Here is a 46,227-nt window from a genome sequence, read left to right on the forward strand (position 1 = left end):
AGCGGTTGACCGGCCGGGATGATCTGGCGGCGCGCCGGAACGGCAGGCTTTGCCTCGGCGGCCGGAGCAGGGGCCGGGCGCGCGGGTTCCGTTTTGGGCGCGGGCTTTGGCTTGGCCTCGGCCTTGGGCGCGGGTGCCGGCTTTTCCTTGGGCTCGGCCTTGGCGGGCGAGCCGCCGGTTGCACGGTTCGACAGACCCAGGCGGTGCACCTTGCCGATGACCGCGTTACGGGTTACGCCGCCCAGTTCTTTGGCGATCTGGCTGGCCGACTGGCCCTCGCCCCACATCTTCTTGAGCAGTTCTACGCGCTCATCAGTCCAGGACATGCGCTTCCTTTCAAAAAAGGGGAAAGCGGCCCCGGATTCGGGCCGCCTTCGAAATTCGTCTCAGCACCCTATTCTAATCACTGCGTCCCGAGTTACAAGCGGTTCTCGAATCAGGATGAGGGCAGAAGATGCAGATTCCCGCAGATCACAATGAACGCCGTTTCGGAGCGGTCAATTGGATGGGGCTGTACACGCTGGCCCAGCGCGAAACGCTGCGGTTTCTGGCGGTCTGGACCCAGACGCTTTTGGCGCCGCTTGTGACGGCGGGGCTGTTCCTGCTGATCTTCAACATCGCCATCGGTCCCGGCCGGCCTGATGTGATGGGCGTGCCATTTCTGACCTTTTTGGCACCCGGCATCATGATGATGACGGTGATCCAGAACGCTTTCGCCAATACTTCGTCGTCGATGGTAATCGCGAAGGTGCAGGGCAACATCGTCGATACGCTGATGCCACCTTTATCGCCGCTTGAGATCTTGCTGGGCTATCTGGCCGGTGGCATCGTTCGGGGCGTCCTGATTGCCTGTGTTGTTGCGGCGGCGCTTGCGCTGGTCCTTGGGATTTACCCGCAAAACCCGCTGATCGCCTTGGTTTTTGTTGTTTTGGGTGGAGCGTTCATGGGCGCGCTTGGTCTGTTCGCCGGGATTTTTGCCAACAAGTTCGACCAGATGGCGGCGATCACGAACTTTATCGTGACACCCTTGGCGTTTCTGTCCGGTACGTTCTATTCCGTGCAGGCGCTGCCACCGATTCTGAACCGGCTGAGCCATGTGAACCCGGTTTTTTATCTGATTGACGGGTTGCGCTATGGAATGATCGGGGTGTCTGACAGCTCTCCTTGGTTGGGGATCGCGGTGTGTGCCGGCGCGACCGTTTTGGTTGGCGCGCTGACCTGGCAGATGTTGCGGACCGGCTACCGCCTGAAAGCCTGAGCAGGGAGGGTCGTTAGGCCTGACGCGCCCGCGCCTCGCGCCAGACAAGGATCAGCCCGCCCGTCAGAATAATGGCCGATCCGATCATGCTGATGCCGTCCGGGACAACCCCGAAAATCGCGAAATCGTAGAACGCTGCGAAGATCAGCGTCGCGTAGCTGATCGGTGCCACGAACGAGGCATCGGCCCGGGCCATGCCGTTCACAAAACACGCCTGCGCGCAGGCCATCAGAACCCCAATCGCGACCAGCGCTGCCCATTGTAGCGGCGTTGGCATTTGGAAAACAAAGCTGACGGCGACTGAGGCGATCGTCAGGCCCATCGCATTGTTGATTAACAGAATCTGTATCGGAATCTCACGTCCCGAGAGCTTTTTGATAAATATCAGCTCCATTCCGATGATTGCCGCCGCGGACAGAGCCAGCAACGCAGCGGGTTGAAAACTGGCGGGTGTGGGTCTGAGAAGGATGAGCGCGCCAAGCAAGGCGACCGCAGCGGCGAGCCAGCGCCATGGACCGACGCCCTCTTTCAGCAAGGGAATCGCCAAAACCATCGCGAAGACCGGGTTCAGGAAAGAAATCGCCGTCGCATCCGAAACCGGAATGAATGCGACCGAGGCGAACATCAGTGTGATTCCCGCCCAGCCAAAGCTGGTTCGCCCGATATGCAGCCCCCAATGCGGGCGTTGCAGACGCGGACGCAGGATGCCTACCGCAGTGACGATCAGCATAAATGCAAACAGGAACCGCCCGTGGCTGATCTGCATCGGATGCAACGCCGGACCTAGTGTGTCTGTCCCCAACGCCTTGGCAAGCAGCGTGGTTCCGGCCAGCAGGGCACTGGCTGCGGCAATCAACACGACCGCAAGCGGTGGGTTATGTGTCTTGGCCACAAACATGCCCCAGCGGTGCGCCAGCGCCGGTAAAATGGCAAGGATCAAATGCCCAACGCGCCAAGTATTTTTGCGGCTTTCCAATTTCAGGGTTTTCAGGGGCGCGGCATCTGGCTATACGGCCCGCATGATCAAAACCGCACATATCCTGCGACTCCGACGCCGACGCTTTGCCGCGTAACCGGCCTCTTTGATCTGTTTGCGCTGTCCAAATCGGCGCATTTCCCACCAAATCAGTTGACGAACATGGGCCACGTGTATCACTCACAAGGCTCAAACTATCTGAAAAGGATGATCCGATGATCCCGTCCGTTCTGCCGACCTATAACCGTGCGCCCCTGACTTTCGTAAAGGGCGAAGGCGCCTGGCTGACCGAGGCGGATGGCCGATGTTTCCTGGACCTTGGGGCCGGGATCGCGGTGAACGCGCTGGGCCATGCCCATCCCGCACTTGTCAATGCGCTGACCGAGCAGGCGCATGCGCTTTGGCATGTCTCGAACCTGTATCACATTCCGCAGCAACAGGCGCTGGCGGATAAACTGGTCGAGCACACCTTTGCCGACACGGTGTTCTTCACGAACTCAGGCACAGAATCCTGTGAGTTGGCGGTCAAGATGGCCCGCAAGTATTTCTATGACAAAGGTCAGCCTGACCGGGTCGAGATCATCACTTTTGACGGCTCGTTCCACGGCCGGTCCTCTGCCGGTATTGCGGCTGCAGGTTCTGAAAAGATGACCAAGGGCTTTGGGCCCCTGTTACCGGGTTTCGTGCATGTCACGTTCGGAGATCTCGACGGTGTCACCAACGCGATCACAGAAAAGACCGCCGGGATCATGATCGAGCCTGTTCAGGGTGAGGGCGGCATCCGTCCCGTACCCGACGCAGAACTTAAGGCGCTGCGCCAGATTTGCGATGAAAACGGGCTTCTTCTGATCCTGGACGAGGTTCAGTGCGGCGTAGGCCGGACCGGCAAGCTGTTCGCTCATGAATGGGCAGGGATCACGCCCGACATCATGATGGTCGCCAAAGGCATCGGCGGAGGTTTTCCGCTGGGCGCTGTTCTGGCCACCGCAGAGGCTGCCAGTGGCATGACCGCAGGCACACATGGCTCGACCTATGGCGGTAACCCGCTGGGCTGTGCTGTGGGCTGCGCGGTGATCGATCAGGTGGCTACGCCCGCATTCCTTGAAGGCGTAAACCGCAAGGCAGGGATGCTGCGTCAAAAGCTGGAAGGCCTGATCGCAGACCACCCCGATGTTTTTTGCGAGGTGCGTGGTACCGGCCTGATGCTGGGCTTGAAGTGCAAAGCCCCTAACATGGACATGGTCAATGCCGGTTATGACAATGAGGTCATCACCGTTCCTGCAGCCGACAACGTGATCCGCCTGCTGCCACCGCTGACCCTGACCGAGGACGACATCGCCCAAGCTGTAATCCGGCTTGAGAAAGCGGCCGCGCAGGTCGAACAGTCGATGGCCTCTGCCTAAGATACACTCGAATAAAAAGTGAACTGAAATGAACCATTTCCTGGATATCCACAAAACCGACGCGGCCGATCTGCGGGCTATGATTGATCAGGCGGGCGCAATGAAACAGGCGCGTCTTGGTCGCCCCAAGGCGGCGCTGGACGATGAACAACCGCTCAAAGACCGGATGGTTGCCCTGATTTTTGAGAAGCCTTCCACCCGGACCCGCGTATCCTTTGATGTGGGTGTGCGGCAGATGGGCGGCCAGACAATGGTGCTGTCCGGCAAGGACATGCAGTTGGGCCACGGCGAAACCATTGCCGATACCGCCCGCGTCTTGTCGCGCTATGTCGATATGATCATGATCCGGACCTTTGATGAGACCATTCTGACCGAGATGTCGGAATATTCCGACGTTCCGGTTATCAACGGCCTGACCGATCGTACCCATCCCTGCCAGATCATGGCGGATGTGTTGACGTTCGAGGAACATCGCGGCCCCATCGCGGGCAAAAAGGTGGTCTGGACTGGTGATGGCAACAACGTCTGCGCCTCGTTCCTGCACGCTGCAGGCCAATTCGGGTTTGACCTGACCTTTGCCGGCCCGGCTCAGTTCGATCCGGAAGAAGAGTTTATGGGCTTTGCGCGCCAGAAAGGGTCTAAGATCGTGGTGGAACGCGACCCGTTCAAAGCGGTCGAGGGGGCCGATCTGGTAGTCGCGGACACATGGGTCTCGATGCACGATTCCCAGTCCGCGAAGGAGCGTCGCCACAATCTGTTGCGCCCTTATCAGGTGAATGCCGAGCTGATGTCGTACGCCAAACCGGACGCGCTGTTCATGCATTGCCTTCCTGCGCACCGTGAGGAAGAGGCCACGTCCGAGGTTATGGACGGCCCCAACTCGGTCATCTTTGACGAGGCAGAAAACCGTCTGCATGCGCAAAAGGCTGTAATGCGTTGGTGCCTTGGCGTCTAAGCCCTCCGCCGTACATCCCAAACGCGCAGTTTGGCGAGCGCCCGAACGCTCGCCAATACGACCAGTGCGCAGAGCGCCCATTTGGTCATGATCTCCATTGTGCCTTCGATCAGCAGGGCGTGCACGACGCTGCCGACAATGGTCACCGCCGCAAGGCTTGTATGTCCCAACCTCCAGACCCGGAACCGTAGGCCCAATCTCTGACGGGCTAGGCCCAGCAGCGCGACGCCGAAAGCAGCCCACATGGCAGTAACGCCCCACGTTGAAAACGGTGTCGGGGACACAAACAAAAGCGCGTCGATCACGTCGGGCGGGCTGGTGATCCACAAACCGCCGACATGGATCAGGATCGCCGCGACCAAAGCCAGACCACACCAGCGGTGCCAGTGGCGACTGGTCACCGGGGACAAACCCGGCAACAAACGCCCAGCAAGCAAGGGCTGCATCAATAGCAGACACATCGAGATCACCCCCGCAAAACCGGCTACGATGTAGACCGGTTCACGCCAAGCGAGCAGCGGGCTGTTCGCCGCCGCGACGATCGGCACGGCCACCGCTAGGGTCACACCGGTCCAGATTGCCAGATTTCGCCGCACTCGGGTCAGGCGGGCTGCAGCACGAAATGCGCGGCCAGGGTTTTGTCCTTGGAACTGGCCATGATCGGACGCAAAAACACCGTTTCGAACTCGCCACTGTCATAGGCCAGATGACCGTGAGGTTGCCCAAATGCGGGCACGATCTGTGGCATTTCTAGCCGGAACTCTCCGTTCGCATCGGTGAGAGTTGCTCCGTGGCTTTGGGGGTCGCGCTCATGGCCTTCGGTGGTATGCGCCCAAATCTGGATGCGCTGACCGGGCAGGGGGGCTCCGTCACCGGCCCGCCGAACTGTGCCTGTCATCCAGAACCCACCGCCACCGATCCGATCCACGATTGGCGCGCCGGGGCGATAATTGTTGGACCCGCCGCGCATCGACGGGGTCGGGGCCACACCTTTGGCGCGTGCAGGCACCATCAGACCTGTTGCACCGGTTGCCAGCGCAGACGCACCGGTCACAATCAGAGAACGACGAGAGAACGTAACACCGGTCATGCAAACCTCTCAGTTTCACGCGTTAGAAGATGCCGCGACATGGTCGCGCATCAGTTCACGTTAAAGATAGCACGATTGGATTGCATTCCGAGGGGATGTGGGGTCGCTCGGCAAAATTGTGAATTCCTTTGACGATGACCCGGCCCCGATGCAATCCTGAACCCAGTCATTTCCTGTCAGGAAGGTCTGCGCCATGACTGCCGAAGACGCTGTATCAGACGACGACATCCGGGCCTTCCAACGTGACGGCGCCGTTGTCTTGCGGTCGAAATTTTCGGAAGACTGGCTAGCGTCGTTGCGCGAAGGTATCGATGCTGATCTGGCTCAGCCGACCGACAATTTTACCCGTCATACCGAAGACCCGAGCGCACCGGCGTATTTCGAGGATTTCTGGGCGTGGAACAAGATTCCGCAATTTCGGGATTTCGTTCATTCCTCGCCCTGCGCCGCGTTGGCGGCCCAATTGCTGGGCGCGCCTTCGATCAATCTGGTCATGGACAATTGGTTCCTGCGCGAGGCTGGGTCTACCTCTCGCCCGCCATTCCATCAGGACCTGTCGTATTTCGATTTCGAAGGCACCATGTGCGTGTTGTGGCTGCCGCTCGAGCCGGTCAGCAAGGACTATGGCATCGCCTTCGTCAAAGGCTCGCACCTGTGGGACAAACTGTTCATGCGGGTGCGGTTTGCAGATGGGCATCCCAGCTATGAACCTACCGAAGTCGCCGGGCAGACCTATCACCCGCCGCCGGACGTCAATGCCGATCCGGATGCGTACGAATTGCTGCAATGGGATATGGATCTGGGTGACTGCATCTTTTTTGACATGCGAACCCTGCATGGGGGGCTGTCCTCGGTCACTCCGACCGAAACTGTGCGCCGCTTTACGCTTAGGATGACAGCTCCGGATGGGGTCATCCGGTATCGTGGCGATTGGGCCAAGGATGAACGGGCGCAGTTCGAGGCCGCCGGTTACAGTGAAGGGGATCGGCTGGACGGGGATTTCTTCCCCAGACTTTGGCCGCGCGCCTGATTTCGTCTGCGTCCCGCCCGCACCAAGTCTGTGCGTCTGTGCGAATTGAAAGCGTAAAATACGGATTATATCCTGCATGTATGAACGAAACGCGCATGTCATGGGAGAGAAGGCATGAGTTGGAATCCGACCCACAACCCCGAATGCAAGTCCGAAAACGCATCGCTGGAAACGCTGATTATCCCACGCGCTCGCGATCTGGGCGGGTTCGAAGTGCGGCGCGCGTTGCCCTCGGTGAAACGTCAACTGGTCGGGCCGTTCATCTTTTTCGATCAGATGGGACCAGCCGAGTTCATTACTGACGGCGGCATTGATGTCCGCCCGCACCCACATATCGGCCTCGGCACTGTCACCTATCTGTATCAAGGCGAATTCGAACACCGGGACAGTCTGGGCACTCATCAAATGATCTATCCCGGCGAGGTCAACTGGATGGTTGCCGGCCGGGGCGTGACCCACTCGGAACGCACCAGCGAGGATACGCGGGGCAAACGGCACAGCCTTTTCGGTATCCAAACCTGGATCGCGCTGCCCGAAGCGCATGAGGATATGGCCCCTGATTTTGAGCACCACAAGCAGGGGGCGCTGCCCCATATTCAGGACACGGGCGTAAGCGCGCGGCTGATCCTGGGGTCTGCCTATGGTGAGACCAGCCCGGTGACGATGCTGTCCGAGACTTTCTATCTGGATGTCCAGCTTGAACCCGGAGCAGCATTTCCTTTGCCGGACAACCACGAAGATCGTGGGGTCTATGTCACCCAAGGTTCGGTCGAGATTGCTGGCGATACGTTTGATGAGGGTCGCATGATGGTGTTCCGGCCGGGCGATCATCTGTCGGTCAAAGCAGGACCGACGGGCGCGCGCCTGATGTTGTTGGGCGGAGCCACGTTGAACGAGGATCGGTACATCTGGTGGAACTTTGTGTCCTCATCGAAAGAAAAGATCGAAAACGCCACCCGCGAATGGAAAACGGCTGATTGGGCCAACGGGGCGTTCCACCTGCCACCGGGTGACGATCAGGAGTTCATTCCGATCTCGGAAGAACTCGAGCGCACAAGCCCGAGACTAGCACGCTGACCAAACGTCAGGGGGCCTTGTTCGGAGCCGCCATACCGGCAATCCTCGCCATCAGGGGAGGATTGAAATGAAGATCGTTATCGCAGGTGCTGGTAGCATCGGATGTTATTGTGGGGCTTTGTTGGCAGATGCGGGCCATTCGGTCACCCTGTTGGGTCGGGCCCGCATTCTGGATCCGATCCGTGACAACGGCTTGACCATCACCGATTTCTCGGGCTTGCGGCGGCATGTGAAGGCCGAAAGCTTGACGTTATCCGAAAGCCCGGAGTGCTTGTCCGAGGCGGAGGTTGTGATCGTTACCGTCAAGGCTGCTGCAACGGCAGATATGGCTGGCGAAATCGCGCGATTTGCCCCTCCGTCGGCCCCTGTGTTGTCCTGGCAGAACGGCATGGAGAACACCCGAGTTTTGCGCGCGGCCTTGCCCGACCATGACGTACGCGCCGGGATGGTGCCGTTCAATGTCGTCCCCCCAGAACCCGCTTGCTTTCATCGTGCAACGTCAGGAGAGATCGTGATCCAGTCCGGCCCCGGCGGTTTGGGGCAGGCTCTCAGTTCCACCGAGCTGCCGGTGATCGAAAGCGAACAGATCGAAGCGGTGCAATGGGGTAAGCTGGTCATCAACCTGAACAACGCGTTGAATGCCTTGTCGGGAATGACGTTGAAAGAGCAACTGATGGACCGCAAGTGGCGTGGCCTCATGGCAGATCAGATGGTCGAGGCTCTGACGGTGCTGCGTGCTGCGGGTCTTCCGGTGGCCTCGACCACTCCGTTGCCCGCCTGGATAACGCCACATATCCTGCGCCTTCCGACGCCACTGTTTAGCAGGATCGCTGCGCGTATGCTGACCATTGATCCCAGCGCCCGGACGTCGATGGCCTATGATTTGATGGCCGGTCGCGTGACGGAAATCGACAGCCTACAAGGCGAAATCATTTGGCTAGGGGCCCAGCAAGGCTGCCCTACGCCGATTTGCGAGAAGGTGCGCACGCTGATCGAGGGGACGCCAGGCAAGAGCCTGACGCCGGACCAAATCCGACCCTAATCAGGTAAACGCAGTCAGCATCCAAAAGATAACCGCCGACATGGTCGCCGCAGCTGGAACCGTGATGACCCAGGCCGCAACAATGGTCATGAAATGCGACCGGCGCACCAGTTTGCGGCGGCGATATTCTTCCACAGCCAAGCGTTGATCGGACGGGCGTTGGCGATTGGAGTTCGTCCGGCGTCGGTTCTGGTGCCATTCTCGATAGAACCCAACGCCGAACACAGCGCCCACTGCGATATGGGTCGAGCTGACCGGCAGCCCCAACCAGCTGGCCACAATAACCGTAATTGCCGCCGACAGTGCCACGCAGAAGGCGCGCATCGGGTTCAGCTTGGTGATTTGACTGCCGACCATACGGATCAGCTTGGGGCCAAACAGGAACAGGCCGAACGAGATGCCAAAGGCCCCGATTACCATCACCCAGGTTGGGATGGTCACTTTGGCGGCGAAATCTCCGAACTCGGCCGCATGCACGATCGCGGCCAGCGGCCCAACCGCGTTGGCCACGTCATTGGCGCCGTGAGCAAAACTCAGGAACCCGGCCGAGATAACCAGCGGTAAGCCAAACAGTGTTTTCAGCGATTTGGTGCGGTTCTCAAGCCCTTCGGATTTGCGGCGTACCCATGGAACTGTAATCGACCAGACCAACGCGCCCGAGGCCAGACCGATCAGCAAAGCCATCTCCAGATCGACTTTTACAAGTCGCTTGAGGCCTTTGACGGCCAGATAGGTGGCGAACGCTCCGGCCATAACGGCGACCAGTATCGGTACCCAACGACGCGCAGCTGCGATCTTGTCGTCCTGGTTCTGGATCTTCGCTTTGATCAGCGCCAGAAACCCTGCCGCAATCACCCCGCCCAGAACGGGCGAGATCACCCAGCTGGCCGCGATTGCGCTCATCGTACCCCAGCTGACCGCGCTCAGGCCTGCTGCCGCGATCCCGGCCCCCATTACGCCGCCCACGACCGAGTGCGTGGTCGAAACAGGCGCGCCCACCCAGGTGGCCAGATTGACCCACATTGCCGATGAGATCAGCGCTGCCATCATCGCCCAGATGAAGACGTTGCTGTTCTGGACCGAGGCCGGGTCGATGATACCCTTGGAGATCGTCGAAACCACGTCTCCTCCGGCCAATAACGCCCCGGCGCTTTCGGCAACGGCCGCAATGGCGATCGCGCCACCCATAGTCAGGGCATTTGCGCCAACTGCGGGGCCCATGTTGTTGGCCACATCGTTTGCACCGATGTTGATGGCCATGTAGGCCCCGAAACCGGCGGCCGCGATCACGATTAGTCCGCCTTCTGCCTGGCCAAACAAGACGGCTGCGGTCAGGCCTGCCAGCGCGATGAACGCAAGCGCAATACCGGGCGCCAGCATCGGGCGCGCGACATGAACATTCGCGTGCTCAATGCGCGAAATACGGTGCAGATCGCTGTCCAGCGCCTGCCAGCGGGTTTTTTGGTTTGCGTTCGACATAGGTTTTGACGGTGCCTTGGTTTGACAGGCGCACTTAACGACTGGCCGAAAGTGTTGCAACCAGCCTCACGGAACTTTGTTGGAAATCTGTTACAATTGCCGCAGTAACGCGCTCAGCTCCGGCTCTTCCACCAGATCAGCAGCTTTTTTTGGGGGAAACCACTTGCGTTTGCGTTGGTCGACCTCGGGGAAGTCATCCGCGAGCTCTGCAACATCTACACGGTAGACCGTCGCACGGACCGGTACGGCGGATCCGTCATTCAAGCGTTTGTCATAGCTGTAATGGCCGATGGAGTCGCGATGCAGGTGCTGCGGGCGAACCCCGGCTTCTTCCCAAGCCTCTTGCAGAGCGGCCTCGGCCCCGTCCTTGCCGTCCATGGGCCAGCCTTTCGGAATAACCCAGCGACCGGTATCACGGCTGGTGATCAGCAGAACCTCTTCGCCATTCTGACCGTCACGCATGCACAGGGCTGCAAACTGCACCCGATGTGGGCGCAGGATAAAAGGCCGGGCGACCTCTTCCCACATATTTCGCAGCCATGTCGTCATCGGTTAAGCAGTATTTCGCGTTTCCAAAAGTAAAGTGACGCGTCTTAACAGTTTATTTCGGATGCATCAATGTTTCTTCAAGGGGGCGCGAATTTCCCATTGGAAACGCATCAGTTCCGACGTTTGGCGCGCAGTGTTGGATCGGCTTGGGTCGGGTCTTCGGGCCAGGGGTGTTTGGGGTATTGCGCCCGCATGTCCTTGCGCACATCCGCATATGACCCTGCCCAGAACCCGGGCAGATCGCGGGTAATCTGGATTGGGCGTTGCGCAGGTGACAACAGCGTGATCTTCAGCGCCTCTCCTCCGATGACCGGATGTTGTGTGACGCCGAACAGTTCCTGCAGGCGGACCGAGATCTCAGGCACCGTACCGCCATAGTCTATCGGCACCTTGCGGCCCAACGGCGTCTGAAACGAGCCCGGTGCGCGACGGTCGAGTTCCTGTGTCTGCGTCCAATCCAGTCGGGCGCGCAGGGCAGGCAAAAGATCGAACCGCTTCCAATCGTCGGCATTGCGTTGGCCCGACAGCATGGGCAGCAGCCAATCGTCCAGCGAGTCCAAAAGCCCATCCAGCGAGAAATCCGGCAGGTCGACCCCTTCGGCCCGCACCAGTTCGACCCGTGCGGCCAGACGCGCGGCGGCCCCATCCAAACGCAAGCCCAGATCGCGAACGCCGTCCAGCATGGCGAGTGCGACGGCTTCATCCGGTGCGTCCTTCCAGATGCGGTCTTCCAATGTGATCGCGCCAAAGCGTTCCTGACGCCGGGCGATGACCCTGCGTTCGCGTTTTGACCAGGCGCAGGTGTCGACCCATTCGATCTGATCCGCGAAAAGCTCTCGAATTTCACGCTCTGAGATTTGTGCCGCCATGCGCACCTTGGCCTCTCGCGGGTTTCCATCTGTGTCGGTGACCACCAGATACGGGGCTGCAGCCAGAGTGTCGTCGCTTGCCAGCACCACCCCCTTGCCGCCCGACAAGACGTAACGCGGCACGTCGCCCTTGCGGCGCTGCCCGATGCGGTCAGGATAGGCCAGCGCGGCCATCGCTGCAGGGCCAAGCTCTGACCTGTCGCTCCGCGTTTTCAGTCGTTTGGTCTCGGCCTTGATCCGTTCAACGGTCCCCGTGTTGACCTGCCAGACCCGGTTGCGCTGAAATGCGCGCGGGTCGCGCATGGCCTCAAGTCGCAACAGCAGATCCGCCGGTGCACCTTTCAGTGGATCCCGCTCGGCCATCAACGCGGCCAGCGGGGCGGCATCCGCACCCGCCGTCACCAACATATGACCCAACCGCGGATGCAGGGGCAGGGCGGACAGCGCCTGACCGTGATCGGTGATCCGCCCTTTGGCATCCAGTGCGCCCAGCATGGTCAACAGCGCCCGGGCTTCAGCCATTGTGCCTTCGGGGGGCTGCGTCAGAAACGCCAGATCGTCTGGTTCAGCTCCCCAAAGCGCCAGTTCCAGGGCAAGGCCGGTCAGGTCGGCTGCTTCGATCTCGGCTGGTGGGTAGGCGGACAACGCGCCTTCTTCACCCTTGGACCAAAGGCGATAGCACACACCCTCGGCCACGCGCCCGGCACGGCCCGCGCGCTGGGTTGCCTCGGCGCGTGTTACCCGCTCGGTGACCAGCCGCGACATGCCCGAGCCCGGATCGAACCGCGCCCGACGAGCCTGCCCCATATCAACAACAACACGGATATCCGGAATGGTCAGTGAGGTTTCTGCGATCGAGGTTGCCAGCACCACCTTGCGCCCCGTTTCGGCCGGGGCAATTGCGGCGCGCTGGGCTGTGAATGGCATCGCCCCAAAGAGCGGCCTTACCACGCAGTTGCCGGGCAATCGGCTGGACAAGGCAGCCTCGGCCCGGCGGATTTCGCCCTCACCGGGTAGGAAAACCAGCATGCCGCCTTCTGTTTCGCGCTGGGCCTGAACGACCAGATCAACAAGCGCATCCAATCGCCGTGCTTGCGCCCCTAAAGGCCGATCCAGCCATCGAGTTTCAACCGGATAACTCCGCCCCTCGGATGTGACGAGCGGCGCGTTCATCAACTGACCGACGGGTTCCGCATCCAGCGTCGCGGACATGGCCAGCAGGATCAGATCGTCCCGCAGTGCTCCAGTGACCTCAAGGCACAGGGCAAGCCCGAGATCCGCGTTCAGCGACCGTTCGTGGAATTCGTCGAAAATCACCGCACCGACACCGGGCAGATCGGGGTCCGACTGCAGCATTCGTGTCAGAATACCCTCGGTTACCACTTCGATGCGGGTTGCGTTGGAAACCTTGGCCTCTCCGCGGACCCGATAGCCAACGGTGTCGCCCGCGCGCTGACCAAGTGTTTCCGCCATCCGCTCTGCTGCGGCGCGTGCGGCCAACCTGCGCGGTTCGAGCATGATGATCTTGCCCTCACACAGATTGGCCTCGAGCATCGCCAGAGGAACCCGCGTGGTTTTGCCCGCGCCCGGTGGAGCCTGCAGAACGGCTCTGCCATTGGCTTCAAGGGCCGCAAGCAAGTCAGGGATAGCGTCATCAATGGGCAGGCGTGGAGTCATTCGCGCTTTATCCGCCAACTGCGGGGCGAGGTCCAGTTCCGCTATTTCCGAACAACAACTGCCGCGCCATAAATCGTCTGCGCTTCGACGCGCGTTGCCCGCATCACATCGCCGAAAGGCACATACGTGACCGACACCGGAAAACGGCTGCCGGTACGCAGGTCGCCGGGCGGGTAGCCTGCCAGCCGGGTGAATGCGCCCAGACAGCGGGTTCGGCCGTTTTCTTCAATTCTTCGGGTCAGGGCGATTTCGGTCAGCCGCTCACCATCAAACAGCTTTTGCCGTAGCGTGCACAGCGAGGCTGCATCCTGATCCCGCAACACCATGAAGATACCCGTCAATGGGTCCACCGCACCGCGCTGTTGTGCATCAGTCACCGCATACTCGCCGCGATCGCTGATCTTGGGGCCGCTGGCCCGCGCGATGCCGTTTCTGTACTGCAGTCGAACACGGGATTCGCGGCGTCCAGTGTCCATATCCTCGACGTATAGTCGGGGGAAGAATCGGTTCCCATCTCGCCTGCCTTGGGATTCAAGCACGAAACTCACGCGCCTGACCGCTCCGGCCAGCCCGGTTGTCGACAACCGTCCCCGAACCGCATAGCTTGAGGCGCTGAGGTCTGAGGTCAGCGCCATCTCGCCCACCTTCACACCCAGTGCGCGCAGGGCAAACCGGCTTTGTTCGGCGATGCCCGTTGTGGGCAGGCAGAGGATCAGCAGCAACACACAGATGCGAAATGCAGGCATTGGGTACGTTTCCTTGATGCTCCGGTCTGGACAAACTACCCCGCGGGGCGGCAAGTAGTCATGCCGCAAGAGATCGGGGTCGGAATGGAAATAGACAGCCTAGGTGACAAGATTTTGAACGGAGACCGGCGTGCGCTGGCCCGGGCAATCACTTTGGTGGAAAGTGGCCGTGCCGATCACCGTGCGCAGGCGTCGGAATTGCTGGCGCAACTGGCCAAGTCCGGGCGGCAATCGCTGCGCATCGGGTTGTCGGGCACGCCCGGGGTCGGCAAGTCCACATTCATCGAAAGCTTCGGCATGATGCTGATCGCGCAAGGGCTGCGCGTGGCGGTGTTGGCCGTCGATCCCAGCTCGGCCAGATCTGGCGGGTCTATTCTGGGCGACAAGACCCGGATGGAGCGACTGAGCCGCGAGAGAAACGCCTTTATCCGTCCGTCGCCCAGTCAGTCTCATCTGGGCGGTGTCGCCCGCCGCACCCGCGAGGCGATCGCTTTGTGTGAAGCCGCTGGGTTTGACGTGGTGCTGATCGAAACTGTCGGTGTCGGGCAGTCCGAGACGGTGGTCTCTGAGATGTCCGATCTGTTCCTGCTGTTGCTGGCCCCGGCCGGCGGGGACGAGTTGCAGGGCGTCAAACGCGGCATCATGGAGATGGCCGACATGATCCTTGTGAACAAGGCTGATGGTGATCTGAAGGCAACAGCCACCAGAACCTGCGCGGACTATGCCGGTGCCCTGCGCCTGCTGCGCAAACGTCCGCAGGACCCCGAAGGGTTTCCCAAGGCGATGACCGTATCAGCGGTCGAGGAACACGGGCTGGAACAGGCTTGGGACGAGATGCAGGCCTTGTCTGGTTGGCGGCGCGAGGCTGGCCACTGGGAGTCAAACCGCGCGGCTCAGGCCCGGTTTTGGTTCGATCAAGAGGTGCGGCACGCCCTGCTTTCCCGACTGGACACGCCAAACGCCCGGGCCGAAATGGATCGGCTGGGATCCGCAGTTGGACAGGGCAGCCTAAGCCCCAGCGTGGCGGCTGACAAAATGCTGAGCATCCTGGCAACACAATAGACGTGACGGCGTCGCAAAGGTGGCAAGTTCCCGGAAGCCATGTATTCTGGCTCTGAACACACTTTTTGATTGCGGCGTTGATGAGTGGAAGGGTAGGCGGCCCAGGCCAGGATACGCCGCAAGATAATCGCATCGGGGAAAGCCGAAATGCCCGATATCAATGGCACGCCTGGTGCTGACAATATCGACGTTACGGGCGATCAGGGTACGCTGAATGGCGCACCGCAGGGGACGCCGATCGATGATATTCGCGCGCGGGGCGGCGATGACGAGATCACGGTTGTCAGCAGTACGATCTCTGGCAATGTGCGCGGCAATGCGGGAAATGACACCATCACGGTGTTCAACGCCGAGATCGGCGGGCAGCTGAACGCTGGACGAAACTCGGACACGGTCACAGTTTACGACGCTTTGATCGGAGACATTCGTCTGGGGCAGGGCAATGACACCCTGAACTTTATCCGAACCGAGGTCACCGGCGATGTTAGGGGCGGCGGCGGTCAGGATTCTCTCAACCTGCCTGTGGGCACTGTTGTGACCGACGCCAATTTCGGGACGTTCACTGTTGTCGCGGGGCAGTCTTACTCCCTGTCCAGTGGCAGTTTCGAGCTGCCCTCAGGTATCGTGGTTTTCTACAGCGGGTTTGAGAATGGTACAGGTTTTTTGTGCTTTACCCGTGACACCCTGATCCAGACACAGAACGGGCCCGTTCCTGTTCAGGACCTTCGAACTGGCGACAGAATCAAAACCCAAGACAATGGTCTGCAACCCATCCGGTGGATCGGACGCCGTCGATTTGGCAGTGCTGTACTGTCCGATGATCCAAGGCGCAGACCCGTGCGCATTCTGGCCGGGGCGCTGGGCGGAGGGCTGCCCGCCCGCGATTTGCTGGTATCGCGGCAGCACCGCATGCTGGTGCAGTCGAAGATCGCCGAGCGCATGTTTGGTACGTCCGAGGTTTTGATCCCCGCGATCAAGCTGACTGCTGTGCCTGGTGTGTTCGTTGACGACTCGGTCGACAGCGTCGAGTATTTTCACCTGCTTTTTGACCAGCATGAGATTGTCTTCGCGGAAAACGCCCCCAGTGAAAGCCTGTTTACCGGTCCCGAAGCGCTGAGGACACTGGATCCCGAAGCGCGGCGAGAGATTTTCGATATTTTTCCCGAGCTGGCCAAAACCAGCCATGCTCCCGAACCTGCCCATTTTATCCCAAAGGGCCGACAGCAGTCGCAACTGATTGCGCGGCATTTGAAAAACAATAAACCTCTGTTGAAGGACCGGTTGCACACCCGCTGACAGGAATATGGTGTGGGGCTAAAGAATCCGCGTGGTGTGTCTTGACCCTTCCGGCGATTCCCACTACACGCATCCAACCAGTTTTCGGGCGCGACTTCGGGTTGCGCCCCTTGTGATTTGGCCGAGGGCATCTGCCCGGCCTCCAGAAACAAAGGAAGAAACCATGTCGCGCCGTTGCGAACTGACCGGAAAAGGCCCGATGACTGGCAACAATGTCAGCCATGCCAACAACAAAACTCGTCGTCGTTTTCTGCCGAATCTGAACGACGTAACCCTGCAGTCCGAAACCCTGGGTCGTGGCGTCAAGCTGCGTATCTCGGCGGCTGCGCTGCGTTCGGTGGATCACCGTGGTGGTCTGGACGCGTTCTTGGCCAAAGCCAAGGACGAAGAACTGTCCGCCAACGCACTGAAAGTGAAAAAGGAAATCGCCAAGGCGCAAGCTTCGGCCTAATACCTTTTCCTACAAGATTTCAGGCCCTGTACCGTTCGGTGCAGGGCCTTTTTCGTTTCGGAAGCTTTGTTCGAGAAAACGAATTAAAATTTCGAAATAGGTGAAACTGTTCACATACCCTGCGGCCAGGGCGTCTTATGTTTAGACATATTCATCTGACGGAGTAGTACCTCATGTCTTTCAAGTCATTTAATTCCTTCTCCCTGATGGCTGACTTTTTCAGCAAGTCTGTTGGGGCATGTCTACGTATGCAGCGTCGGGTGAATCGGCTGCACACAAGCCTCACAAAAGGGTCCGTCAAACTTCCTGAACCGGATCGCTGACACTTTCCTCCCGACCCTGGGCTTCAGGCGTATCGGAATGCGCTTGAAGCCCGCTTCGTCTCAGGCATATATCAGCGGTAGGATGAAGCTCGTTCTCAATAGATGCCTGCCGATCGTGGTCTCGCTGCTTGTCGTACTGACAGGCCAGAGCATTGCTGCATCGCGCGGCATGGATCGGGCTGTGGGCCAGATGGTCCTGTGTACCGGATCGGGACCTGTTGTCGTCTATATGGATGCCGAGGGCCAGCCGACCCAAGCCCCGCATTACTGCCCGGACTATGCGCTGACCCTGTTGGGGGCGATAGCCGTGACAGAGCTAACGCTACCGAACGCACCGGACGTTGACCGCCCCGCGCTTGTGCGCGCAGGCGGTAGTCTGATTGCACTACCCGTTCCTGCACAGCCTGCGCGCGCACCACCTGTAAGTGTTTGACCCAATTCTCTAAAACATCAAACGCTTAAATTCAGGAGAGGCGCTATGTCCCTAACATCCAAACTGCTGGCCACGCTGGCTGCCGCAACCCTCGCAACTGCTGCTTTCGCGCAGGACACTATTTCCGTCGATGACGCCTATGCCCGGTCTTCCGGCAAAACCGCAAAAGCGGGTGCCGCGTTTATGATGATCCAGAACACAGGTCAGGTTGATGACCGACTGATCGCAGTGGAATCGGATGCGGCTGCCCGGGTCGAGCTGCACACCCATATCGTTGACGACAATGGTGTCGCCAAGATGATGGAGGTCGAGGAGGGCTTTGCCATTCCTGCAGGTGAAGCACACATGCTGAAGCGCGGCGGCGATCACGTGATGTTCATGGGGCTGACTGCTCCGTTCGAGCAAGGCGCGACGGTCCCTGTGACGCTTATTTTTGAGAAGGCCGGTGAGGTTCAGATCGAGATACCCGTTGATCTCGAACGCAAGGATGCGGGTGGTCACGGCCATCATTCGCACTCGCATTCCAACTAAGGCAACGCCTGTCTTCGGGCCGCGTTGCGGCCGTCATCCATGCGTCAGGCCGGGGTCTCCCGGCCTGATGGCGTTACGGGGCAGGGGTCAACGATGGACCACCCGCATCGCGATGCGGTCATGGGCGCGCTTGAAGCGCACAGCAAGCCAGAACATCACTGCAGCAAAACACAGCGCCGAGAAGGCAATTGCCCAACCCAGTGCTACCATCCCGCTGCCCGGCCAGAACAGCAGCGCAAGTCCAATCAGCAGTGCAATCACGCCGGAATTGCGCATCGTCGCGGCATCCGGATGCGCATCGGGCAGTTGACGCCAAGCCATCAAAGAGCCGATGCCGACGATCAGTGCCCAGGCCCCAAGCAGGAAGAACGCCAGTCGCGCAACGCCTTCGGGCCAGATCACAAGAATAAGCCCGATCACTAGCGCGCCGACACCGAATCCGCCGATCAGGCCACGCCGACCGAACCCCAGCAGGGTTAGTGCCCCGTCCAGCAACAGCAATACACCAACCAGCCTTAGCAGTATGGCGATACTGCCCGTGGGCCAGAACAGGGCCGCAATCCCAAGCGCCCCGGCCAGGATGCCGCGCAGAAGGAAGGTCCACCAAAGATCGGCCAACTGATTGCTCAGCGCGTCCCGGCTATCGAGACTGTCATCGTCCAGGATTTCGCTTTCTGGGGTTTGGGGATCTGTCATTGGAAGCTCCTGTTTTGGCGTCACTATAGGCGAGAAACCGTGCAAGGTGTCTTAGATTTTGATCTATCAACCAGCCAGCAACTGATCGACCCAGGCTGGAACAGTTTCTGTTGCGGGCCCCAGAATGACCTGATCAAAGCTGGACGCGCCAGAGGACGGGTCGAGGTTCAACTCAACGGTCCTGGCTCCGGCCATAGCTGCCTCATGCACAAAGGCGGCGGCGGGATAAACCTGACCCGAGGTGCCGATTGCGGCAAAGATACCCGCCTCAGCCAAATGATCATAGATGCTGTCCATGTGATAGGGCATCTCACCAAACCAGACCACATCCGGGCGGCCCGTAGGGGCTGCGCAGGCGGGGCAGGGCTGTCCGACCGTCATCTCAGGCGGTGCAGCCCAGCGGTGGCCGCAAGCCGCGCAGAGCGCCCCGGCCAGTGTTCCATGCATGTGAAGGACGTTCCTCGCGCCGCCCGCTTCGTGCAGGCTGTCAACGTTTTGCGTAACCAGGACGACCTCTCCGGGCCAATGTCGTTGAAGCCGAGCGAGCGCGGTATGCGCAGCATTGGGTTCGGCCTTGGCCGCCTGAACCCGGCGCGCATTGTAAAACGCATGCACTAGGGCAGGATCACGGGCAAAGCCTTCGGGCGTGGCGACGTCTTCGATCCGATGCTGAGCCCAAAGGCCGCCTTCGTCGCGGAACGTTCCCAGCCCACTTTCGGCGGAAATTCCGGCCCCTGTGAGTATGACGATCTTTTCCATCTTGGCCCTTCGCGTTACACCGTGGTTCATGACTCACCGTATCCTGTTCGTCTGTTTGGGCAATATCTGCCGTTAACCTGCCGCCGAGGGTGTCTTTCGCGCTCGCGCACCGCATCACACTACTGACAGCGCAGGCACGTCTGGTTGGCACATTGGTGACCCGCCATATGGCCCGATGCAAAAGGCGGCGCTGGCGCGTGGGATCAGGTTGGACGATTTGCGGGCGCGCCAATTCGTGGCCGCAGACTTTAGCCGGTTCGATCTGATCATCGGAATGGATGCCGACAACATTGCGGGCATTGAAGCGCTGCGGCCAAAAGGCAACCAAACCCCAGTGCGTTTGCTGACGGATTTTGCACCTCACTCTGGCGCGGACCACGTGCCCGATCCGTACTATACCCGGGATTTTGACGGTGCGCTGGACCTGATTGAGATTGCGGTTGAAGGGCTTGACGCCCATTTGCGTGGCTAGGTCATCAGCTTCAGACGATTGTTCAGCCAGGGCAATTGAGCAAGGGCCGGGTCCACGATCTGGCTGCCCATCAGGCGGCGCATCATGCCGGCGACCTCTTGCGGAACCTGATCGGACCAGTCGGTGCGGGTGAATAGCGAAATCGTGCGTGAGACATCACCGATCGGCGCCGGGTGCGCTTCGATTGCGTCGTGAAACCGCGCGGCGCGCATGTATCCCAGCGGTGTCGTAATCGCCCATCCAAGGCCGCGCGCGACCATTGCCATCAAAGCAAGGTGCGAACCGATTTCGAACCTCTCCTCAAAATCCAGCTGGTGCCGGGCCAAATGTGCCTCGATCTGGCGGCTGATCAACTGCTCGCGGGCGTATCGCAGGAAGGGCAGATCCTGCATCGCGTTCTCGGCCCCCTTAGGGGTCACCAGTATGAACGGATCGCGTACCAACGGGTATTCAACCACGTTTTCCAGTACCTCGCCGCTATGGGCTGAGACGACCAGTTGAAGCCGTTGTGCCTCGAGCTCTTCAAACAGGTCCAGGCTGGGCAGGGTGATCAGCTTGAACTTCGACCGGGTCAGGCTTTCAGCCAATAGAGTTGCCAGGCGCGGAGTCAGGTCGTTGTCGAAATCGTCGATCAGACCAACGGAAAGGGTGGCCAGGTGGCCCAGCTCCATCACGGTCAGCTCGCTTTGGGCCATCTGCAGCTCGGCCAGAACCGCCTGCGCACGGGCCAAAAAGCTGCGCCCGGCTTGCGTCAGCCGCATCGGCCGTCGTCCGTGATCCACCAGATCGGTGCCAATAGCTTTTTCGAGATTGCGCAATTGCTGGCTGACCGAAGGCTGACTAAGTCCCGTGATCTCAGCAGCTTGTGCCACCGATCCCGTCCGAGCCAAGGCCTCGAACACTTCGAGCCCGCGCAGGGTCACCCCTTTCATAATCATGGAACACACCTTTCCCTGCGCCTTTTCTGAGGCGCAGGTCGGATCAGGTCAAGCGTCCAGAAAGGGTTAGCTACAGATTGCCTGTGCCATCTGGCCAAAGTTCCGGTACCGATCCCACAGCGCATCGTCGCGCGCGGTTTTCGACATCTTCAACTCTTGCGCCTGATGAGGGTCAGTAAACCACTTGGCCACGGTCTTCTGGTCACTGCGCGTCAGCGCCTGGTTGGCTACCCGCTGGATGCAGTTGCACCGGTCGCGCGTTGCGGCGCTTCGGTCCGATGCCAGACAAGCCCGCTTGATCTGCGCGGCTTCTGCGGGTTGCGGCGCCACGGCCGAAATAGAAGTGGCGCACAGTGCGATAATGAGGAATTGTTTCATGCTCATGCCTCGTTTTTGCCTGCCCGGAGAGATCTGACGCCCCTCTCGGCTTGCGCGGGAGTATGAATCAAACGGTTCTTCGGATCAATGGCCAAGATACTCTGCAACAACAGCGAGGCCTCTTTACGTTTTAGGGCAGGACGGGATGTCCGCATCCCGTTGGGCGCATGAGTGGCGAGGTCGGGGAAAAACAGGCTGTCGGGGTCGTCGGAAGTCGGCACTGGCATGGCCAAAAGGCTTTCTGATGCAGCGCCATTCGCCAGGATCACGCTGTGATGTTCCAGCAGAAAGTGGCAATACCGCGCAGTTTTTGCCATGGATAGCGTCGCGAGACCAACATCGACAAGGCTGATCGCCGGCACAAAAACCTCTGGCTCGCCAAAAAGCAGGTCTGACAGGGGATGTGAGATCAGGACTCTGTGCTGCTGGGACACGTTCAGTCGCGCGAAGGTCGACAGGGTGCCAGCCGGAACTTCAACCATTCTGAACCGCCCGGCGGCAATCACGTCCTGAGTTCCAACCCATTGAACGGGAAGGTAGCCATGATCCTGTGTCTGCACCAAATCACCGGGTTGGATTGTTTCGATGGGAACATTGCCCTTCTCGGTCGTGATAAGCGTTCCGGCGCTGTAACAGATGGGCGTGACGTATTCGCCGGAGTCAAAGTTCGGGCCTTCTTGTGTACTGACCACGGTCAGAGGAACGCCTGCCGGAGGAAACTCGCCCGGACCGCCGATGAATGCGATCCCTTCCACGGTGCCGAAGGACGGAGAAGAGTTGTTCACGTTGAACGCGATAGCTTGCCACGTGTTCACACCATCCGTCAGCGTAATACCGTACTCGGCCTCGACCCGCGTTCCGTCGGCGTACGTCACGCCATCGATTGTTTGGTCGCCGTCCAGACGCTGATTACCGTCGTTGTCGCGAAAGTCGGTGTCATTGCCGCCGTCAGATATGAAGACTTCGGTGGCCGTGCGCGTATCAATCGTGATGGTTTGCCCGATCAGGTGAATCCCAGTCCCCTGATTGAGGCCATCTAACCCCTGCGGGACCGAGATGGAAAGCTGGCTTTCCCCCAGAACAAAGATCGAATAATTGGCCAAGGATTACCCTGCTTTCTTGTTTGTGCTTGGGCCATTCAGTGCCATCACCCTACCCATTGGCTGATTTTGGGTAAATGCGACTGGGCAGAAAGACATCATTGCGGCCTTTTCTGCAACGCTTCACCGCTTGACGAGGCCCCAATCTACGGACATATCCCGTTCCATGACAGACCTCGCTCATATCCGCAATTTCTCCATCGTCGCGCATATCGACCATGGCAAATCCACCCTTGCTGACCGGCTCATCCAAGAGACCGGAACGGTCAAGGATCGCGACATGAAGGAACAGCTGCTCGACAGCATGGATATCGAGCGGGAACGTGGCATCACCATCAAGGCCAACACGGTCCGCATCGACTATACCGCCGATGATGGCGAGAAATACGTGTTGAACCTGATCGACACCCCCGGACACGTAGACTTTGCCTATGAAGTCAGCCGGTCGATGCGCGCGGTCGAAGGCTCTCTGCTGGTTGTGGACTCGACCCAAGGGGTCGAGGCGCAAACGCTGGCGAATGTGTATCAGGCCATCGACGCGGATCATGAGATCGTGCCGGTGCTCAACAAGATCGACCTGCCTGCATCCGACTGTGACCGCGTTGCGGAACAGATCGAGGATGTGATCGGCATTGACGCGACCGACGCCATTCAGGTTTCCGCCAAGACGGGGCAGGGCATCCACGAGACGCTTGAGGCCATCGTGCAGCAACTGCCCGCACCGCAGGGCAACCTGGACGCGCCGCTCAAGGCGATGTTGGTGGATTCCTGGTACGACGCTTATCTCGGCGTGATCGTTCTGGTCCGCATCATGGACGGCACGCTGAAAAAGGGGATGCGGGTCAAGTTCATGTCGAACGATACCCTGCACCATGTCGACCGCGTCGGCGTCTTCCGGCCCGAGATGGAGATGGTCGAAAGCCTTGGTCCCGGTGAGATCGGCTTCCTGACGGCCTCGATCAAACAGGTCCGCGACACCCGCGTCGGCGACACGATCACCAATGACCGCAACGGCACCGAAGACGCGCTGGACGGCTTCAAACCCGCGCAGCCGGTGGTGTTCTGTGGCCTGTTCCCCGTCGACAGTTCTGAATTCGAAGATCTACGGGACGCGATCGACAAACTGGCTCTGAACGACGCCAGCTTCAGTTTTGAAATGGAAACCTCGGCCGCGTTGGGCTTTGGCTTCCGCTGCGGCTTCCTCGGGCTGTTGCACCTTGAGGTCATCCGCGACCGCATCGAACGCGAATATGATATCGAGCTGATCACCACCGCGCCGTCGGTGATCTATCATGTCTACATGAAAGACGGCGAGATGATCGAGCTGCACAACCCCGCCGACATGCCCGACCCGTCCAAGGTCGACCATATCGAGGAGCCGCGTATCAAGGCCACCATTCTGGTGCCTGACGAATACCTCGGCGACGTGCTGAAACTCTGCCAGGACCGTCGTGGCATCCAGCTGGACCTGACCTATGCGGGCACTCGCGCCATGGTCGTCTATGACCTGCCGCTGAACGAGGTCGTCTTTGACTTCTACGACCGCCTGAAATCGGTGACCAAGGGCTATGCCTCGTTCGACTACCAGATGACGGGTTATACCGAGGATAATCTGGTCAAGATGTCGGTGCTGGTGAATGACGAGCCGGTCGACGCGCTATCAACCATGGTTCACCGCGACCGGGCCGAGATGCGGGGCCGCGCGATGTGCGAAAAGCTCAAGGACCTGATCCCGCGCCACATGTTCAAAATCCCGATCCAGGCCGCCATCGGCGGCAAGGTCATCGCCCGCGAGACCCTCTCGGCCCTGCGCAAGGACGTGACCGCCAAATGCTACGGAGGCGACGCCACGCGGAAACGCAAACTGCTGGACAAGCAGAAGGCGGGTAAGAAGAAGATGCGCCAGTTCGGGAAGGTAGATATCCCGCAGGAGGCGTTTATTTCAGCTTTAAAGATGGACAGCTAAGGCTGTCCATTTTGATCTAGTCGTTGCTATGCCGCTTCTGGATCTGCGTCTGTCTGGCCAAGTTCAGCCAGTTCACTCCAAACAGCCTCTGGGATACTCCAATCAGCCCATTCGAGTGTCTGCCTTACATGTTGTGGCCATGTAACGCCACAAACCGTTGAGGCGATGTTTGCGTCCCGCATCGAAAACTGAAGCGCCAGTGCACCCAAGGGTACATCATGTCGAGAACAGATATTCTCCACTTCGCGAACGGGCGCGAGCGTCTTTTCGGTGGTTGGTCTGTAGACATAAAAGTGATGCAGTGAACTACCTCTAGCAAGCAGTCCGCCGGCGTAAGGAGCAGCGTTCAAAACGGTGATGCCTTTAGAGTTTGCAAATTCAATCAAAGGCGCTGCATTCACGTTCACAAGCGTGTGCCGGTTGTGCGTCATTACCACGTCGAAATCCCTGTCCCGCAGCATCGGCATCAGCACATCCAGCCGTCCGCCCGCAAGCCCAACGGCGGTCGTCAAGCCTTCCTCTTTCATCCGGAACAACTCGTCTAGTGCCCCTCCGCTACAGGTTATCTCTGAAACGCTCCCGGCGTATTCAGGGTCGTGCAGGCTCAAGATGTCAACGCGCTCCACGCCGAGTGCCTGAAGGCTTTGCTCGAGGGACCGCCTTGCCTGGTCAGCATCAAAAACGCTTGTATCCATATCTCGGTCGATTTTTGTCGACAGAATTCGACCTTCAGGCATGCCACCAAGTTCCCGAATGACGTTGCCGATGCGCTCTTCGCTTCGCCCCAGCGCATAGCCTCTGGCGGTGTCGATAAACCCGTCCGGGCGATCAAGAATGGTGTGCAACGTGTCCCGCGCCCTGTCCTCGTCGACTTCGTACCCGTAGATCTGTGGAATGCTTCCGATACCCGTAGATCCGAAGCCAATTGGCGGAATTCTGATGCCGGTTTTTCCGATTTCCTTGGTCTGTTGCATACCATCCTCCCATTCCCCGATTTGATCCTTCAATTTTGAACAGGCCGCGTCTTTGGCGCAAGTTTGGTGCCTAAACGACGTGAGTTTTCTTTTTTTTTGTTTTATTTTAGATATTTAACGTTATTTTCGACTGGTGCGCGTCTAAGGCTACTCTAAACTCTTCATGAAGTTTCCCTAAGGTAAGTTGCAACCGTCGTCGCTCCTCCCAATTTGTTCAGCAGGCCAGAAACGGCCCTGATCTCAGGAGGAGAGCCCATGACCAGATTTATGACTGCCGGAGCAGCCGCTCTGGCCACAAGCCTCACATTGGCCACCGCTGCGATGGCCGACACGCCCGATCTGCGCGGGATTTGGACAGCCAGCCAGACGACGGTCTCGCCGTCGAACGCCGCTAGCGGGGATGCGCCCCGGTTCAACCAGTCTGAGTGGGTGCTCGACATCCAGAAGCAGCAGGACAACGTGTTCTGGGGGCCCAGCAAGTGGCGGCGCAATGCCAGCGATAACTGGACCATGTATGAGGCTACCGGCGCCGTCAGTCAGGATGGCTCTGGCAAGATCGGGATCGTCGAAAGCTCGGCCGAACCCACGATAGGGGTGAACGCTCTGATTGATGCGCGTTACGAAGATGGAAAGATCTATGCGGATTTCCGTAGCCTGCGAACCGGAACGACCTACAGCACCGTTCTGGAACGTCAGGTGAACTGAAGCGGTTCCGGCCCGGTCCGGCTGTAGGGGGTACTTGCTGCATCCGTGTTGCGGCGCGTAAGAGGTAATCCCGGTCGGGTCGGAACGCTTCTCAGAATTGAACGACGAGTCTCCACAGGGAGGAGGCGGGTCGGGCGGCTTGGATTTTCCAACCCAGGTGTGATGCCGTCCGACCCCTACGCAGATTTGTTGATTCGACCTGGTGCGATGGGTCAATCACGCAAAGTTCGGCCTTCTTGGCCTTTGCAGGTGCAGAAAAACGCCCAAAACTGGGCCATTTGACCGGTTGCAGCCTTTTCCCGCGTCAAGGCCGCTCCGATGTTGAATTTCCCGACTTATCCACAAAATCCTCCCGGCGGATATCAACACGTTATCCCCGTCTAATTTTCATGCTGCGGTGCTATTTTCTTGCCGGATGAGGGCCCCAGTGTAACAGTCTAATCACCGCACAGGTTCTTAGGAACCCGGGCGGGACGCAAAGACCAAGGGGGTCAAGCCAGACAGAGCGGATCTTAGGATTTTGCTTTATCTGAAAAGACTTACCGGTGGATGATCAGGTGATCTGAGTGTCAAACCCAGGCCATTTGATCAGACTCTCAGAAGGTTGATGCGTGTTGCATGACACTTTGCGGTGTCGTGCGGCGGCCATGGTCCTTAACGGGGCCGCGGCAACTGGATCGGGGCGTCCCTCGGGCGTGTCGACCCGGCAAGGCGTCAGGAGTATCCGCAAGGGTACATGCATGGACCGCGTCTGCGCACCTGACGCCTTTTCCTTTTCCGCAATACATGGGCTGCCACTCTGCACCCGACTGAAATGGGAACGGGGTTCTTGTGTTGCCACAAGAACCCCGAGGTCGTGTCAGAAATGCAATACCGCGTCTATGCACCTGTAGGGATCAGAGTACACTGTTCAGGCGCATATCTCAACCACATATTGTGGCGAGGGGCGACTTGGTCGCAAAATACGGAAAAGTCAGATGTTCTGCTGAACGTCAGTTGCAGCGTTTTGAATTGCGTCGCCTGCCTTTTCGATGTCCTTGCCGGCGCCCTTTGCAGTTTCGCATGCCGCAAGTGAAAACAGGGCTAGCCCAACCAGAATTGCTCGGATCATCGGTACCTCCATTTTGCTTTTTGTACGTCGTGGGTAACAGCTTTCTTCGGCTGTAACCAGAGTTTAGCCGCAGAGATCAGAGCATGCTGCAAAGGTCTACAGACCGCATAGAGACTGCTGCACGAGGCAGGCTAAGTGTACAGCCTGATTTCTGGGCCAACCCGGAAGGGTCAATCTGACAGTGTCAGCCTTTCTTGTCGTTGCAAAAAAGTTCGTAAACGACTTCCAGCATCCGGCGCGGGCGGTCGTCAGCCAGGCGATAATAAATCGCTTTGCCTTCCCGGCGGGGAATCACAAGACCCTCAAGGCGCAGTCTGGACAGTTGCTGAGACACGGCCGCTTGTCGGGCGGACAACAGGTCTTCCAATTCGGTTACGGATTTTTCGCCAGAGACCAGGTGGCACAGGATCATCAGGCGGCCTTCGTGACTGATAGCCTTAAGGAAATTCGATGCTCGGGTCGCGTTGCCCGCCATCCGATCGAAGTCGTCAGATGACATTTTCTGTGAAATCTGAGGCAGAGCCATTGGTGTTTTCCTTTCGGGCCCGAAGCCGGGCGCGTGGTGTTTTTTTGAGTGGTCCGCTGTGGCGCGGTGCGTTTTGCTACACGTTATGATCATGAATTTCTATATGCATGGATCAAAATGCCGTGATGGAAAAAGGGGAACTTATCCCAATGCGCGTCAAACCGCCATTGCGGCGCACCTGCGCAGAGCGGCATTGGGCGCGCGTTGGCGGCGATATTTCTGGCCCCCCTTGCAGCCCCCCCGTGCCAATACTAAGACTCGGGTAACGTTTCTTCGGGTAGTGTCCCGATCCATAGCAAAGCAGGCAGGTTCTCATGTTCGATCCCGTTGATACCTATATGAATACGCTCGTTCCCATGGTCGTCGAGCAGACCAGCCGGGGTGAGCGGGCATACGACATTTTCTCGCGTCTTCTGAAAGAGCGGATCATTTTCATCAACGGTCCCATCCATGACGGGATGAGCCATCTGGTCGTTGCGCAATTGCTGCACCTCGAGGCTGAGAACCCGAACAAGGAAATCTCGATCTACATCAACTCGCCCGGCGGCGTGGTCACCAGCGGTTTGTCGATTTACGACACAATGCAGTATATCAAGCCGAAATGTTCCACATTGGTAATCGGTCAGGCGGCCTCAATGGGGTCGGTTTTGCTGGCCGGTGGCGAGAAAGGGATGCGCTTTTCGCTGCCCAACAGCCGGATCATGGTGCACCAGCCCAGCGGCGGTTATCAGGGTCAGGCCAGCGACATCATGATTCACGCAGCTGAAACGCAAAAGCTGAAGGATCGCCTGTATGACATCTACGTGCGTCATACCGGCCAGACCAAAAAAGCGGTTGAAAAAGCCTTGGATCGTGACAATTTCATGAGCCCGGAAGAGGCAAAAGACTGGGGTCATATCGACGAAATCGTCGAAAACCGCGCCAAAATGGACGGTGATGACGCCTAAGAATAAGTCCCCGCGTCAACGGCGCGGGGAACAATTTTGAGATTGTAGCCGCCCCGGTGGTGGCCTAAGCTGCACCAACAGGTGGCATGCGCGGTCCAGAATGGGCCGCAGAGACGAAGCCCGAAAGGTAGAACATGGCGACGAATTCAGGCGGTGACGGCAAAAACACGCTCTACTGTAGCTTCTGCGGCAAGAGCCAGCATGAAGTCCGCAAGTTGATTGCCGGTCCGACCGTTTTCATCTGTGATGAATGCGTCGAGCTGTGTATGGACATCATCCGCGAAGAGACGAAGGCCAGCGGGCTCAAGTCCAGCGACGGAGTTCCGACACCCAAAGATATCTGCGAGGTTCTGGACGATTACGTCATCGGTCAGGCCACCGCCAAGCGGGTTCTGTCTGTTGCGGTGCATAACCACTACAAACGTCTGAACCATGCTCAGAAAGCGGGCAGCGATATTGAACTGGCCAAGTCGAACATCCTGCTGATCGGCCCGACTGGTTGCGGCAAGACCTTGCTGGCGCAGACGCTGGCACGCATTCTGGATGTGCCGTTCACCATGGCGGATGCGACCACGCTGACCGAAGCCGGGTATGTGGGCGAGGATGTCGAAAACATCATCCTGAAACTGCTGCAGGCCAGCGAGTACAACGTCGAACGCGCGCAGCGTGGCATCGTCTATATCGACGAGGTCGACAAGATTACTCGTAAGTCCGAAAACCCCTCGATCACGCGTGATGTGTCGGGTGAAGGCGTTCAGCAGGCACTGCTGAAACTGATGGAAGGTACGGTGGCATCGGTTCCGCCTCAGGGTGGCCGAAAGCACCCGCAGCAGGAGTTCCTGCAGGTCGACACGACGAACATCCTGTTCATCTGCGGCGGTGCGTTTGCGGGTTTGGACAAGATCATCGCGCAGCGCGGCAAGGGTTCGGCCATGGGCTTTGGTGCCGATGTGCGCGACAATGACGATCGCGGTGTGGGTGAGATCTTTAAGGATCTGGAACCCGAAGATCTGCTGAAGTTTGGCCTGATCCCGGAATTCGTTGGCCGTCTGCCGGTTCTGGCGACGCTTGAGGATCTGGACGAAGACGCTCTGGTCACGATCCTGACCAAGCCCAAGAACGCTCTGGTCAAGCAATACCAGCGCCTGTTCGAACTGGAAGATGCGGAGCTGGCCTTTACCGACGACGCCTTGAAAGCGATCGCCAAGAAAGCCATCGAGCGGAAAACCGGTGCACGGGGTCTTCGCTCGATCCTCGAAGACATCCTGTTGGACACCATGTTCGAACTGCCGGGCATGAAAAACGTGACCGAGGTTGTGGTGAACGAAGAGGCTGTGTCGTCGGACAAGCAACCGCTTATCATTTACGCGGATGCGGCTGAATCGGCTTCAGCTGGTTAAGTTCCAATCGATTTACCAAACACGGCGCGGCACTGACCGCGCCGTTTTCTTGTGAGGTACCCATGGCGATCAAACGTATATCTTCCGGTGGAGAGTTCGAGGCCAAGGTTGGTTATTGTCGGGCCGTGGTCGCAGGCGGGTGGGTGCATGTGGCCGGAACCGTAGGGCAGGGCGACGATGTCGTTGCACAGTGCCAGTCCGCCCTCGATGCGATCGGAAATGCGCTGGCTGAGGCCGGAGCTTCGTTCGCGGATGTGGTGCGTGTGGCCTATATGCTGCCGGATCGGACCGAGTTCGAGCCGTGCTGGCCAATTCTCAGCGCCACTTTCGGAGACAATCCACCAGCTGCTACGATGATCGAATGCGGTTTGATCGACCCGAAATACCGTATCGAGATAGAGGTGACCGCCTTTCTGCCGGAATAGGGGGTGCGGTCCTTGTGACACTGGACCTTAGCCAGCCTTTGGTCCATATCTGCAAGTACAGAAATGCCGGAGGCAACCGATGGGAATCCTGAACAATCTTCTGCGGGCCGTAACCTGGTGGAACGGGTCCACATTGAACACGCAGATTTTTACTGCGCGCAAGGGGATCAAAGTCGGTGAAGATAACGAAGGCAACGTGTTCTATCGCAATGCCGACGACAGCAAGCGTTGGGTTATGTTCAACGGTGAGGCCGAAGCCAGCCGCATTGACCCGGATTGGCATGGCTGGCTGCACCGCACTTGGGATGAGCCGCCAACGGATAAACCTCTCAAGCACAAATCCTGGGAAAAGCCCCATCAGGAAAACCTGACAGGCACCGCGTTGGCCTATGCGCCTGCGGGGTCTCTGCGCCGCCCGGACCCGGTCGAGCGCAAAGACTACGAAGCCTGGAGCCCGGAATAACACGAGGCGCATAATGTCGACCTACAATGCAACCGAAGTTCTGGTCGGTGGGGCCGTTCTGGCATGCGCCATCGCTTTTGGTGTTTACGCCAGCCAGTCCACCGGCCTGTCGCAAAGCGGTGCTGGCTACGAGCTTGGCGCCTCTTTCCGCTCCCTTGAAGGGGTCGGCGTGGGCACGGATGTCCGCCTGGCTGGCGTCAAGATTGGGACCGTTACCGGCGTGACCCTGAACCCCGAAACCTATCGTGCGGACACAACCTTTGCGATCTCTGATGGCATTCTGGTGCCGGATGACAGCGCCATTGTGATCTCGTCTGAGGGGCTGCTGGGTGGCAACTTTGTTGAGGTTATGCCGGGAGGTTCGCCGTTCTATTTCGAAGCGGGCGATCAGGTTGAGGATACGCAGGGTGCGGTCAGCTTGATTTCTCTGCTGGTCAAATTTGTAGCCGGAGACGGGAGCGAATGAAGCGCTTTGCCCTGATAGCTTTGCTGCTGGCAGCCACAGGGGCGACGGCCCAGCAAAAGGCGACCTCTGGCCCGGGTGCGATGCTGCGCGGGTTGGACAAGGTCAGCGGCCAGACCGTTGATATTGAGATGCGCAATGGCCAGACGCAGCCGATTTTTGGCTTGGACGTGGCGCTTGGCGATTGTCGCTATCCGGCAGACAACCCGACCGGCGATGCGTTTGCCTATTTGACGATCTGGGAAAAAGGCAAGACAGATCAACTGTTTGATGGATGGATGATAGCGACGTCTCCGGCTCTGAACGCGTTGGACCACGCGCGTTACGATGTCTGGGTGATCCGCTGTATCACACCTTCGGCGGACTGAGACAGCTCTGCCTCAAAATCAGCGCTGGCGTCGATCGCCTTTTCCAACTCGACCCGATACTGCGTGCGAGAGATTTCGATCGCGCCTAACGACGCCAGATGCGCGGTCAGAAACTGGGTATCAAACAAGCGGAAACCGGTTTGGCGCAGACGATCAATCAGATAGGCCAGCGCGATTTTTGAAGCGTCCTTTCGGCGGGAGAACATACTTTCCCCGAAGAACGCCGCCCCAAGAGCGACACCATAGACGCCACCGACCAGCGTATCTTCGTCCCAGACTTCCAGTGAATGGGCGCGACCTGCTAGATGGAGTTGCTGATAAAGGTCGCGCAGCTCGGCATTGATCCAGGTGTCCGCACGGTCGGCACAGCCGTCGACCACGCCAGCAAAATCGCGGTTGATGGAGATGGTAAATCCGCATTTTCGGATGCGGCGCGCCAGGCTGCGCGAGATGTGAAAGCCGTCCAGCGGGAAAACGCCGCGAAACTTGGGGTCGACCCAGAACAATTCGGGGTCATCCCGATGTTCGGCCATCGGGAAAATGCCGATGGAGTAACCGCGCAGCAGAAGTTCGGGGGTCAGGCTCATGCGCAATACCTTGGGACCAGAGCGCAAAAGCCCTCTGGCCCCTTGGATTTATTCGGCCATGTTCGCCGCAAGCCAGTGTTCCAGCCAGTGAATGTTGTAATCACCGCTGTGAATGTCGGGCTCTTGCAACAGCGCGTGGAACAGGGGAACGGTGGTGTCGATGCCATCCACGATCAATTCTCCCAATGCTCGTTCCAATCGCGCCAGCGCCTCGGCCCGGTCGCGACCCTGTACGATCAGCTTGGCGATCAGCGAGTCATAGTAAGGCGGAATCGAATATCCGTCATAGAGAGCCGAATCCATCCGCACACCCAGACCGCCGGGCGCGTGATACGCGGTAATCTTGCCGGGGCAGGGCGAGAAGTTCGGCAGCTTTTCCGCGTTGATCCGAACCTCGATGGCGTGGCCGTTGATCTCAAGATCGTCCTGGCCGAAAGACATTTCTTCGCCAGCGGCTACGCGGATTTGTTCGCGAACCAGATCGACACCAAAGATACCCTCGGTCACCGGGTGTTCCACCTGCAGACGGGTGTTCATTTCGATGAAATAGAACTCACCATTCTCGTAGAGGAATTCGATGGTGCCCGCGCCGATATAGTTGATCTTGGCGACCGCGTCGGCGCAGATCTTACCGATTTTGGCGCGCTCTTCCGGGGTGATGCAGGGGCCGGGGGCCTCTTCAAACACCTTCTGGTGACGACGCTGAAGCGAGCAATCGCGTTCGCCCAGATGCACCGCCTTACCCTTACCATCGCCAAAGACCTGAATCTCGATATGGCGCGGAGTGGTCAGATACTTCTCGATGTAGACTTCGTCATTGCCAAAGGCAGCTTTGCCCTCGGCACGCGCAGTCATGAAAGCGCTTTCCATCTCATCAGCGTTCTGCGCAACTTTCATGCCGCGTCCACCGCCACCAGCCGTGGCCTTGATGATGACGGGATAGCCGAACTCCTCGCCGATGCGCTTGGCGTCTTCCAGCGTGGGCACGCCACCATCCGAACCCGGCACGCAAGGAACGCCCAGCTGCTTCATCGTGTCTTTGGCGGTGATCTTGTCGCCCATGACGCGGATGTGCTCGGCGGTGGGGCCGATAAAGGTGATGCCGTGATCTTCGACGATCTGCACGAACTCAGCATTCTCGGACAGGAAACCATAGCCGGGGTGGATTGCCTGCGCACCTGTGATTTCACAGGCCGAAATGATCGCGGGCACCGACAGATAACTTTGCGGGCTAGGCGGAGGGCCAATGCAAACCGATTCGTCCGCCATGCGTACATGCATCGCGTCGCTGTCGGCGGTGGAGTGGACGGCAACCGTCGCAATCCCCATCTCGCGCGCGGCGCGGATGACGCGCAGGGCGATCTCGCCTCGGTTGGCAATCAGGATCTTGTCGAACATGGGCGCGCCTTACTCGATGATGACCAGAGGGGTGCCGAATTCCACAGCGTCGCCGTCGCCCACCAGAACACGCTTGATGGTGCCCGACTTGGGCGCGTGGATGTGGTTCATGGTCTTCATCGCTTCGACGATCAGCAGTGTGTCGCCCTCGGAAACGGATGCGCCGACGGTGATGAAGGCGGGTGCGCCCGGTTCGGGCTGCATATAGACGGTGCCGACCATGGGCGAGGTTACGGCGCCGGGGTGGCTAGCCGGATCTTCTTGGGCTGCCGGTGCTTCGGCGGGGGCTGCTGCGGCAGGAGCCGCGACGGGTGCCGGTGCAGCCGCCGGAACAGCGACCTGAACCGGAGCGGGAGCGGTTTGCGACATGCGGCTGACGCGCACATTCAGGCTGTCTTCCTCGCCATATTCACGCTTGACCTGCAGTTCGGTCAGGTCGTTTTCGCGCAACAATTCGGCCAGAGCCTTGATGAATGCCACATCCGCTTCGTGTTTGGTGTCTGTCATGAGTGTCCTCGACGGTTCCCCTTTGGCCCGTCTATTTGGTGCGGGCTTTGGCTTGATTACGCAGCGTTATAAGCTAAGCGCCCTGTCATGAAAAGCGCGTCCGAGCCTGTCAGATAGGGGTTTTTCTCAAGTTTTTGAGTGGTGAGCGGGTTCAGAGTGGCATTCCCGAGAGTTTTGCCACAAGTTCCGGTAGTTTACGCGCGCCGAACTTCTCCAATAAGCGGGCCCGATATGCCTCGATCGTGCGGTAGCTGAGGCCAAGTTCAACACCGATTTCCTTGGCCGACAAGCCACGGCACGACATGATGGCCACTTCGCGTTCTCGGGTTGTCAGCTCGACCAAGGGGCGTTCTTCCGAGATGTCCGAGAAGCTCCAGATGCCGTGTCGAAACGGATCATCGGGCGTCAGCGACCGACCGCGCGCCCGACACCAGAATAGATCGCCATTACGGCGGCGCATCACGCGTTCGTCGGTGTAATACCCGGTGTCGCGCATCACCTGCAGGCTGCGCTCGCCGATCCGTTCCCAATCCGCGACCGAGGGGTAGAGGTGCAGCAACGGCATGTTGCGATACTCTGCCTCTTCGCCGCCAAAGGTGCGGGCGAACTGCAGATTGCAGCGCCGGATGATGCGGTTTTCCAACTCGACCAATCCGATGGGGGCATATTCGAAGGCGGGGTCGCTCATCCGGCTATCGTGCAGTGATTTCAGGGAAAATAGAAGAGGCCGAGGGAAAATTCGCCGCTTTGAAAGCCTGGGACGTGACAGAGTTCAAAGGTCGAAACTGTGAAGACTGTAAAAAGGCTATGAAAATGGAGATCTAACTTATAGAAATATATGGGGAGTTTTGAAAAGACGTCAGAGTTATGGGGGAGATCATGCGCGATACGCTAACCGGCAGCCGCATCCGCGAGCGGCGCCAGATTGCTGGATTGCGCCAGGCCGAGCTTGCGCGGCAAGTCGGGATTTCAGCGTCATACCTTAACCTGATCGAACACAACCGCCGCCGGATTGGCGGCAAGCTGCTGGTCGATATTGCCAATGCTCTGACGGTCGAGCCGTCGTTGTTGACCCAAGGGATTGAGGCGACGCTGATTTCGGCTCTGCGCGAGGCCGCGGCGGATGCGGTGGGGCAGCAAGCCGAAGTGGACGCCCTGGAAGAGTTCGCTGGTCGGTTTCCCGGTTGGGCCGGAGTTCTGGCGCAAATGCATCGCAGGGTGGTTTCCCTAGAGCGCACGGTTGAGACCTTGTCGGACCGACTTACCCATGACCCGCATCTTGCCGCGTCGATGCACGAGGTCCTGTCGACAGCCGCCGCGATTCGATCCACGGCTGCAATTTTGGCCGAGACGCAGGAGATTGAACCAGAATGGCAGGACCGGTTCCACCGAAACCTGCACCAGGATGCCGAACGTCTGGCCGACAGTTCCAAGTCGTTGGTTGCGTATCTGGACGATTCTGAGGCGGCCGAGGACCGCCGGGGCGTGCCGTCCGAGGATGTCGAGGCTTTCTTTGCGGCCAACCGCAACCATTTCCCTCAGATCGAAGCCGGCAACGGTAGTGCTGAGATTGATCTGAGCGCATTGGAATCGTCTGCGGCCCGGACCGTGGCCAAGACATTCTTGGACGTTTACGCAGCGGACGCGCGGGCCATGCCGCTGGAAGATGTTCAGAAGGCCTTGGCAGAGGACGAGTCCGATCCATTGCAGTTGGCGGCTCGATTCTCCGTCGATATCGCGACGGTGCTGCGGCGGCTGGCAGCTTTGCCGGACGGATACCAGGGACGCCCGACCGGGCTTGTTCTCTGTGACGCGTCAGGGAGCATTTTATTCAGTAAATCCGTGCCGGGCTTTGCAATGCCCAGGTTTGGCGAGGCCTGTCCGCTCTGGCCGGTGTTTCAGGCGTTGAACCGACCCTTAGTCCCGATCCGCAAGCGAGTTGTTCAACTGGGGCGCACGGCGGCCGAGTTTGATAGCTACGCCTATGCGTGGCCGCAATCGGTTTCGGGGTATGACGATGCGCCCGTTTATCATTCGGTCATGCTTGTCCGTCCTGTGAACGAGGCAGAGCAGAATACACAGCCCGCCACCCGGGTTGGCCCAAGCTGTCGTGTCTGTCCAAACGACACCTGTGCATCGCGTCGCGAGCCGTCGATTCTGAGCGAAGGTTTTTGACAGTTTCCTGACAGAACGCGTAAGCTGACGCGGACAGGTTCGCGGACAGAGCCCGTCACGGGGAGGGATGGAGCATATGAGCCGCAAGGTTCTGTTAATTGAGGATGAGCCGAACATCGCTGAGGCCATCCGTTTTTTGCTGACTCGTGAGGGTTGGCAGGTGGAAACGCACGCAGAAGGGTCGGATGCGATACAGGTGATTCAGGGCGCAAACCCGGATCTGGTCATTCTGGACGTTATGTTGCCGGGCAAGAGCGGAATGGAAATTCTGCGCGATCTGCGCGGGCTTGAGGGCATGCAAAACCTGCCCGTTCTGATGCTGACCGCGCGCGGCCAGACACGCGATCGCGAGATGGCCGAAAACGCAGGGGTTAGCCGGTTCATGACCAAACCGTTTTCCAATGCCGAAGTGCTGACGGCTGTGCGCGACCTGCACGCTCAGGCAACGCGGTCATGAGCGAGAGCGAAGATCGCAAGCCCCAGAGGGCCCGGCCTTCGCTGTTTCTCGAGCGTCAGAGTTATCGCCGCCGCAGGCTGATGGACGCGGCGCGGCTGTTGCCCATTCTGGGCGCGGCCTTGATTGCGCTGCCGCTTCTGTGGCCAAGCCAAACCAGCCCCGAGGATGGAGTGCCGTTATCCTCGGCAATTTTGTACATCTTTGCATGCTGGGTTTTTCTGATCGTGGTCAGCCTGATTTTCGGGTTTGCCGCCAAGCGCATGGCCACAGGTGACGACCCCGAGGCAGAGTCGGACCGATGGCCACACTAAACGTTCTGATCCTCGTTTGCCTTGGCTACGTTGTTTTGCTCTTCGGTGTCGCCTTTGCGGCTGATCGAATGGCTGCTGCGGGGCGGGGGGCGTGGCTGCGGTCTCCGTTGATCTACACGTTGTCCCTGTCGATCTACTGCACCGCCTGGACCTTTTACGGTGCGGTCGGGAACGCCGCGCGGTCGGGGCTGGAGTTTGTGACGATCTATCTGGGCCCGACATTGGTGATGCTCAGTTGGTGGTGGGGGCTGCGCAAACTGGTGCGCGTCGGGCGCAGCCAACGTGTGACCTCAATCGCTGACCTGATCTCATCCCGATACGGCAAGTCCAACACACTGGCGATCTGTGTGACCATTCTGGCCGTGTTGGGCGGCACGCCTTACATTGCCCTGCAGCTTCAATCCATTACCCTGTCATTCTCGATTTTTGCCGAGGCCGACCCCTCGGGACTCTACCGCGAAGGTTCCAGCGTCTTTTGGGTCGCGGCGGGCCTTGCGATGTTCGCGATCCTGTTTGGCACCCGCAACCTGGACGCAAACGAGCGTCACCACGGCGTCGTAACGGCAATTGCGTTGGAATCCGTCGTGAAGCTGTTCGCCTTGATCGCTGTCGGCGTCTTTGTGGTTTGGGGCGTCGCTGGCGGAATTGGTCCGATGATGGCTCGCATCGATGCATCGGAAATCGGACAGTGGAACGTGGATGCCGGGCGCTGGACCACCTTTATCTTTCTGTCCGCCGCCGCCTTCATCTGTTTGCCGCGGATGTTTCAGGTGATGGTCGTCGAAAATGCGGATGAAGGGCATCTGAGAACCGCGGCTTGGGCCTTCCCGCTGTATCTGCTGCTGATGAGCCTGTTCGTCGTGCCGATCGCCGTTGTGGGTCTGGACTTGCTACCCGAAGGGTCGAACCCGGACCTGTTCGTACTGACTGTACCGCTGTCGCAAGGCAACGACTGGTTGGCGATGTTGTCCTTCATCGGTGGGTTCTCTTCGGCTACATCCATGGTCATCGTCACCGCGATGGCGCTGTCGACGATGGTGTCGAACCATCTGGTCATGCCGATCTGGCTGAGCACGCAGGAAGGGTCCGGTTCGGTCTCGGGTGATGTCCGAAACGTGGTTCTGGTGGCGCGGCGTGTGTCGATCGCGGTCATCATGGCGATGGGGTATTACTACTATCGGCTGTCGGGTGGCGGCGCGGCGCTGGCCTCAATCGGGCTTGTCGCATTTGCCGGCATTGCGCAGATTCTGCCCGCCCTTGTTGGCGGGTTGTTCTGGCGCGGAGCGACGCGGACAGGGGCTTTGATCGGACTGACGGTCGGTTTCGTTCTGTGGATCTACACGCTTCTGCTGCCGGGAATGGACGGCGCTTTGATGCCTCAATCGGTGCTGCAGAACGGCCCGTTCGGCTGGGGCTGGCTGCGCCCACAGGCCCTTTTCGGGATCGAAGGAATGGACCCAATGGTCCACACGGTGATGTGGTCGCTGTCTCTGAACACCTTTGCCTTCTGTGCGGCGTCCTTGCTGAGCTTTCCAAGCCCGCTGGAACGCCTTCAGGGTGCGCAGTTTGTCAACGTCTTTGACCATTCCGTCGCGCCGCGTGGCTGGTCCGGATCTGTTGCGCAAAGCGAAGACCTCATGATCATGACCCAACGGATTTTGGGGGCGGGTCCGGCGCAGGAGTTCTTTCAGGCCGAGGCGCGTGCCCAAGGCGGACGCACAAGCCTGCCCGAGCCAACGCCGGGGTTCCTTGAGCGGTTAGAGCGGGAACTTAGCGGTTCGGTCGGTGCGGCGACGGCCCATGCGATGATCGGGCAGATCGTTGGCGGTTCGTCGGTCTCGGTCGAGGACCTTCTGGCCGTGGCTGACGAGTCCGCGCAGATGTTGGAATACTCCAGCCAGCTCGAGGCGAAGTCCGCCGAACTCAGCAGAACTGCGCGGCAGTTGCGCGAGGCCAATACCAAGCTGACGCAGATTTCCGAGCAAAAGGACAGTTTCCTCAGCCAGGTCAGTCACGAGCTGCGCACGCCGATGACGTCAATCCGGGCGTTTTCTGAGATTATGCGGGATACCGACGGGCTTACCCCGGAAGAGCAAACGCGATACGCCGCGATCATCCACGACGAGGCGCTTCGACTGACCCGCTTGCTGGACGATCTGCTGGACCTGAGCGTTTTGGAAAGCGGCCGGGTGAACCTGAATATGAGCGGCGAGAGCCTGAGTGCGGTTCTGGACCGTGCAGTCTCCAGCGCGCTGGCTGGATCACGTTCGACTCTGACCGTGCGGCGAACCCGGCAATCCGAACGGATTCCCCTGCACACAGACCTTGATCGCCTTGGACAGGTCTTCATCAACCTGATTTCCAATGCGCAAAAGTACTGCGACGCGGAAGACCCCGTTCTGACCATTTCCGCACATGATGTGGGCGGGCAGGTCGTCATTGATTTTGCCGACAACGGCAGCGGTATTCCACCCGAGGCGCAATCGATGGTGTTCGAAAAGTTCGCTCGGGTCGGTGGCGACAAAGCTGGTGGTGCTGGTCTGGGTCTGGCGATCTGCCGCGAGATCATGCAGCGCTTGGGCGGCGAGATTACTTACCTTCCCGGACAGGGCGGCGCGGCGTTTCGTGTTCGCTTGCCGATGGCGCACCGACAAGCCGCGCAGTAGCGGCATTTTAAAGACATTGGTAACCAGCGCCGGGTTAGACCAGATACCAGACTCAGTAACTGAAATCGGTATCCGGGATGACGCAGTCTGTCAGCACAGCTTTGGCGCGCAAACTTTCGGCAGGGCAGGAAGAGCAGGGCGAGAAGCCCCGTTCAATACTGCGGGCCCTTCGGCTGGCCTTTGCCCGCACCGCAGGCGACCGATACCAATTGCCGCTGTCCGTTATCGGGGCAAAGCAATCCCATAGGGCACCCGACGCGCTGGAGCAGGTGATCCAAGCGGAGTGGTTGTTGCTTCAGTTCAGCAATGCCGAGGGGATGGCGGCCGCGGTTTGCATGGATATGGGGGCGGTTTCGGCGATCGTTCAGGTTCAGACTATCGGTCAAGTCTTGCCAGGCGAACCGGACGCCCGCGCGTACACTGATACGGATGCAGCTATGGTGGCCCCGCTGGTCGAAGAAGCGCTGAGCAGGGCAGTTGGGTTGGTCGAGGCGAGCGCGGATCAGGCCAGCCTGTCGGGGTATGAGTTTCGGACGCGACTGGGTGATTTGCGAGCCTTGTCGTTGGCCATGGTCGAAGATGCCTATCGCGTATTTGAATTGACGGTCGAACTGGGTGGCGGCCTCAGGCAGGGTCAGGTTTCCGTCCTGGTGCCGGACCTCCCGGCAGAGCCGGGCGAGGACGAGGTGGATGCAGGTGAGACCGGCCCAAACCTGGAACAGGCATCGGGGGTTGTACGGGCCGAGCTGAACACGGTGATCAGCCGGATGTCTCTGCCACTGGCGATGCTGTCCGATCTGTCTGTGGGCGATGTGCTTCCGCTGACAGGATCGCGGCTGGATCGCGCGGAGATTCTGACAATCGACCGGACCCGCGCCGCCATCGGGCGCTTGGGTCAATGCGGCGGGATGCGTGCTGTTCGTTTGAACGAATACGCCTCAGTTGCAGCCCTGGAACAGTCCGAGCTACCCGAGTTTCTTGAGGCGCGGAGCACAGCTTCGCGGTCTGAAGCTTTGGAAGAACCGGTACAGGCTGCCTCCCACCAAGCCGTAGTTCCAATTGGAGCTGATGTTCTTGGTAACATTGAGGCCGATCTGGGCTTTGACAGCCCGGATCAGATGGTGGCAGAGATTTCGCAGTTGGCAGGGTTGACCGGGCTAGAAGACGAGCCCGGGCCAAGCTGATCGCAATTCGGCGTTATTCACCGGTGTTTCGGATGTGGTCCAGCGCTGGGCGCAGGTTTTCTAGCATGTAGCCAGCCTTGGTCGTGGCCTCCAGGATGTCATCCGTGCTCATGCGGTCGCACTGTCCCAAAGCCCAGACAACCGAACAGCGGGTCCCCGATGCGCAATAGGCCAGAACCGGGCCAGAGCAGCTTTCGGCCAATTCCCGTTGCAAGGCGACATTGCCGGGTGTCATGGTCTGGTGTGTCAACTCCAGAACCTCATATTCCATCCCAGCTGCGCGTACGGCCTCGCCGATGGCGTCCGATTGCATCATGGGCGGAACCTCGACGTTTGGACGATTGCAGATGACCTTAACAAAACCGGCTTCGGCAATGGCTGGGACGTCCTCGACCGTGATCTGGGGCGAGACGGCGTAGCGGGGGGTTATTGGTCGAATCTCCATGCCAATTGCTTAGGCCGCGTTTGCGGTCCTGTCCAGTTGTGCGCCAAGCCCGGGTGCCGCAAACATGCCGGCAATCATGGCCACCAGAAACACTAGCCCTCCGAGGCCGCCATAAGTGATCGACGCGATCGCAGGCCCCGGGCACAGACCAGCCAATCCCCATCCCATGCCAAACATCACCGATCCAATGATCAGGCGGCGATCCAACTCAGGCGGGCTCATCTTTGGAAACTGACCGCCTGCCAGTGGAGCGCGATGGGTTGTCATCCGCCAAGCGATCAGCATCGGCAGGATCGCGCCCCCCATCACAAAGGCCAGTGTCGGGTCCCAGTTCCCAAAAACGTCCAGCCAGCCCTGCACCTTGGTGGTGTCGGTCATACCCGATATCAAAAGCCCGGCACCGAACAGTGATCCGGCCAGCAGCGAAATCAAAATCCGCATCAGATTAGTCCCCATACGTGGCGCATCAGGGCAATAGTCACCCCACCTGCGCCGATATAGATCAGCGTTGCGACAATACCCCGGACCGAAAACCGCGAGATGCCGCAGACCCCGTGCCCCGAGGTGCATCCGTTGGCAATGCGCGTACCCGCGCCAACCAGAATCCCGGCAATGACGATAACGGCGATGTTGCTGGTAAGGTGCGTTTCGGGCGCAGTGGAAAGCAAAGGCCGCAACAGCAGCGGCATGGCAACGACGCCCGCAATAAAGCTCAGCCGTTCAAGAGTGCGGTCACTGCCATCGACGAGTCCGCCCAAAATCCCGCTGGCACCCATGATGCGTCCATTGCCCAGTAGATAGACCGCAGCGCCCAACCCAATCAGCAAGCCGCCCGCCAGCCCCCATATCCATTCCGTATACATCGATTATCCTCTGTTTTTTTCGACGGCCCGCATCACAGCTTGTTGATCGGAACCTTCAAAAACACGTTGCCCTTTTCATCCGCCGGAGGCATCTGCCCAGCCCGCATGTTGACCTGCAACGAGGGCAGGATCAGGCGGGGCATAGGCAGTGTTGCATCCCGCGCATCGCGCATCTCGACGAATTCTTCGATTGATTTGCCCTGTCCGATGTGGACGTTCAGGGCCTTTTGCTCGCCGACTGTTGTTTCCCACGCGAACTCATCCCGGCCGGGCGCCTTGTAGTCGTGGCCAACAAATATCCGGGTCTCGTCAGGCAGTGAGAGGATTTTTTGGATCGACTCAAAAAGCTGTTCCGACGAGCCGCCGGGAAAATCGCAGCGCGCGGTGCCAAAATCCGGCATGAACAAGGTGTCACCGACAAAGGCCGCGTCTCCGATCACGTAAGTCAGGCAGGCGGGCGTGTGGCCCGGCGTGTGCAGAACGTCGCCCCGCATCTGGCCAACATGGAAGCTGTCGCCATCCTGAAAGAGAGCGTCGAACTGGCTGCCGTCACGCTGGAACTCGGTGCCTTCGTTGAAGATCTTTCCAAAGGTGTCCTGGATCGTCACGATCTGTTCGCCGATGCCGATCTTTCCGCCCAATTCCTGCTGCAGATAGGGGGCCGCGGACAGGTGGTCTGCGTGGACGTGGCTTTCTAGAATCCACTCGACCCTTAGATCATTGTCGCGCACATAAGCCACGATCTGGTCGGCCGAACTGGTATCCGTCCGGCCCGAGGCGTGGTCGAAATCCAAAACGCTGTCGATGATCGCACAGGCCGTGCCCTCGGGTTCCTGCACGAGGTATGAGACCGTGTTGGTTTCGGGATCAAAAAACGCTTTCACAATGGGTGTCATCTGGTCCTCCGTCCGTGCGACTTATTTCATATATTATTTTTAGAATGTGATGCAACAACCTTCTTCGATTTGATGCGGGTCAAGGCAAGTTAATCCAAATTCGAGTAGAAATTAATCATTCCGCCTTAGGTTGCTGATGCCGAGCAGGGGACAGGCAGTTTTCCGCGCGTTTCCAAGCTAAGCTCGGCAAGTCTTAAAACGGTTACCTATATGGTAGAATGTAACGTTAACTGGGAGGATCGAGATGTCTACGAATTGCCTGTATTCCGAAGCCGAATACCTGGAGCAGAAGCTGCAGAACGCTTGTCTCGAAACGCGTCTGGCGCTGCAGCCCAGTGTGACGAATGTGATTGATCGGATGCGCCAGCAGGGTGTCCACGTGCCATCGCGGCTGCGGCGGCTGGATGCTGCATTGTGCGAAGATGCAATGGAAGCACGTTTCGACAATATGCCGATCTGAGGGCCAGCGTCAGCTGAACGCAATCCCCAGGATCACCAGCATCAGTCCGATCACCGACAGAAACAACGACGCCAGATTCCACGGCAGAACACTTTGAACAGCGGCGCGCAATTCGTCATCTGACAAGCCGGATTTGCGCGCCTTCATCACACGCAGGATACACCAGACCAGGCCCACAAGGCCGGCAAGCGACAGGGCGGCACCGCCCCAGGTGATGAATTCGAACATGGTGCCCCACATTTCCCAGCAAATCTTCACTGCGCTTAGCGGATCGGCTAGGCACACACAAGCCCACCGGGGATTGCATGCTTGCAGCCCGCGCAGCGGCAATGTATCCGGCTATGTGCCGTTGTTAACGCATCAGATCGCAGCCTTTGGGAGAGATGAATATGGAAGACATGACCGAAGATCAGGCCGCCGCCAACTACCGTGTGACCGCGGGCGAGCTGCGTCAGTTCATCGAACGGTTTGAACGTCTGGATGCCGAGAAAAAAGACCTGGCCGAGCAGCAGAAAGAGGTCATGGCCGAGGCCAAAGCGCGCGGTTACGACACCAAAGTCATGCGCAAGGTCATTGCGCTGCGCAAGCGCGACAAGGACGACATCGCCGAAGAAGAGGCGGTGCTTGAAATGTACAAGGAAGCGCTGGGCATGTAAGCCCTGCGCGGGGTCAGGGTCTCAGAACCCTTACCCCATCCATTGCCTCAAGCGTGGCGACGTCCTGTTCGTACAGTTCCGAAAACGCGTCGATGACCTCTTCAGTCCAGCCGGGCAGGTCCAGTTCTTCCTCAATTTTGTTGGGCTGAGCGTGATCTTCCAGAATCTGCGCCAGTGCGTAGCGTTGTTCGGCCCGCGACTGGGCCGTGTCCTGATCAAGAAGCGCTTGGGCCTGCTCTTGGCCGTCGTCAGTCAGCAATGAGATCAGTAGATCGTATTCACCGATGATCCGCGAGTCGTCCGGAAGTCCGCCGACGCACCGCACGATGTCGCCCCAGATGAACGGAGTATCTTCGTTGCACCATAAGGTGATCTGAACGCCCGGAGCGAAATCGCGGATGTCCTCGATCATCTCAACCCAGCTGAGGTGGCTCAGGTCGTTTTTGCGGATCACCTCTTTGCGCTGTTCTTCGGACAGAGACATCAGATGTTTGGGAATCAGGCTGCCAGGGTTCCGAAGCGCAATGAACAGCTCCACACCGCCTTCCCCGAACGCCTCTTGCAGAACGGATAAACGTTTTCCGGCCAGCGGATAAAACCGACCTTCCGCAAGAAGGGTCTCTCGATCGCCAATAAAGCCCTCGTTGGAAAAAACAGCGCGCCGAATGTCTTGGCTCCAAGACAGTTGGTTTCGCAGTGTTTCTAACTCGTCCGGCAAAGGAGGGCGGGTGTTCAGCACCTGGAATGTAGATTTGAACAGCTGCCGATAGCGGCGAGGTCCCAAAAGGGCCACGTTGTTCTGGCCCAGGGCTTCGCCATTGGTCTGCAACGATTTGAACAACCGCCCGTCATCGGTGAATGCCACGCCTGCGTGGATGGCAACCTTCATCTTCGGTTCATGTCCTTGCATCCCTATGCCCGCCTGTCGAGTTACAGGCTGCGAATAAGACAGTCAAATCTGCGCACTCACATGACGGTGTTCGATTGCACCACAAGGAAATTTCACATTCCCTAACTTCCGATGATAATTGAGGCTTGCAGTCCGGGAAAAGAGACAGTAATCGACACCCAGCGCCCCTATAGCTCAGCTGGTAGAGCAACTGATTTGTAATCAGTAGGTCCGCGGTTCGAGTCCGTGTGGGGGCACCATATTTTCAAAGGCTTCAGTGTGAATTTGTCAATTGCTCCGTGGTTCGTTGAACTTCGCGCCTTGGCTGCTCCCCAAAAAGACACCCGGTTCGCAAGATCAAGAGGCCTTGCCGATAATTGAAGTGGCCAAGGCTTTTATCCGAACTGAAGTAGGTAACTTGGCTTAAGACACGTCGCTTTGCATCCTTTGTGAAATTGCTGTCATTTGAGCTTCGGTCAAACCATCGCCCGCCCAGCCACCGGAAAAACTGATGTCGTGAGAGTTTGGCAGCCGGTCTTTCGATAGCGTCCGGATTTTGATCCGAGCTGGTATCGCAGCCGCTTCTCCGACGAACAACGCCTCTTGCCTTTGCAGAGAAGGTAGCAACGCTGTCATGCCTGATAGACTGTCTGGCAAGAACCGAGCCACGTGCTGTTGATCAGAGCTATTTGACAGCCGAAGCATGTCTAGCCCCCGTGTTCTGGGCCATTTCGGACTAGAGTTTCGGGGACTGGTGGGCGCATGTTGAGGGCCTGATGCGGTCGGGTGTGGTTG

52 protein-coding genes, 1 tRNA gene and 1 pseudogene (1 of these 54 running past the window's edge) are annotated in these 46,227 nt (G+C 58.9%); 28 read left to right on the forward strand and 26 right to left on the reverse strand.

Annotation, left to right across the window (positions count from 1 at the left end; all coding sequences use genetic code 11):
* A protein-coding gene (locus ACR0MV_RS15675; protein WP_170426647.1) for a GcrA family cell cycle regulator crosses the window boundary here: on the reverse strand, positions 1–326 show its 5' portion. It extends 250 nt beyond the left edge of the window; the window shows 326 of its 576 coding nt (coding positions 1–326); its start codon is at positions 324–326; the stop codon falls past the left edge of the window.
* Positions 327–454: 128 nt separating this feature from the next.
* On the opposite strand from ACR0MV_RS15675, the gene ACR0MV_RS15680 reads away from it, so the two are divergent.
* Positions 455–1,258, forward strand: coding sequence for an ABC transporter permease (locus ACR0MV_RS15680; RefSeq protein ID WP_480702741.1), 804 nt, complete (start codon positions 455–457; stop codon positions 1,256–1,258).
* Between the two features lie 13 nt (positions 1,259–1,271).
* On the opposite strand, the gene ACR0MV_RS15685 is transcribed toward ACR0MV_RS15680, so the two are convergent.
* Positions 1,272–2,156 (reverse strand): DMT family transporter, encoded by an 885-nt coding sequence (locus tag ACR0MV_RS15685; protein ID WP_480702774.1) that lies wholly within the window; start codon positions 2,154–2,156, stop codon positions 1,272–1,274.
* Positions 2,157–2,449: 293 nt separating this feature from the next.
* Between ACR0MV_RS15685 and ACR0MV_RS15690 the strand changes: the two genes are divergently transcribed.
* Both ACR0MV_RS15690 and argF read left to right on the forward strand, forming a co-directional pair.
* Positions 2,450–3,637: an acetylornithine transaminase gene (locus tag ACR0MV_RS15690; RefSeq protein ID WP_480702742.1), complete on the forward strand. Its 1,188-nt coding sequence runs from the start codon at positions 2,450–2,452 to the stop codon at positions 3,635–3,637.
* A 28-nt stretch (positions 3,638–3,665) separates the two neighbouring features.
* Positions 3,666–4,592: an ornithine carbamoyltransferase gene (gene argF / locus ACR0MV_RS15695; RefSeq protein ID WP_170426644.1), complete on the forward strand. Its 927-nt coding sequence runs from the start codon at positions 3,666–3,668 to the stop codon at positions 4,590–4,592.
* On the opposite strand, the gene ACR0MV_RS15700 is transcribed toward argF, so the two are convergent.
* Positions 4,589–5,188: a ferric reductase-like transmembrane domain-containing protein gene (locus ACR0MV_RS15700; protein ID WP_480702743.1), complete on the reverse strand. Its 600-nt coding sequence runs from the start codon at positions 5,186–5,188 to the stop codon at positions 4,589–4,591. The two genes, argF and ACR0MV_RS15700, sit on opposite strands and share 4 nt — an antisense overlap.
* Positions 5,189–5,193: 5 nt before the next feature.
* The gene (locus ACR0MV_RS15705; protein ID WP_170426642.1) at positions 5,194–5,682 is read right to left on the reverse strand and encodes a peptidase associated/transthyretin-like domain-containing protein; all 489 of its coding nucleotides are present in this window, start codon (positions 5,680–5,682) and stop codon (positions 5,194–5,196) included.
* 193 nt (positions 5,683–5,875) lie between these two features.
* Here ACR0MV_RS15705 and ACR0MV_RS15710 point away from each other — a divergent pair, with 193 nt between their 5' ends.
* The 3 genes from ACR0MV_RS15710 (at position 5,876) to ACR0MV_RS15720 (ending at position 8,831) form a co-directional block, all read left to right on the forward strand.
* Positions 5,876–6,712, forward strand: coding sequence for a phytanoyl-CoA dioxygenase family protein (locus ACR0MV_RS15710; RefSeq protein WP_480702745.1), 837 nt, complete (start codon positions 5,876–5,878; stop codon positions 6,710–6,712).
* Between the two features lie 114 nt (positions 6,713–6,826).
* A complete protein-coding gene (locus tag ACR0MV_RS15715; protein WP_170465435.1) occupies positions 6,827–7,789 on the forward strand; it encodes a pirin family protein in 963 nt (320 codons plus the stop codon).
* Between the two features lie 67 nt (positions 7,790–7,856).
* Entirely contained in the window at positions 7,857–8,831 is a 975-nt protein-coding gene (locus ACR0MV_RS15720) for a 2-dehydropantoate 2-reductase (protein WP_480702746.1), read from the forward strand.
* Here ACR0MV_RS15720 and ACR0MV_RS15725 read toward each other — a convergent pair whose 3' ends face one another.
* From ACR0MV_RS15725 to ACR0MV_RS15740, 4 genes are all read right to left on the reverse strand, one after another.
* On the reverse strand, positions 8,832–10,310 hold the full coding sequence (locus ACR0MV_RS15725) for an inorganic phosphate transporter (protein ID WP_170426638.1): 1,479 nt from the start codon (positions 10,308–10,310) through the stop codon (positions 8,832–8,834).
* Positions 10,311–10,400: 90 nt separating this feature from the next.
* Entirely contained in the window at positions 10,401–10,859 is a 459-nt protein-coding gene (locus tag ACR0MV_RS15730) for an NUDIX hydrolase (protein ID WP_480702747.1), read from the reverse strand.
* A 110-nt stretch (positions 10,860–10,969) separates the two neighbouring features.
* Positions 10,970–13,405 carry an ATP-dependent helicase HrpB gene (hrpB, locus tag ACR0MV_RS15735; RefSeq protein WP_480702749.1) on the reverse strand — a complete coding sequence of 812 codons (2,436 nt, stop codon included), beginning with the start codon at positions 13,403–13,405 and terminating at the stop codon, positions 10,970–10,972.
* A gap of 41 nt (positions 13,406–13,446) precedes the next feature.
* Entirely contained in the window at positions 13,447–14,151 is a 705-nt protein-coding gene (locus ACR0MV_RS15740) for a DUF3108 domain-containing protein (RefSeq protein ID WP_480702750.1), read from the reverse strand.
* An 84-nt stretch (positions 14,152–14,235) separates the two neighbouring features.
* Between ACR0MV_RS15740 and meaB the strand changes: the two genes are divergently transcribed.
* The 5 genes from meaB (at position 14,236) to ACR0MV_RS15765 (ending at position 18,247) form a co-directional block, all read left to right on the forward strand.
* Complete coding sequence (gene meaB, locus ACR0MV_RS15745; protein WP_480702775.1) at positions 14,236–15,213, forward strand: methylmalonyl Co-A mutase-associated GTPase MeaB; 978 nt, start codon at positions 14,236–14,238, stop codon at positions 15,211–15,213.
* A gap of 147 nt (positions 15,214–15,360) precedes the next feature.
* Positions 15,361–16,509, forward strand: coding sequence for a Hint domain-containing protein (locus ACR0MV_RS15750; RefSeq protein ID WP_170426634.1), 1,149 nt, complete (start codon positions 15,361–15,363; stop codon positions 16,507–16,509).
* Positions 16,510–16,672: 163 nt separating this feature from the next.
* Entirely contained in the window at positions 16,673–16,960 is a 288-nt protein-coding gene (rpmB, locus tag ACR0MV_RS15755; protein ID WP_170426633.1) for a 50S ribosomal protein L28, read from the forward strand.
* A 405-nt stretch (positions 16,961–17,365) separates the two neighbouring features.
* Positions 17,366–17,716, forward strand: a complete 351-nt coding sequence (locus ACR0MV_RS15760; RefSeq protein WP_170426632.1) for a hypothetical protein — start codon at positions 17,366–17,368, stop codon at positions 17,714–17,716.
* A gap of 45 nt (positions 17,717–17,761) precedes the next feature.
* Positions 17,762–18,247: a copper chaperone PCu(A)C gene (locus ACR0MV_RS15765; protein WP_480702752.1), complete on the forward strand. Its 486-nt coding sequence runs from the start codon at positions 17,762–17,764 to the stop codon at positions 18,245–18,247.
* 87 nt (positions 18,248–18,334) lie between these two features.
* On the opposite strand, the gene ACR0MV_RS15770 is transcribed toward ACR0MV_RS15765, so the two are convergent.
* Both ACR0MV_RS15770 and ACR0MV_RS15775 read right to left on the reverse strand, forming a co-directional pair.
* Positions 18,335–18,943, reverse strand: a complete 609-nt coding sequence (locus tag ACR0MV_RS15770) for an HdeD family acid-resistance protein (RefSeq protein WP_480702753.1) — start codon at positions 18,941–18,943, stop codon at positions 18,335–18,337.
* A 66-nt stretch (positions 18,944–19,009) separates the two neighbouring features.
* Positions 19,010–19,702 (reverse strand): NAD-dependent deacylase, encoded by a 693-nt coding sequence (locus tag ACR0MV_RS15775; RefSeq protein ID WP_170426861.1) that lies wholly within the window; start codon positions 19,700–19,702, stop codon positions 19,010–19,012.
* A gap of 28 nt (positions 19,703–19,730) precedes the next feature.
* Between ACR0MV_RS15775 and ACR0MV_RS15780 the strand changes: the two are divergent.
* Positions 19,731–20,174 (forward strand): annotated as a pseudogene (locus tag ACR0MV_RS15780) (low molecular weight protein-tyrosine-phosphatase).
* Here the strand turns inward: ACR0MV_RS15780 and ACR0MV_RS15785 are convergent.
* The 3 genes from ACR0MV_RS15785 to ACR0MV_RS15795 form a co-directional block, all read right to left on the reverse strand.
* Positions 20,171–21,112 carry a LysR family transcriptional regulator gene (locus ACR0MV_RS15785; RefSeq protein ID WP_480702754.1) on the reverse strand — a complete coding sequence of 314 codons (942 nt, stop codon included), beginning with the start codon at positions 21,110–21,112 and terminating at the stop codon, positions 20,171–20,173. The pseudogene ACR0MV_RS15780 and the gene ACR0MV_RS15785 sit on opposite strands and share 4 nt — an antisense overlap.
* 66 nt (positions 21,113–21,178) lie before the next feature.
* Complete coding sequence (locus ACR0MV_RS15790; protein WP_170426627.1) at positions 21,179–21,490, reverse strand: hypothetical protein; 312 nt, start codon at positions 21,488–21,490, stop codon at positions 21,179–21,181.
* A gap of 2 nt (positions 21,491–21,492) precedes the next feature.
* Positions 21,493–22,593: a Hint domain-containing protein gene (locus tag ACR0MV_RS15795; protein ID WP_480702755.1), complete on the reverse strand. Its 1,101-nt coding sequence runs from the start codon at positions 22,591–22,593 to the stop codon at positions 21,493–21,495.
* Between the two features lie 163 nt (positions 22,594–22,756).
* On the opposite strand from ACR0MV_RS15795, the gene lepA reads away from it, so the two are divergent.
* Entirely contained in the window at positions 22,757–24,556 is a 1,800-nt protein-coding gene (gene lepA / locus ACR0MV_RS15800; RefSeq protein ID WP_480702757.1) for a translation elongation factor 4, read from the forward strand.
* Between the two features lie 26 nt (positions 24,557–24,582).
* Here the strand turns inward: lepA and ACR0MV_RS15805 are convergent, their stop codons facing one another.
* Positions 24,583–25,530 carry an aldo/keto reductase gene (locus ACR0MV_RS15805; RefSeq protein ID WP_480702758.1) on the reverse strand — a complete coding sequence of 316 codons (948 nt, stop codon included), beginning with the start codon at positions 25,528–25,530 and terminating at the stop codon, positions 24,583–24,585.
* 255 nt (positions 25,531–25,785) lie between these two features.
* Between ACR0MV_RS15805 and ACR0MV_RS15810 the strand changes: the two genes are divergently transcribed.
* A complete protein-coding gene (locus ACR0MV_RS15810; protein ID WP_254445793.1) occupies positions 25,786–26,235 on the forward strand; it encodes a hypothetical protein in 450 nt (149 codons plus the stop codon).
* Positions 26,236–27,208: 973 nt separating this feature from the next.
* On the opposite strand, the gene ACR0MV_RS15815 is transcribed toward ACR0MV_RS15810, so the two are convergent.
* Together ACR0MV_RS15815 and ACR0MV_RS15820 are read right to left on the reverse strand one after the other, a co-directional pair.
* Positions 27,209–27,346 (reverse strand): entericidin A/B family lipoprotein, encoded by a 138-nt coding sequence (locus ACR0MV_RS15815; RefSeq protein WP_170426623.1) that lies wholly within the window; start codon positions 27,344–27,346, stop codon positions 27,209–27,211.
* A gap of 184 nt (positions 27,347–27,530) precedes the next feature.
* Positions 27,531–27,872, reverse strand: coding sequence for an ArsR/SmtB family transcription factor (locus ACR0MV_RS15820; protein WP_170426622.1), 342 nt, complete (start codon positions 27,870–27,872; stop codon positions 27,531–27,533).
* 314 nt (positions 27,873–28,186) lie between these two features.
* Here ACR0MV_RS15820 and ACR0MV_RS15825 point away from each other — a divergent pair, with 314 nt between their 5' ends.
* The 6 genes from ACR0MV_RS15825 to ACR0MV_RS15850 all read left to right on the forward strand — a co-directional run bounded on the left by ACR0MV_RS15825 (position 28,187) and on the right by ACR0MV_RS15850 (position 31,938).
* Entirely contained in the window at positions 28,187–28,819 is a 633-nt protein-coding gene (locus tag ACR0MV_RS15825; RefSeq protein ID WP_170426621.1) for an ATP-dependent Clp protease proteolytic subunit, read from the forward strand.
* Between the two features lie 134 nt (positions 28,820–28,953).
* Complete coding sequence (gene clpX / locus ACR0MV_RS15830; protein ID WP_039532395.1) at positions 28,954–30,219, forward strand: ATP-dependent Clp protease ATP-binding subunit ClpX; 1,266 nt, start codon at positions 28,954–28,956, stop codon at positions 30,217–30,219.
* Between the two features lie 62 nt (positions 30,220–30,281).
* Positions 30,282–30,644 (forward strand): RidA family protein, encoded by a 363-nt coding sequence (locus ACR0MV_RS15835; protein WP_480702760.1) that lies wholly within the window; start codon positions 30,282–30,284, stop codon positions 30,642–30,644.
* A 79-nt stretch (positions 30,645–30,723) separates the two neighbouring features.
* Entirely contained in the window at positions 30,724–31,107 is a 384-nt protein-coding gene (locus ACR0MV_RS15840) for an NADH:ubiquinone oxidoreductase subunit NDUFA12 (protein WP_170426619.1), read from the forward strand.
* Positions 31,108–31,120: 13 nt separating this feature from the next.
* Positions 31,121–31,573 carry an outer membrane lipid asymmetry maintenance protein MlaD gene (gene mlaD, locus ACR0MV_RS15845; protein ID WP_480702762.1) on the forward strand — a complete coding sequence of 151 codons (453 nt, stop codon included), beginning with the start codon at positions 31,121–31,123 and terminating at the stop codon, positions 31,571–31,573.
* The gene (locus ACR0MV_RS15850) at positions 31,570–31,938 is read left to right on the forward strand and encodes a DUF2155 domain-containing protein (protein WP_170465402.1); all 369 of its coding nucleotides are present in this window, start codon (positions 31,570–31,572) and stop codon (positions 31,936–31,938) included. Before mlaD ends, ACR0MV_RS15850 begins: the two co-directional genes overlap by 4 nt.
* Here ACR0MV_RS15850 and aat read toward each other — a convergent pair.
* The 4 genes from aat to ACR0MV_RS15870 all read right to left on the reverse strand — a co-directional run bounded on the left by aat (position 31,893) and on the right by ACR0MV_RS15870 (position 35,118).
* Positions 31,893–32,525, reverse strand: a complete 633-nt coding sequence (aat, locus tag ACR0MV_RS15855; protein ID WP_480702763.1) for a leucyl/phenylalanyl-tRNA--protein transferase — start codon at positions 32,523–32,525, stop codon at positions 31,893–31,895. The genes ACR0MV_RS15850 and aat overlap by 46 nt on opposite strands.
* A 48-nt stretch (positions 32,526–32,573) precedes the next feature.
* Positions 32,574–33,923 (reverse strand): acetyl-CoA carboxylase biotin carboxylase subunit, encoded by a 1,350-nt coding sequence (gene accC, locus ACR0MV_RS15860; protein ID WP_480702764.1) that lies wholly within the window; start codon positions 33,921–33,923, stop codon positions 32,574–32,576.
* 9 nt (positions 33,924–33,932) lie between these two features.
* The gene (gene accB, locus ACR0MV_RS15865) at positions 33,933–34,430 is read right to left on the reverse strand and encodes an acetyl-CoA carboxylase biotin carboxyl carrier protein (protein ID WP_170426614.1); all 498 of its coding nucleotides are present in this window, start codon (positions 34,428–34,430) and stop codon (positions 33,933–33,935) included.
* A 151-nt stretch (positions 34,431–34,581) separates the two neighbouring features.
* Entirely contained in the window at positions 34,582–35,118 is a 537-nt protein-coding gene (locus ACR0MV_RS15870) for a LuxR C-terminal-related transcriptional regulator (protein ID WP_170426613.1), read from the reverse strand.
* A 191-nt stretch (positions 35,119–35,309) separates the two neighbouring features.
* On the opposite strand from ACR0MV_RS15870, the gene ACR0MV_RS15875 reads away from it, so the two are divergent.
* From ACR0MV_RS15875 to ACR0MV_RS15895, 5 genes are all read left to right on the forward strand, one after another.
* On the forward strand, positions 35,310–36,605 hold the full coding sequence (locus ACR0MV_RS15875; RefSeq protein WP_480702765.1) for a short-chain fatty acyl-CoA regulator family protein: 1,296 nt from the start codon (positions 35,310–35,312) through the stop codon (positions 36,603–36,605).
* 76 nt (positions 36,606–36,681) lie between these two features.
* On the forward strand, positions 36,682–37,062 hold the full coding sequence (locus ACR0MV_RS15880; RefSeq protein ID WP_170426611.1) for a response regulator transcription factor: 381 nt from the start codon (positions 36,682–36,684) through the stop codon (positions 37,060–37,062).
* Positions 37,059–37,373 carry a hypothetical protein gene (locus ACR0MV_RS15885; RefSeq protein WP_170465395.1) on the forward strand — a complete coding sequence of 105 codons (315 nt, stop codon included), beginning with the start codon at positions 37,059–37,061 and terminating at the stop codon, positions 37,371–37,373. The genes ACR0MV_RS15880 and ACR0MV_RS15885 overlap by 4 nt, the downstream gene beginning before the upstream one ends.
* Positions 37,361–40,039: an ATP-binding protein gene (locus ACR0MV_RS15890; RefSeq protein ID WP_480702766.1), complete on the forward strand. Its 2,679-nt coding sequence runs from the start codon at positions 37,361–37,363 to the stop codon at positions 40,037–40,039. Before ACR0MV_RS15885 ends, ACR0MV_RS15890 begins: the two co-directional genes overlap by 13 nt.
* A gap of 77 nt (positions 40,040–40,116) precedes the next feature.
* Entirely contained in the window at positions 40,117–41,223 is a 1,107-nt protein-coding gene (locus tag ACR0MV_RS15895; RefSeq protein WP_480702767.1) for a FliM/FliN family flagellar motor C-terminal domain-containing protein, read from the forward strand.
* A gap of 13 nt (positions 41,224–41,236) precedes the next feature.
* On the opposite strand, the gene ACR0MV_RS15900 is transcribed toward ACR0MV_RS15895, so the two are convergent.
* Genes ACR0MV_RS15900 through ACR0MV_RS15915 form a run of 4 tightly spaced genes read right to left on the reverse strand, consistent with a single transcriptional unit; the run spans position 41,237 to position 43,427 of the window.
* The gene (locus ACR0MV_RS15900) at positions 41,237–41,668 is read right to left on the reverse strand and encodes a protein tyrosine phosphatase family protein (protein WP_170426607.1); all 432 of its coding nucleotides are present in this window, start codon (positions 41,666–41,668) and stop codon (positions 41,237–41,239) included.
* A 9-nt stretch (positions 41,669–41,677) separates the two neighbouring features.
* Positions 41,678–42,109, reverse strand: a complete 432-nt coding sequence (locus ACR0MV_RS15905) for a DUF6691 family protein (protein ID WP_170426606.1) — start codon at positions 42,107–42,109, stop codon at positions 41,678–41,680.
* A complete protein-coding gene (locus tag ACR0MV_RS15910) occupies positions 42,109–42,531 on the reverse strand; it encodes a YeeE/YedE family protein (RefSeq protein ID WP_170426605.1) in 423 nt (140 codons plus the stop codon). The genes ACR0MV_RS15905 and ACR0MV_RS15910 overlap by 1 nt, the downstream gene beginning before the upstream one ends.
* A 32-nt stretch (positions 42,532–42,563) precedes the next feature.
* Positions 42,564–43,427, reverse strand: coding sequence for an MBL fold metallo-hydrolase (locus ACR0MV_RS15915; protein WP_170426604.1), 864 nt, complete (start codon positions 43,425–43,427; stop codon positions 42,564–42,566).
* 244 nt (positions 43,428–43,671) lie between these two features.
* Between ACR0MV_RS15915 and ACR0MV_RS15920 the strand changes: the two genes are divergently transcribed.
* Entirely contained in the window at positions 43,672–43,887 is a 216-nt protein-coding gene (locus ACR0MV_RS15920; RefSeq protein ID WP_170426603.1) for a hypothetical protein, read from the forward strand.
* 9 nt (positions 43,888–43,896) lie between these two features.
* Here ACR0MV_RS15920 and ACR0MV_RS15925 read toward each other — a convergent pair whose 3' ends face one another.
* A complete protein-coding gene (locus tag ACR0MV_RS15925) occupies positions 43,897–44,115 on the reverse strand; it encodes a hypothetical protein (protein ID WP_170426602.1) in 219 nt (72 codons plus the stop codon).
* 161 nt (positions 44,116–44,276) lie between these two features.
* Here ACR0MV_RS15925 and ACR0MV_RS15930 point away from each other — a divergent pair, with 161 nt between their 5' ends.
* Positions 44,277–44,543: a DUF2312 domain-containing protein gene (locus ACR0MV_RS15930; RefSeq protein WP_170426601.1), complete on the forward strand. Its 267-nt coding sequence runs from the start codon at positions 44,277–44,279 to the stop codon at positions 44,541–44,543.
* 13 nt (positions 44,544–44,556) lie between these two features.
* On the opposite strand, the gene ACR0MV_RS15935 is transcribed toward ACR0MV_RS15930, so the two are convergent.
* Entirely contained in the window at positions 44,557–45,432 is an 876-nt protein-coding gene (locus ACR0MV_RS15935) for a hypothetical protein (RefSeq protein ID WP_480702769.1), read from the reverse strand.
* Positions 45,433–45,616: 184 nt separating this feature from the next.
* On the opposite strand from ACR0MV_RS15935, the gene ACR0MV_RS15940 reads away from it, so the two are divergent.
* Positions 45,617–45,692: transfer RNA gene (locus ACR0MV_RS15940), tRNA-Thr, on the forward strand.
* Positions 45,693–46,227: the final 535 nt, after the last annotated feature.

The sequence above is a fragment of the Ruegeria sp. BC3 genome, from assembly GCF_056539265.1.

Coding starts and splice junctions, on each gene's coding strand:
- ACR0MV_RS15730 (WP_480702747.1), bottom strand. CDS start 10,859: ATGACGACATGGCTGCGAAATATGTGGGAAGAGGTCGCCCGGCCTTTT.
- ACR0MV_RS15885 (WP_170465395.1), top strand. CDS start 37,059: ATGAGCGAGAGCGAAGATCGCAAGCCCCAGAGGGCCCGGCCTTCGCTG.
- aat (WP_480702763.1), bottom strand. CDS start 32,525: ATGAGCCTGACCCCCGAACTTCTGCTGCGCGGTTACTCCATCGGCATT.
- ACR0MV_RS15710 (WP_480702745.1), top strand. CDS start 5,876: ATGACTGCCGAAGACGCTGTATCAGACGACGACATCCGGGCCTTCCAA.
- ACR0MV_RS15930 (WP_170426601.1), top strand. CDS start 44,277: ATGGAAGACATGACCGAAGATCAGGCCGCCGCCAACTACCGTGTGACC.
- mlaD (WP_480702762.1), top strand. CDS start 31,121: ATGTCGACCTACAATGCAACCGAAGTTCTGGTCGGTGGGGCCGTTCTG.
- ACR0MV_RS15920 (WP_170426603.1), top strand. CDS start 43,672: ATGTCTACGAATTGCCTGTATTCCGAAGCCGAATACCTGGAGCAGAAG.
- ACR0MV_RS15890 (WP_480702766.1), top strand. CDS start 37,361: ATGGCCACACTAAACGTTCTGATCCTCGTTTGCCTTGGCTACGTTGTT.
- ACR0MV_RS15895 (WP_480702767.1), top strand. CDS start 40,117: ATGACGCAGTCTGTCAGCACAGCTTTGGCGCGCAAACTTTCGGCAGGG.
- ACR0MV_RS15935 (WP_480702769.1), bottom strand. CDS start 45,432: ATGAAGGTTGCCATCCACGCAGGCGTGGCATTCACCGATGACGGGCGG.
- ACR0MV_RS15785 (WP_480702754.1), bottom strand. CDS start 21,112: ATGATTATGAAAGGGGTGACCCTGCGCGGGCTCGAAGTGTTCGAGGCC.
- clpX (WP_039532395.1), top strand. CDS start 28,954: ATGGCGACGAATTCAGGCGGTGACGGCAAAAACACGCTCTACTGTAGC.
- ACR0MV_RS15840 (WP_170426619.1), top strand. CDS start 30,724: ATGGGAATCCTGAACAATCTTCTGCGGGCCGTAACCTGGTGGAACGGG.
- ACR0MV_RS15905 (WP_170426606.1), bottom strand. CDS start 42,109: ATGCGGATTTTGATTTCGCTGCTGGCCGGATCACTGTTCGGTGCCGGG.
- ACR0MV_RS15925 (WP_170426602.1), bottom strand. CDS start 44,115: ATGTTCGAATTCATCACCTGGGGCGGTGCCGCCCTGTCGCTTGCCGGC.
- argF (WP_170426644.1), top strand. CDS start 3,666: ATGAACCATTTCCTGGATATCCACAAAACCGACGCGGCCGATCTGCGG.
- ACR0MV_RS15685 (WP_480702774.1), bottom strand. CDS start 2,156: ATGTTTGTGGCCAAGACACATAACCCACCGCTTGCGGTCGTGTTGATT.
- ACR0MV_RS15915 (WP_170426604.1), bottom strand. CDS start 43,427: ATGACACCCATTGTGAAAGCGTTTTTTGATCCCGAAACCAACACGGTC.
- rpmB (WP_170426633.1), top strand. CDS start 16,673: ATGTCGCGCCGTTGCGAACTGACCGGAAAAGGCCCGATGACTGGCAAC.
- ACR0MV_RS15820 (WP_170426622.1), bottom strand. CDS start 27,872: ATGGCTCTGCCTCAGATTTCACAGAAAATGTCATCTGACGACTTCGAT.
- ACR0MV_RS15870 (WP_170426613.1), bottom strand. CDS start 35,118: ATGAGCGACCCCGCCTTCGAATATGCCCCCATCGGATTGGTCGAGTTG.
- ACR0MV_RS15900 (WP_170426607.1), bottom strand. CDS start 41,668: ATGGAGATTCGACCAATAACCCCCCGCTACGCCGTCTCGCCCCAGATC.
- hrpB (WP_480702749.1), bottom strand. CDS start 13,405: ATGACTCCACGCCTGCCCATTGATGACGCTATCCCTGACTTGCTTGCG.
- ACR0MV_RS15835 (WP_480702760.1), top strand. CDS start 30,282: ATGGCGATCAAACGTATATCTTCCGGTGGAGAGTTCGAGGCCAAGGTT.
- ACR0MV_RS15690 (WP_480702742.1), top strand. CDS start 2,450: ATGATCCCGTCCGTTCTGCCGACCTATAACCGTGCGCCCCTGACTTTC.
- ACR0MV_RS15770 (WP_480702753.1), bottom strand. CDS start 18,943: ATGACAGATCCCCAAACCCCAGAAAGCGAAATCCTGGACGATGACAGT.
- ACR0MV_RS15875 (WP_480702765.1), top strand. CDS start 35,310: ATGCGCGATACGCTAACCGGCAGCCGCATCCGCGAGCGGCGCCAGATT.
- ACR0MV_RS15825 (WP_170426621.1), top strand. CDS start 28,187: ATGTTCGATCCCGTTGATACCTATATGAATACGCTCGTTCCCATGGTC.
- ACR0MV_RS15805 (WP_480702758.1), bottom strand. CDS start 25,530: ATGCAACAGACCAAGGAAATCGGAAAAACCGGCATCAGAATTCCGCCA.
- ACR0MV_RS15880 (WP_170426611.1), top strand. CDS start 36,682: ATGAGCCGCAAGGTTCTGTTAATTGAGGATGAGCCGAACATCGCTGAG.
- ACR0MV_RS15715 (WP_170465435.1), top strand. CDS start 6,827: ATGAGTTGGAATCCGACCCACAACCCCGAATGCAAGTCCGAAAACGCA.
- meaB (WP_480702775.1), top strand. CDS start 14,236: ATGGAAATAGACAGCCTAGGTGACAAGATTTTGAACGGAGACCGGCGT.
- ACR0MV_RS15750 (WP_170426634.1), top strand. CDS start 15,361: ATGCCCGATATCAATGGCACGCCTGGTGCTGACAATATCGACGTTACG.
- ACR0MV_RS15705 (WP_170426642.1), bottom strand. CDS start 5,682: ATGACCGGTGTTACGTTCTCTCGTCGTTCTCTGATTGTGACCGGTGCG.
- ACR0MV_RS15810 (WP_254445793.1), top strand. CDS start 25,786: ATGACCAGATTTATGACTGCCGGAGCAGCCGCTCTGGCCACAAGCCTC.
- ACR0MV_RS15850 (WP_170465402.1), top strand. CDS start 31,570: ATGAAGCGCTTTGCCCTGATAGCTTTGCTGCTGGCAGCCACAGGGGCG.
- ACR0MV_RS15680 (WP_480702741.1), top strand. CDS start 455: ATGCAGATTCCCGCAGATCACAATGAACGCCGTTTCGGAGCGGTCAAT.
- accB (WP_170426614.1), bottom strand. CDS start 34,430: ATGACAGACACCAAACACGAAGCGGATGTGGCATTCATCAAGGCTCTG.
- ACR0MV_RS15815 (WP_170426623.1), bottom strand. CDS start 27,346: ATGATCCGAGCAATTCTGGTTGGGCTAGCCCTGTTTTCACTTGCGGCA.
- ACR0MV_RS15790 (WP_170426627.1), bottom strand. CDS start 21,490: ATGAAACAATTCCTCATTATCGCACTGTGCGCCACTTCTATTTCGGCC.
- ACR0MV_RS15765 (WP_480702752.1), top strand. CDS start 17,762: ATGTCCCTAACATCCAAACTGCTGGCCACGCTGGCTGCCGCAACCCTC.
- ACR0MV_RS15760 (WP_170426632.1), top strand. CDS start 17,366: ATGAAGCTCGTTCTCAATAGATGCCTGCCGATCGTGGTCTCGCTGCTT.
- ACR0MV_RS15740 (WP_480702750.1), bottom strand. CDS start 14,151: ATGCCTGCATTTCGCATCTGTGTGTTGCTGCTGATCCTCTGCCTGCCC.
- ACR0MV_RS15725 (WP_170426638.1), bottom strand. CDS start 10,310: ATGTCGAACGCAAACCAAAAAACCCGCTGGCAGGCGCTGGACAGCGAT.
- ACR0MV_RS15775 (WP_170426861.1), bottom strand. CDS start 19,702: ATGGAAAAGATCGTCATACTCACAGGGGCCGGAATTTCCGCCGAAAGT.
- accC (WP_480702764.1), bottom strand. CDS start 33,923: ATGTTCGACAAGATCCTGATTGCCAACCGAGGCGAGATCGCCCTGCGC.
- ACR0MV_RS15720 (WP_480702746.1), top strand. CDS start 7,857: ATGAAGATCGTTATCGCAGGTGCTGGTAGCATCGGATGTTATTGTGGG.
- ACR0MV_RS15910 (WP_170426605.1), bottom strand. CDS start 42,531: ATGTATACGGAATGGATATGGGGGCTGGCGGGCGGCTTGCTGATTGGG.
- lepA (WP_480702757.1), top strand. CDS start 22,757: ATGACAGACCTCGCTCATATCCGCAATTTCTCCATCGTCGCGCATATC.